General features: G+C 58.3%; 40 protein-coding genes, 2 tRNA genes, 2 rRNA genes and 1 pseudogene. 26 read left to right on the top strand and 19 right to left on the bottom strand.

The window, feature by feature from the left end; all coding sequences use genetic code 11:
• Nucleotides 1-94 precede the first annotated feature (94 nt).
• The 3 genes from CFII64_RS25310 to rrf all read left to right on the top strand — a co-directional run bounded on the left by CFII64_RS25310 (nt 95) and on the right by rrf (nt 3,559).
• Nucleotides 95-170: transfer RNA gene (locus tag CFII64_RS25310), tRNA-Ala, on the top strand.
• A gap of 233 nt (nt 171-403) precedes the next feature.
• Nucleotides 404-3,297 (top strand): 23S ribosomal RNA (locus tag CFII64_RS25315).
• A gap of 146 nt (nt 3,298-3,443) precedes the next feature.
• Nucleotides 3,444-3,559 (top strand): 5S ribosomal RNA (gene rrf, locus CFII64_RS25320).
• A gap of 111 nt (nt 3,560-3,670) precedes the next feature.
• On the opposite strand, the gene CFII64_RS25325 is transcribed toward rrf, so the two are convergent.
• Nucleotides 3,671-4,399, bottom strand: coding sequence for a GntR family transcriptional regulator (locus tag CFII64_RS25325; protein ID WP_020293714.1), 729 nt, complete (start codon nt 4,397-4,399; stop codon nt 3,671-3,673).
• Nucleotides 4,400-4,618: 219 nt separating this feature from the next.
• Here CFII64_RS25325 and lapG point away from each other — a divergent pair, with 219 nt between their 5' ends.
• Both lapG and lapD read left to right on the top strand, forming a co-directional pair.
• Entirely contained in the window at nt 4,619-5,314 is a 696-nt protein-coding gene (gene lapG, locus CFII64_RS25330) for a cysteine protease LapG (protein ID WP_020293715.1), read from the top strand.
• Nucleotides 5,315-5,337: 23 nt separating this feature from the next.
• Nucleotides 5,338-7,284: a cyclic di-GMP receptor LapD gene (gene lapD, locus CFII64_RS25335; protein ID WP_020293716.1), complete on the top strand. Its 1,947-nt coding sequence runs from the start codon at nt 5,338-5,340 to the stop codon at nt 7,282-7,284.
• Between the two features lies 1 nt (nt 7,285).
• Here the strand turns inward: lapD and CFII64_RS25340 are convergent, their stop codons facing one another.
• Nucleotides 7,286-8,491: an MFS transporter gene (locus CFII64_RS25340; protein ID WP_044901684.1), complete on the bottom strand. Its 1,206-nt coding sequence runs from the start codon at nt 8,489-8,491 to the stop codon at nt 7,286-7,288.
• A gap of 102 nt (nt 8,492-8,593) precedes the next feature.
• On the opposite strand from CFII64_RS25340, the gene CFII64_RS25345 reads away from it, so the two are divergent.
• Complete coding sequence (locus CFII64_RS25345) at nt 8,594-9,559, top strand: LysR family transcriptional regulator (protein ID WP_044901685.1); 966 nt, start codon at nt 8,594-8,596, stop codon at nt 9,557-9,559.
• A gap of 19 nt (nt 9,560-9,578) precedes the next feature.
• Here the strand turns inward: CFII64_RS25345 and CFII64_RS25350 are convergent, their stop codons facing one another.
• The 4 genes from CFII64_RS25350 to CFII64_RS25365 form a co-directional block, all read right to left on the bottom strand.
• The gene (locus tag CFII64_RS25350; RefSeq protein WP_020293719.1) at nt 9,579-9,908 is read right to left on the bottom strand and encodes a hypothetical protein; all 330 of its coding nucleotides are present in this window, start codon (nt 9,906-9,908) and stop codon (nt 9,579-9,581) included.
• Complete coding sequence (locus CFII64_RS25355) at nt 9,905-10,465, bottom strand: hypothetical protein (protein WP_020293720.1); 561 nt, start codon at nt 10,463-10,465, stop codon at nt 9,905-9,907. Before CFII64_RS25355 ends, CFII64_RS25350 begins: the two co-directional genes overlap by 4 nt.
• Complete coding sequence (locus CFII64_RS25360; RefSeq protein ID WP_020293721.1) at nt 10,462-11,655, bottom strand: PepSY domain-containing protein; 1,194 nt, start codon at nt 11,653-11,655, stop codon at nt 10,462-10,464. The genes CFII64_RS25355 and CFII64_RS25360 overlap by 4 nt, the downstream gene beginning before the upstream one ends.
• 359 nt (nt 11,656-12,014) lie before the next feature.
• Nucleotides 12,015-12,707, bottom strand: coding sequence for an HAD-IA family hydrolase (locus CFII64_RS25365; protein ID WP_020293722.1), 693 nt, complete (start codon nt 12,705-12,707; stop codon nt 12,015-12,017).
• 310 nt (nt 12,708-13,017) lie between these two features.
• Between CFII64_RS25365 and CFII64_RS25370 the strand changes: the two genes are divergently transcribed.
• The gene (locus CFII64_RS25370) at nt 13,018-14,505 is read left to right on the top strand and encodes a YdgA family protein (RefSeq protein WP_020293723.1); all 1,488 of its coding nucleotides are present in this window, start codon (nt 13,018-13,020) and stop codon (nt 14,503-14,505) included.
• A gap of 51 nt (nt 14,506-14,556) precedes the next feature.
• Here the strand turns inward: CFII64_RS25370 and CFII64_RS25375 are convergent, their stop codons facing one another.
• The 4 genes from CFII64_RS25375 to CFII64_RS30355 form a co-directional block, all read right to left on the bottom strand.
• Entirely contained in the window at nt 14,557-15,375 is an 819-nt protein-coding gene (locus CFII64_RS25375) for a mechanosensitive ion channel family protein (protein ID WP_020293724.1), read from the bottom strand.
• Nucleotides 15,376-15,579: 204 nt separating this feature from the next.
• Nucleotides 15,580-16,710 (bottom strand): mechanosensitive ion channel family protein, encoded by a 1,131-nt coding sequence (locus CFII64_RS25380; protein ID WP_020293725.1) that lies wholly within the window; start codon nt 16,708-16,710, stop codon nt 15,580-15,582.
• Between the two features lie 142 nt (nt 16,711-16,852).
• The gene (gene cysC / locus CFII64_RS25385; RefSeq protein WP_020293726.1) at nt 16,853-17,500 is read right to left on the bottom strand and encodes an adenylyl-sulfate kinase; all 648 of its coding nucleotides are present in this window, start codon (nt 17,498-17,500) and stop codon (nt 16,853-16,855) included.
• Nucleotides 17,493-18,188 (bottom strand): sulfotransferase family 2 domain-containing protein, encoded by a 696-nt coding sequence (locus CFII64_RS30355; RefSeq protein WP_020293727.1) that lies wholly within the window; start codon nt 18,186-18,188, stop codon nt 17,493-17,495. The genes cysC and CFII64_RS30355 overlap by 8 nt, the downstream gene beginning before the upstream one ends.
• Before the next feature lie 539 nt (nt 18,189-18,727).
• Between CFII64_RS30355 and CFII64_RS25395 the strand changes: the two genes are divergently transcribed.
• Nucleotides 18,728-20,350, top strand: coding sequence for an acyl-CoA synthetase (locus CFII64_RS25395; RefSeq protein ID WP_020293729.1), 1,623 nt, complete (start codon nt 18,728-18,730; stop codon nt 20,348-20,350).
• 39 nt (nt 20,351-20,389) lie between these two features.
• Nucleotides 20,390-20,887 carry a GNAT family N-acetyltransferase gene (locus tag CFII64_RS25400; protein WP_020293730.1) on the top strand — a complete coding sequence of 166 codons (498 nt, stop codon included), beginning with the start codon at nt 20,390-20,392 and terminating at the stop codon, nt 20,885-20,887.
• A gap of 58 nt (nt 20,888-20,945) precedes the next feature.
• Here the strand turns inward: CFII64_RS25400 and CFII64_RS25405 are convergent, their stop codons facing one another.
• The 4 genes from CFII64_RS25405 to CFII64_RS25420 all read right to left on the bottom strand — a co-directional run bounded on the left by CFII64_RS25405 (nt 20,946) and on the right by CFII64_RS25420 (nt 25,447).
• Nucleotides 20,946-21,680 carry a hypothetical protein gene (locus tag CFII64_RS25405; RefSeq protein ID WP_020293731.1) on the bottom strand — a complete coding sequence of 245 codons (735 nt, stop codon included), beginning with the start codon at nt 21,678-21,680 and terminating at the stop codon, nt 20,946-20,948.
• Between the two features lie 191 nt (nt 21,681-21,871).
• Nucleotides 21,872-23,506, bottom strand: a complete 1,635-nt coding sequence (locus tag CFII64_RS25410) for a GMC family oxidoreductase (protein ID WP_020293732.1) — start codon at nt 23,504-23,506, stop codon at nt 21,872-21,874.
• Nucleotides 23,503-24,045: a sugar dehydrogenase complex small subunit gene (locus CFII64_RS25415; RefSeq protein ID WP_020293733.1), complete on the bottom strand. Its 543-nt coding sequence runs from the start codon at nt 24,043-24,045 to the stop codon at nt 23,503-23,505. The genes CFII64_RS25410 and CFII64_RS25415 overlap by 4 nt, the downstream gene beginning before the upstream one ends.
• Before the next feature lie 4 nt (nt 24,046-24,049).
• Nucleotides 24,050-25,447 (bottom strand): cytochrome c, encoded by a 1,398-nt coding sequence (locus tag CFII64_RS25420; RefSeq protein WP_020293734.1) that lies wholly within the window; start codon nt 25,445-25,447, stop codon nt 24,050-24,052.
• 518 nt (nt 25,448-25,965) lie between these two features.
• On the opposite strand from CFII64_RS25420, the pseudogene CFII64_RS30175 reads away from it, so the two are divergent.
• Nucleotides 25,966-26,121, top strand: a pseudogene (locus CFII64_RS30175) (BrnA antitoxin family protein); the annotation flags it as partial.
• 399 nt (nt 26,122-26,520) lie between these two features.
• Here CFII64_RS30175 and CFII64_RS25430 read toward each other — a convergent pair.
• Entirely contained in the window at nt 26,521-27,753 is a 1,233-nt protein-coding gene (locus CFII64_RS25430) for a M20/M25/M40 family metallo-hydrolase (protein ID WP_020293737.1), read from the bottom strand.
• A gap of 306 nt (nt 27,754-28,059) precedes the next feature.
• Between CFII64_RS25430 and CFII64_RS25435 the strand changes: the two genes are divergently transcribed.
• Entirely contained in the window at nt 28,060-31,548 is a 3,489-nt protein-coding gene (locus CFII64_RS25435) for a glycosyltransferase (RefSeq protein ID WP_020293738.1), read from the top strand.
• Between the two features lie 140 nt (nt 31,549-31,688).
• Here the strand turns inward: CFII64_RS25435 and CFII64_RS25440 are convergent.
• Nucleotides 31,689-31,765: transfer RNA gene (locus tag CFII64_RS25440), tRNA-Arg, on the bottom strand.
• Nucleotides 31,766-32,103: 338 nt separating this feature from the next.
• Between CFII64_RS25440 and gabD the strand changes: the two genes are divergently transcribed.
• The 3 genes from gabD (at nt 32,104) to CFII64_RS25455 (ending at nt 36,490) form a co-directional block, all read left to right on the top strand.
• The gene (gabD, locus tag CFII64_RS25445; protein ID WP_020293739.1) at nt 32,104-33,546 is read left to right on the top strand and encodes an NADP-dependent succinate-semialdehyde dehydrogenase; all 1,443 of its coding nucleotides are present in this window, start codon (nt 32,104-32,106) and stop codon (nt 33,544-33,546) included.
• 139 nt (nt 33,547-33,685) lie between these two features.
• Nucleotides 33,686-34,966, top strand: coding sequence for a 4-aminobutyrate--2-oxoglutarate transaminase (gene gabT / locus CFII64_RS25450; protein WP_020293740.1), 1,281 nt, complete (start codon nt 33,686-33,688; stop codon nt 34,964-34,966).
• Nucleotides 34,967-35,125: 159 nt separating this feature from the next.
• A complete protein-coding gene (locus tag CFII64_RS25455; protein ID WP_020293741.1) occupies nt 35,126-36,490 on the top strand; it encodes an HDOD domain-containing protein in 1,365 nt (454 codons plus the stop codon).
• 97 nt (nt 36,491-36,587) lie between these two features.
• Here the strand turns inward: CFII64_RS25455 and CFII64_RS25460 are convergent, their stop codons facing one another.
• Nucleotides 36,588-37,580, bottom strand: coding sequence for a sensor domain-containing diguanylate cyclase (locus tag CFII64_RS25460; protein ID WP_044901688.1), 993 nt, complete (start codon nt 37,578-37,580; stop codon nt 36,588-36,590).
• Nucleotides 37,581-37,715: 135 nt separating this feature from the next.
• A complete protein-coding gene (gene desA / locus CFII64_RS25465; protein ID WP_020293743.1) occupies nt 37,716-38,900 on the bottom strand; it encodes a delta-9 fatty acid desaturase DesA in 1,185 nt (394 codons plus the stop codon).
• 157 nt (nt 38,901-39,057) lie between these two features.
• On the opposite strand from desA, the gene dibA reads away from it, so the two are divergent.
• From dibA to CFII64_RS25495, 6 genes are all read left to right on the top strand, one after another.
• Nucleotides 39,058-40,989 (top strand): phosphodiesterase DibA, encoded by a 1,932-nt coding sequence (gene dibA / locus CFII64_RS25470; protein WP_020293744.1) that lies wholly within the window; start codon nt 39,058-39,060, stop codon nt 40,987-40,989.
• Between the two features lie 163 nt (nt 40,990-41,152).
• Nucleotides 41,153-41,335 (top strand): sulfur starvation response protein OscA, encoded by a 183-nt coding sequence (gene oscA / locus CFII64_RS25475; RefSeq protein WP_020293745.1) that lies wholly within the window; start codon nt 41,153-41,155, stop codon nt 41,333-41,335.
• A 143-nt stretch (nt 41,336-41,478) separates the two neighbouring features.
• A complete protein-coding gene (locus tag CFII64_RS25480; protein WP_020293746.1) occupies nt 41,479-42,486 on the top strand; it encodes a sulfate ABC transporter substrate-binding protein in 1,008 nt (335 codons plus the stop codon).
• A gap of 157 nt (nt 42,487-42,643) precedes the next feature.
• A complete protein-coding gene (gene cysT, locus CFII64_RS25485) occupies nt 42,644-43,465 on the top strand; it encodes a sulfate ABC transporter permease subunit CysT (RefSeq protein WP_020293747.1) in 822 nt (273 codons plus the stop codon).
• Between the two features lie 13 nt (nt 43,466-43,478).
• Entirely contained in the window at nt 43,479-44,351 is an 873-nt protein-coding gene (cysW, locus tag CFII64_RS25490) for a sulfate ABC transporter permease subunit CysW (protein WP_020293748.1), read from the top strand.
• 3 nt (nt 44,352-44,354) lie between these two features.
• Nucleotides 44,355-45,341 carry a sulfate/molybdate ABC transporter ATP-binding protein gene (locus tag CFII64_RS25495; RefSeq protein WP_020293749.1) on the top strand — a complete coding sequence of 329 codons (987 nt, stop codon included), beginning with the start codon at nt 44,355-44,357 and terminating at the stop codon, nt 45,339-45,341.
• Nucleotides 45,342-45,506: 165 nt separating this feature from the next.
• Here the strand turns inward: CFII64_RS25495 and CFII64_RS25500 are convergent, their stop codons facing one another.
• Nucleotides 45,507-46,031: a DUF962 domain-containing protein gene (locus CFII64_RS25500; protein WP_020293750.1), complete on the bottom strand. Its 525-nt coding sequence runs from the start codon at nt 46,029-46,031 to the stop codon at nt 45,507-45,509.
• An 86-nt stretch (nt 46,032-46,117) separates the two neighbouring features.
• Here CFII64_RS25500 and CFII64_RS25505 point away from each other — a divergent pair, with 86 nt between their 5' ends.
• The 6 genes from CFII64_RS25505 to CFII64_RS25530 all read left to right on the top strand — a co-directional run bounded on the left by CFII64_RS25505 (nt 46,118) and on the right by CFII64_RS25530 (nt 52,306).
• On the top strand, nt 46,118-46,828 hold the full coding sequence (locus tag CFII64_RS25505; RefSeq protein ID WP_044901689.1) for a Crp/Fnr family transcriptional regulator: 711 nt from the start codon (nt 46,118-46,120) through the stop codon (nt 46,826-46,828).
• Nucleotides 46,829-46,851: 23 nt separating this feature from the next.
• A complete protein-coding gene (locus CFII64_RS25510) occupies nt 46,852-47,526 on the top strand; it encodes a response regulator (protein ID WP_020293752.1) in 675 nt (224 codons plus the stop codon).
• A 592-nt stretch (nt 47,527-48,118) separates the two neighbouring features.
• On the top strand, nt 48,119-49,396 hold the full coding sequence (locus CFII64_RS25515; protein WP_020293753.1) for an MFS transporter: 1,278 nt from the start codon (nt 48,119-48,121) through the stop codon (nt 49,394-49,396).
• Nucleotides 49,397-49,726: 330 nt separating this feature from the next.
• Entirely contained in the window at nt 49,727-50,308 is a 582-nt protein-coding gene (locus CFII64_RS25520) for an alpha/beta hydrolase (protein WP_020293754.1), read from the top strand.
• Nucleotides 50,309-50,438: 130 nt separating this feature from the next.
• A complete protein-coding gene (locus tag CFII64_RS25525; RefSeq protein WP_020293755.1) occupies nt 50,439-51,350 on the top strand; it encodes a sigma 54-interacting transcriptional regulator in 912 nt (303 codons plus the stop codon).
• Nucleotides 51,351-51,523: 173 nt separating this feature from the next.
• Nucleotides 51,524-52,306, top strand: coding sequence for a MetQ/NlpA family ABC transporter substrate-binding protein (locus CFII64_RS25530; RefSeq protein WP_020293756.1), 783 nt, complete (start codon nt 51,524-51,526; stop codon nt 52,304-52,306).
• Nucleotides 52,307-52,357 lie beyond the last annotated feature (51 nt).

Below are 52,357 nucleotides of genomic sequence, written 5' to 3' on the forward strand. Positions count from 1 at the left end.
GTCGGCAGTTCGAATCTGCCCAGACCCACCAGTTTCCTGGTGAGTTAATTGGCTGAAGCGCACCCCGCCTCGAAAGTAACGCCTGTAGCAATACGGGGCCATAGCTCAGCTGGGAGAGCGCCTGCCTTGCACGCAGGAGGTCAACGGTTCGATCCCGTTTGGCTCCACCACTTACTGCTTCTGTTGATTGTAAAGCTTAGAAATGAGCATTCCATCGTTGATGGTGAATGTTGATTTCTAGTCTTTGATTAGATCGTTCTTTAAAAATTTGGGTATGTGATAGAAATATAGACTGATGGCCACTTTCACTGGTGGGTATCAGGCTAAGGTAAAATTTGTGAGTAATTGCGAATTTTCGGCGAATGTCGTCTTCACAGTATAACCAGATTGCTTGGGGTTATATGGTCAAGTGAAGAAGCGCATACGGTGGATGCCTTGGCAGTCAGAGGCGATGAAAGACGTGGTAGCCTGCGAAAAGCTTCGGGGAGTCGGCAAACAGACTGTGATCCGGAGATGTCTGAATGGGGGAACCCAGCCATCATAAGATGGTTACCTTACACTGAATACATAGGTGTATGGAGCGAACCAGGGGAACTGAAACATCTAAGTACCCTGAGGAAAAGAAATCAACCGAGATTCCCTTAGTAGTGGCGAGCGAACGGGGACCAGCCCTTAAGTTATCTTGAGATTAGCGGAACGCTCTGGAAAGTGCGGCCATAGTGGGTGATAGCCCTGTACGCGAAAATCTCTTGGTAATGAAATCGAGTAGGACGGGGCACGAGAAACCTTGTCTGAACATGGGGGGACCATCCTCCAAGGCTAAATACTACTGACTGACCGATAGTGAACTAGTACCGTGAGGGAAAGGCGAAAAGAACCCCGGAGAGGGGAGTGAAATAGATCCTGAAACCGTATGCGTACAAGCAGTGGGAGCCCACTTTGTTGGGTGACTGCGTACCTTTTGTATAATGGGTCAGCGACTTATTTTCAGTGGCGAGCTTAACCGAATAGGGGAGGCGTAGCGAAAGCGAGTCTTAATAGGGCGTCTAGTCGCTGGGAATAGACCCGAAACCGGGCGATCTATCCATGGGCAGGTTGAAGGTTGGGTAACACTAACTGGAGGACCGAACCGACTACCGTTGAAAAGTTAGCGGATGACCTGTGGATCGGAGTGAAAGGCTAATCAAGCTCGGAGATAGCTGGTTCTCCTCGAAAGCTATTTAGGTAGCGCCTCATGTATCACTGTAGGGGGTAGAGCACTGTTTCGGCTAGGGGGTCATCCCGACTTACCAAACCGATGCAAACTCCGAATACCTACAAGTGCCGAGCATGGGAGACACACGGCGGGTGCTAACGTCCGTCGTGAAAAGGGAAACAACCCAGACCGTCAGCTAAGGTCCCAAAGTTATGGTTAAGTGGGAAACGATGTGGGAAGGCTTAGACAGCTAGGAGGTTGGCTTAGAAGCAGCCACCCTTTAAAGAAAGCGTAATAGCTCACTAGTCGAGTCGGCCTGCGCGGAAGATGTAACGGGGCTCAAACCATACACCGAAGCTACGGGTATCACCTTCGGGTGATGCGGTAGAGGAGCGTTCTGTAAGCCTGTGAAGGTGAGTTGAGAAGCTTGCTGGAGGTATCAGAAGTGCGAATGCTGACATGAGTAACGATAATGGGTGTGAAAAACACCCACGCCGAAAGACCAAGGTTTCCTGCGCAACGTTAATCGACGCAGGGTTAGTCGGTCCCTAAGGCGAGGCTGAAAAGCGTAGTCGATGGAAAACAGGTTAATATTCCTGTACTTCTGGTTATTGCGATGGAGGGACGGAGAAGGCTAGGCCAGCTTGGCGTTGGTTGTCCAAGTTTAAGGTGGTAGGCTGGAATCTTAGGTAAATCCGGGATTCTAAGGCCGAGAGCTGATGACGAGTGTACTTTTAGTACACGAAGTGGTTGATGCCATGCTTCCAAGAAAAGCTTCTAAGCTTCAGGTAACCAGGAACCGTACCCCAAACCGACACAGGTGGTTGGGTAGAGAATACCAAGGCGCTTGAGAGAACTCGGGTGAAGGAACTAGGCAAAATGGCACCGTAACTTCGGGAGAAGGTGCGCCGGTGGAGGTGAAGCATTTACTGCGTAAGCCCCTGCCGGTCGAAGATACCAGGCCGCTGCGACTGTTTATTAAAAACACAGCACTCTGCAAACACGAAAGTGGACGTATAGGGTGTGACGCCTGCCCGGTGCCGGAAGGTTAATTGATGGGGTTAGCTAACGCGAAGCTCTTGATCGAAGCCCCGGTAAACGGCGGCCGTAACTATAACGGTCCTAAGGTAGCGAAATTCCTTGTCGGGTAAGTTCCGACCTGCACGAATGGCGTAACGATGGCGGCGCTGTCTCCACCCGAGACTCAGTGAAATTGAAATCGCTGTGAAGATGCAGTGTATCCGCGGCTAGACGGAAAGACCCCGTGAACCTTTACTATAGCTTTGCACTGGACTTTGAATTTGCTTGTGTAGGATAGGTGGGAGGCTTTGAAGCGTGGACGCCAGTCTGCGTGGAGCCAACCTTGAAATACCACCCTGGCAACTTTGAGGTTCTAACTCAGGTCCGTTATCCGGATCGAGGACAGTGTATGGTGGGTAGTTTGACTGGGGCGGTCTCCTCCTAAAGAGTAACGGAGGAGTACGAAGGTGCGCTCAGACCGGTCGGAAATCGGTCGTAGAGTATAAAGGCAAAAGCGCGCTTGACTGCGAGACAGACACGTCGAGCAGGTACGAAAGTAGGTCTTAGTGATCCGGTGGTTCTGTATGGAAGGGCCATCGCTCAACGGATAAAAGGTACTCCGGGGATAACAGGCTGATACCGCCCAAGAGTTCATATCGACGGCGGTGTTTGGCACCTCGATGTCGGCTCATCACATCCTGGGGCTGAAGCCGGTCCCAAGGGTATGGCTGTTCGCCATTTAAAGTGGTACGCGAGCTGGGTTTAGAACGTCGTGAGACAGTTCGGTCCCTATCTGCCGTGGACGTTTGAGATTTGAGAGGGGCTGCTCCTAGTACGAGAGGACCGGAGTGGACGAACCTCTGGTGTTCCGGTTGTCACGCCAGTGGCATTGCCGGGTAGCTATGTTCGGAATAGATAACCGCTGAAAGCATCTAAGCGGGAAACTAGCCTCAAGATGAGATCTCACTGGGACCTTGAGTCCCCTGAAGGGCCGTCGAAGACTACGACGTTGATAGGCAGGGTGTGTAAGCGCTGTGAGGCGTTGAGCTAACCTGTACTAATTGCCCGTGAGGCTTGACCATATAACACCCAAGCAATTTGAGCGAAAGCCAGATTGCGGTGACTGTGAAGACGACACGAACCGAAAGTTCGCGACGCCCACAACGATACCGAGCTATCACATACCTGATTTGCCGAGACGTCGACAGACGGCCCGGTACCCGAATTTCTTGACGACCATAGAGCATTGGAACCACCTGATCCCATCCCGAACTCAGCAGTGAAACGATGCATCGCCGATGGTAGTGTGGGGTTTCCCCATGTGAGAGTAGGTCATCGTCAAGATTGAATTCCAGAACCCCCGATCGCTTACGCGTTCGGGGGTTTTGTCTTTCTGCGCTCTGGATGAGGGTAACGCCATACCAGGTGCGCGCAAATCGCCCCCCTCGTCAGCGGTTACTTTTTTTGCTCAGTCGGTTTTCCCGGTTCGGCACTCGGCCGGCTGCTGAGATACCGGGTGATGGCTTCCATAGCGCGATTGAGGTGATGTACCAGCGCTTGTACGGTTTGCTCTACCAACTTGTCTTTGGCCAGTTCAAACAAATGCCAGTGGTCGTTCTGAGAGAGCTTGCCCAAGCCCATCGATGAAAGATGGAAGCGCAGGAATCGCTCCTCCTCGTTCAGGCCTTGCTCCACCAAATTCATGAGTCGTTGGTTGTGCGCCTTGGCATACAGCGCCATATGGAACATACGGTTAAGCCTGCCCATTTCGCTGTAATCAGTTTCGACCTCCAGTTGCTCCACGCAACGCCGCGCCAGGGCAAGATCCTCTGCGTCCAGCAAAGGGATCGACTGACGCAGCGCTTCGGATTCCAACAGAATGCGCAACGCATAAGCGTCCATGGCATCTTCATTGATCAGCGGTGCGACCACGGCTCCTTTATGCGTCTCGACACGCAATAACGACTGCGCTTCGAGCTGACGCAGCGCCTCGCGCACCGGCATGCGGCTGACGCCAAACAAGGTCGCCAGTTCTTGCTGACGCAGCGCGATGCCGGCGGGCAAGCGGCCATCGAGGATAGCGTTGCGAAGCCGTTCTTCGATGACCGCCCTGGCCAGATGCGCTGGAGGCTGTTCATCGCCGAGAAGTTCGCGCAGAAAGCTTTGTCTATCGAGATTGCGCATCACCCTACTTCTTTGAGAGGACTAAGGGGATTGGATCCAATTGACACTAGAGCAGCGCACGGCATTGTCAAACATTCCCGAGGAAATTGGTTCCACGAACGGGGTTGACCCATCGTACGGTCGATAATCTGTTGAGCAGATGATCTCACCGCGCCATTGTCTTTCTCCGAGCGAAACTGCACCATCAAGCGCTAATGGCCAGCCACACGGAATCACTGCATGGCGGCACGCCTGGCGTTGGATCGACTTGGCCGCGGGCCTTGTATCGCGCTCGTGCTGGCTGCCTTGGGCTGCGTCGGCGGGGTCCATGCTGACTGGGATTTTACCGTCATCAGCCATCGTGCCCAAGCCTTGTATGGGCCGCTGGGAGAAGGCCGCGAGCGCATCGACGCCTGGCAGAATCTGTTGGCTACACGCAGGCAGTTCAGCGAGCTGGAACAGTTGAACCTGGTCAATCGATTCTTCAATAGCCAACTGCATTATCGAGAAGACAGCGAGCTGTGGCACCAGCCGGATTACTGGGCGACGCCAGTGGAGTCGCTAATCAAGGGCGCTGGAGACTGTGAGGACTATGCAATTGCCAAATACTTCAGCCTGCGGCATCTGGATGTTCCAGGCGAAAAATTGCTGATTACCTACGTGAAGGCGTTAGGCCTCAATCGCGCTCATATGGTGCTGACCTACTACGCCACTCCAGGCAGCGAGCCCCTTGTCCTGGACAGTTTGGTTGACGTGATCATGCCTGCAAGCCAGCGTCCGGATTTGCTGCCGGTGTATGCGTTCAACGGCGAAGGCGTATGGCTTGCGGGAGATTCCGGCAATACACGGACAGGTGATAGCAAGCGTCTGTCCCGTTGGCAGGATGTGTTGAAAAAGATGCGAGCCGAAGGCTTTCCATCAGAACCTGAACGGTAGTCTGCCCGGAGCAAGGAGCGCCGATGTCATTGTTCAAACAGCTATTGATCGCCATCTGCCTGTTTTTGGTTGTTGCCTTCAGCGGCAACTTTTTGATCAGCCTGGAAAGCTCACGTAGCCAATACGTCGCCCAATTGCACTCCCATGCCCAGGACGCGGCGACAGCATTGGCGCTGTCGCTGACGCCGGTGATCGATGATCCGGCGATGGTTGAATTGATGGCTTCAGCGATTTTCGACAGCGGGTATTACACAAACATCAAGGTCGTGGACCTGGCCAGTGGGCGGTCACTGGCACAGCGCCAGGCGCAACCCGATACCAACGACGTACCCGCGTGGTTCATCAAATTGATTGCACTGGAACCTGCCGACGGGAGTGCAATTATCAGTCGCGGCTGGCAGCAGGCGGCACGGGTCGAAGTGATAAGCCATCCCCAGTTTGCCGTGCAGAAACTCTGGCAAAGTGCGTTGGGCAGCCTGGGTTGGTTATTGATCTGTGGTTTGCTCAGCGCCGTGTTGGGTGGCTTGTTGCTCAAACGCCGGCTTCGACCGCTGGACTACCTGGTTGCGCAGGCCAACGCCATTGCTCGTCGTGAGTTCCTGAGTCTGTCAGCCCTGCCCGGCACCCCGGAATTGCGGCGGGTGGTTCAGGCGATGAACCAGATGGTCGACAAGCTCCAGGCGCTGTTTGTCGAGAATACCCAACGAACTGAACAGCTACGTGGCGAGTGCTGGCAAGACAGTCTGACCGGACTGGGTAACCGGCGTTATTTCGACATGCAACTCGCGGAGTATCTGACCTGTCGAGAGGATGCCAGTCCGGGTTATCTGCTGCTGTTGCGGGTCAACGATATGGCCGGGTTGAACGAGCGCCTGGGGGGCAATCGCACCGATTCCCTGCTGCTGGCGATCAGTGACCTGCTCGGGCGCCACTGCGCTGCCCATCTTCAAACCCGTCATCTGCTCGCGCGCAATCGGGGTGGCGAATTTGCCGTGCTGGGTCCGGGCATGGGCCGCGAAGATGCGTTGCTGCTGGTTCAAAAACTGCAAAGCGGCCTGATCAGCCTGCAGGAAACCGGCGCTTCTGATGTCACACCCATCGCGTCGATTGGCCTGGCGGCATTCAGTCCGGGCGACAGCCCCTCAACCGTGATCGGGCTGGCGGACCAGGCTTTGGTCGAGGCGGAAAACCAGCACGATCCGGGCTGGAGCATGGCACCGCGCAGCGCGGAGTCCAGCCCCGAAGACGACCATCACGCCTGGTATCGCTTACTGGATCAGGCGCTGACTCAGCGCAGCTTTCAGCTGTTTTTCCAGCCGGTGGTGGACACTCGCGATCCCACGCAGGTGCTGCATCACAAAGTGCTGGCGCGGTTGCGTGACCCACACGGGCAGCTACTCCCGGCCGGTCGATTCCTGCCCTGGATCGAACGCTTCGGCTGGTCCTCAAGGCTGGACCTGGTGATGCTTGAGTCTGTTTTCGAACAGTTGGCTGAGCATCAAAAGCCACTGGCACTGAGCGTCTCGGGCACCACGCTGGAGGACCCGGCCAGCAGTGAGCAAGCCTTCGAGCTGCTGCGTCGTCACGCTTCAATGGCCGCGCGGCTGACCCTTGAAATCGACGCCCGGCGCATCGCTGAGCACGCCGGGTTACGCGCGCTGACCACACGCCTGCATGAGCTGGGTTTTGCCTTTGCGGTGCAGCACTTCGGCGGGCGCTTCAGCATGATCGGCGACCTCTCAGTCCTGGGGCTGGCATACCTGAAAATCGACGGCAGCTATATCCGCAATATTGATGTAGACGTGCCAAAGCGTCTGTTTATCGAAGCGATGCAGCGCGCCGCCCACAGCATCGATCTGCCGCTGATTGCCGAGCGTATCGAGACTGAGGGCGAGTTGCGCATCATTCGCGAGATGGGCATTCAGGCGGCACAGGGACAACTTTTCGGCGAGCCTGCGCCGTGGCAGTGAGTCAGGCTGAAGTCTCGTCCGCCAGGTCCTGAACATCGGGCGCCAACGCCACGCTGCGTCCGCTCCAGAAGCACAGCACGCCACCCATGGCGGTCAGCCCGGCGAGGACATAGAACATAGTCGGCGCGGGCGTGTGGATCAGCAAGTAGCCACAAATCACCGGGCTCAATGCGCCGCCAAACGCCGCCAGATTCTGCGCGCCGTAGTAGCTGCCGCGCAGGTTCTCGGGTGCGATGGTGTCGACGAACAGATATTCGGCGGGATAGATGATCATTTCACCCAGGGTGAAAATGAACATCGCGATGCACCACGCCAGCATGCTGTGGGAAAAACTGAACGCCAACAGACCGATCACGAACAACGCGGTGCCCACCACGATCCAGCGAGGCAATTGCTCGCGCTTGAGAAAACGCCCGATCTGATATTGCAGCAGGATCACCGTCACGGCGTTGCAGGCAAGCATCGCAGAAAGAATCTTCAATGCATCTGCGGTGGACGTCTGGGTCACCAGCAGAAATTGCGAGAGATACAGCGTGAAGCGGCCGTGCACGATGGTACTCAACAAGCTGCCGCTGGTGAACAGGATCAGCGTGCGGTCGTTTTTCAAGGTGCGCAGCGTGCTGAGAAAACTCTGCGGTTTGACCTCGTCGCTGCGCTGGGTCGGCGGGATGCCAATCATCAAGAACAGGCTGCCGAAGGCGATGGCGCTAGCGATAAAAAATGGCGCCAGCGGCCAGTACCCGGCGATGATCACGCCCAGCATCGGGCCGGTGGCATAGCCGATATTGGTGAGCGTGTAGCGCAGGGAAAAGGCTTTGGCGCGCAGGCCGATCGGCAGGTTCTCGCTGATGATGGCTTTGGAACCGATCAGGAACAACGCCGATGCCGTTTCGGTGATCACCAGTGTCAGCGTGGTCAGGTACACGTCGTGAGCGAAGGTCAGCAACGTGAAACCAATCGCACTGGAAAGCATGGCCACGATCAGCAGTTTGCGTTTTTCCAGGCGGTCGATGATGTAACCGCCATACAGCCCGAGCAAGGTTGCGAGGAACACGGCGATGCCCATGAGCAAGCCGACATCCTGTTGATCCAGCCCCAATCGCGTGCTCAGAAACAATGTCAGCAACGGACTGGTAATCGCCCGACTGACGACGATAGTCAGCGAGCAGATCATCAAGCGCCGGATAACGAGAGAGTAAGTGGCCACGCGAGGTTGATGTCCTTGAGGTGAAGTTGCCAATCACCGTTGGCTATGTTCGTATCGTGGCTCGCAGCCTGTTGAAAAAGGCAACTGAGGTCAATCAGCTTTATGGACACTCCACTTTCCGGTTCTGGAAACTTGCCCCCCAAGCCCGGAAACCGCCCGCCGTTGTCACTCAGCGGGCTCGATTTCAAACTGTTGCGGGTGTTCAAGGCGGTGGTCGAAGCGGGCGGTTTCAGCGCCGCGCAAAATGAGCTGAACGTTGGCCTCGCGGCGATCAGTAAACAGATTTCCGATCTTGAGATTCGCCTCGGCATGCGGCTGTGCACTCGCGGTCGGGAAGGCTTTTGCCTGACCGAAGAAGGCAAGCTGGTCTATCAGGCTTCCATCGATTTATTCGCCTCGGTGGACAGTTTTCGCGACCGCCTGAGTTCTGCGCAGAATGAGCTGACCGGCGACCTGAACATCGGAGTCATCGACAACACTTTCCAGGACCCCAACTCGCCGCTGATTGCCGCGCTGCGGGTGCTGCATGATGAGGCGCCCAAGGTCAGGTTACGTTTGCATGCTTCGCCGCTGGATGACATCGAGCGCGGGATCGTCGAAGGGCGCTTGATTGTCGGTGTTGTCCCGGTCTATCAACGTCGCGAGGAGTTCGATTACTTCGATCTCTATCAGGAAACTTCAAACGCCTACTGCGCAATCGGCCATCCGCTTTTCGAGGTCGATGAACGCGAGATTGATGTCGATGTGTTGCGTGGCTGTGAGGTGGTCAACCATCGTTATGCGCTGCATGGCGACAAGGCCAACTTCGTGACCCTCGACAGTCAATCCGCCACGGCCTCCCAGGTTGAAGCGGTGGCGATGCTGGTCATGACCGGGCGCTTCATCGGGTTTCTGCCGGAGCATTTCGCTGCGCGGCTGGTGCGTGATGGCGTGTTGCGTGCGTTGCGCCCCGACCTGATCAACATTCGCACCCACCTCAACATGATCCTGCGCCACAACGCCCCACGCAGCCCGTTGGTGAAAGCGTTCGCCACGGCGCTGGGGGTTGATTTGAAGGCGTTGGAATAACCAGCGGAATCAGAAATCCTCAAAGCGCCGGCTTGATCTGCAAGTGATCCACTTCCAGAACATGCCCTGCGCCCACATCCATCAGCACGTAGAACTCGCCTTTCGGACGTTTGAAGGTGAAGGTGGAATCAGCGCCGAATTTGCCGGGGATCAGGATGCGTTCGTTGTAATTAATGACATCCACCGTCACGTTGGGTACGCCATCACCACTGGAAAAACCGCCAACACAGCGCACTTGCTGGTCAGACAGTTCTTCGCATTTACACACCAGGCCGTGGGCGTGGGCGGTGTTGCCCAGGCCGATCAAGCAGGCGAGGGCGAGCAGGCGCAACGGGTTCAAGCGGATCATGGTTTGTCTCCGTTTTTGGCCAGCCACTCGATGGTCTTCGGCGAGGCTACGGTCAGCGGGATTGCTTTCTGATGGACAGAGCCGTCCCAGCCTTCCAGGGTTATCCATAGCTGATCATCGGCCTGGGTCGTCGTTGGCACTGGCACTTCTGCACCCAGCCGGTACGGGCTGCCTTCAAAAATCGCTCCGGCCGCGCGCAGGCTGCGGGGTTTGCCGACGCGCATGTAGGCGACTTTTACCTGGCTGATACACGCCTGGCAGAGCGCCGCGTTGAATTCCTTGACGAAACCCGCCGGGCCGTCCGATTCGGGGCCTTCGTCATGCACTTCGGCAAGCGTCAGGCTCCACGGGCCGACCTGAATATCGCCGATCATCCGTTCGCCAAGCCCGGCATCACCGCGAAAAAATGCGGCGTTCTTGAAGTACGCCGGCATGAATCCCAGCGGAATCAGCAGCAGCAGAATATTCAGATGAAAGCGCCACTTGAGCCACCAACGTCCGAGTCGAGTGGTGGGCGGGGCAGGCTTCTTCCGGTTGGCAGTGGCGGTCCGGCTCATGAATTGAGCTCCTTTCTGAGGGCGTTCACTGCTTTCAGGCGCTGCACGTCACGCTCCGGGCGCTTGAGCAAGGCGACGGTTGCCAGCGCCGTGCGTTTGCTCCAGATCAACAGGCCGCTGAGCACCATCATGCTCAGCAGCAGACCGAACACAAACCAGATCATCTTGATCCAGAGCCCGCCGAAATCCCCGGTGTGCAGTGGCCGCATCGACTCGGTGACGAATTCCAGCTTCGTGTTGTCCGCAAGCAGGCGCTGGCCAATGATTGCGCCGTTGTAAGGGTTGATCTCGGCGGTCTGGAACATCAGCGGATACCAGCCGCGCCCACCCACGGTCAGCGGCGCGTAAGCGGTGCCGGGAAGCTCGGCGAAAGTGATTTCCAGCCCCGGCACTTCACGTTGGGCGACGTTGATCGCCTGATCCAGATTGAAGGTCGGCGGCCGCTCACCGGAAGGCGAAATCGGCACTTCTTCTCGGGCGACAAAAACTGGAACGCCTTCGGAAGAGATGGAAATGCGATTGTCGAACAGCAGTGCCTGAATCAGAAACCAGGTGCCAGTGATGGAAATCACGGCAATGAACCAGATCGACCAGATTCCTGACAGCCGATGAAAATCTCCCCAGAAAACCCGGGCACCTTGGTTAAAGCGCAGCTTGGGCTTCAGGAAACCCCGCCAGAAACGCTTGTAGACCACCAGCCCGGTTATCAGCGACACCAACATCGGCAGGCCCAGGAACGACACCAGATACCAGCCCCAACTGAAACCGTTGGTAAACGGCACCAGCCACCAACCATGCAGCGCCCGCGTGAAACCACGGAAATTGAAGGTCGCGGCTTTGCCCTGAATGACGCCGGTATAGGGGTTCACGTACAGCGTGGTCAGCGTGCCATCGGGGTTGCTGACGCTGGCGGTCAGCGCGAAGTGTGATTCATCCGGGCGCACGATGTTTCTGATCACCAGTTCCGGCCGCGCCTTGTTGACGGCTATTACCGCTTCGCCGAGGGTCAGCAGCGGGGCATCATCCGAAGGTTTGGACGCGCGCACTTCAGGCTGCGCAAGCCAGACAATCTCCTGACTGACCACCGCCAGCGTGCCGGTCACGCACACGATCAACACAAAGAACCAGATGGGCAACGCCAGCCAGCTGTGAACCATAAACCAGATACGCGAACGTGACTTTTTGGACATGGGGCGCAATCTTGTCTTGAGAGTGACAACCGGTCCGAAAAACGGACAAGGCCGGGCCCAATAAATTTTGGGCATACCACTAAGACGGATGAGATGCGAAAAAACGACGACGAAGATGCAAGCAAATGTTACATGGAGCCGTCACACGGCAAGTGCGCTCTTTTCGCCGCTCTGGTAGGACCGGACTTGTCCGGGAAGACGTCCATCTGGGCAATGGAGAACAGGCAGCCAAATTGTGTTTGGCTGACCCGGCCTCTTCGGGGACAAGTCCCCTCCTACAGAGCGTGCAGAAATCTGTAGGACCGGCTTCAGCCGGGAGAGTGTTTCCCCCGAAAACGCGGTCCTCTGAAACCAGGTCGTTAAGCTTTCATCCCCGGCAAACCCCAGGCCTCAAGCGGGAAGTCCGCCAGCGACTCCAGCAGCAGGTCGGCATGTTCGTACTGCTCGATGGGCATATGTGGATCAGGTACAGCGACGGCAAACATGCCGGCGGCTTTGGCGGCGGTTACGCCGAAGGGTGAGTCTTCAAACACCAGGCAATCGGCTGGATCGACCCCCAGGCGGCGTGCGGCAACCAGGAAAATATCCGGCGCGGGTTTGGCTGCGCCCACGTCCGGGTCGTCGGCAGTGACGACGATCTCGAACAGCTCGAACCAACTGCGGTGCAGTTCGGTTTTGGCCTTGAAATAATGGATCGATGAACTGGTGCCCACCGCGATGGGAATATCGTGCCGGGCCAGATGGCGCACCAACGCTTCGGCACCGTGCATGGCCGCAGCCTTGGGGAAACGCTCGTCGAGCATCGGCGCGCGAATGTCGAGGAACTCGTCCACCGACAGCGGCAGCTCCAGCTCCTGAATCACGAACCCGGCAAAGTCCCGAGCGCCACGGCCGATGGTGTGCTGTTTCACGGCCCAGTCGAACGTGCGGCCATAGCGGCTGGCAATCAGGTGGGTGACCTCGGTGTAAATACCTTCGGTATCCAGCAACAAGCCGTCCATATCGAAAATTACGGCCTTGATCGGGCCTCGCTCGCTTTGCAGTTCAGTCATGTTCTCGAATCCTGTTTTTTCAAACCTGACGTCAGCCTAACGTCTGTAGGAAGGCTATTGCTACCCGCGTATGAATCTGGAGTGGCTGCAACCAAATGGCCATGTAGCTGCCCAACACCTGTCGAAAAGGACTATTCGTACACATAACAGGGCAACATCGCTGGGCCGTCACAAGCCGTCGATGATAATCTCTCGCAACTTTTCACCGAGGCGGCATGATTTTGCATGGCAGGTCCAAGGCCATCAAAACCCGCCCAGGTTCAGGGAAGACTTCTTTCCACATCCAGAAACGGACATCCTCGAGTCGAACATGAATAAATCAGCAGGCATCGCAGTAGGCGTCATCGTCGTCGCAGGAGCCCTGGCTACTGGCGGCGCCTGGTACACCGGCACCAAGCTTGAAGGCGTACTGCGCGACTCGATCCAGAATGCCAACCAGGAATTGAAAAATTCGCTGGCCGGCAGCAACAGCAGCATGACCATCGAGCTGCTGTCGATTGACCGCCATGTATTCAGCAGCACCGCGCATTACCGTTTTGTTATCCAGGATCCGAACCTGTCCGCTGACGGCACCAACGCTGAATTCCTGTTCGTGGATCGCATTGAACATGGTCCGTTGCCGTTCTCGCGTATCAAGTCGCTGAAGCTGCTGCCGGTCATGGCCCAGAGCAACTTCGAGATGGAAAAAAGTCCGAGCGCTGAAAAGTGGTTTGCCATGAGCAAAGGCGTCGCGCCGGTTACGGGCTACGCCAGTGTCGGCTACGACCGCGCAGTCAGCGGGAGGCTGAACCTGTCGCCGCTGGAAATGAACGATACCGACGGCACGTTCAGCTTCTCCGGCCTGGTCGTCGATGTGGACGCCAGCGCCGATGCCGAGAAGGTCAAACTCACCGGCAACATGGACAACCTGAAGCTGGACGTCACCGGTCCCGACGGCCAGGTCGTCCTGGGTATGCAGGGCCTGACGTTCGACAGCGGCGGCACCAAGGGCAAATCCGGTTTCTACCTGGGCCACAGCAATCTGAAAATCGCCAGCGCACTGGCTCAGGTTGCCGGACAGCCGCCCATGCTGTTCAAGGATGTGGTCAACACCAACCTGGCGCAGGAAGACAACGGCAAATTTGCGGCACAGGTCAATTACAACATCGGCATGATCAATTATCAGGGCAACGACGTGGGCGCGGCGCAGTTGGCGTTCAAAGTCAGCAACTTCGACGTTGTGGCGACGCAAGCGCTGTATCAGCTGTACCAGACCAAAATCCTGCCGCAACAACAGGCCGCCGCTGCTGCGGGCGAACCGCTGCAGTTGGCGCTGCTGCCTGCTGATCAGCAGGTACTGGATACCGAAACGGCCAAGCTGCTGGCCGGCAAGCCGCATGTCGAACTTGAGAAGCTGTCGCTCAAAACCGCCAACGGCGAAAGCCACGTGCGGGTTGCGGTTGATCTGGCAGATCCGGGCTCGCTCGATCAGCCTTCATCCGCTGTCGCGGCCAAAAGCATTGGCCAGCTGGACGCCAAAGTCGTGCTGTCCAAGCCGATGATTCAGGACCTTGCCACGCTCCAGGCGCGCGCAGCCGGTTTGACCGATGCCGCCGCGATTGCCGAGCAAGCCAAGGCTGCCAGCGACATGGTCGGCGGTATGGCCGTGGTGCTGCAATTGGCCAAGGTCGATGGCGACAATGTGGTCTCGGACCTGCATTACGCCAATAACATCGTTGACTTCAACGGCGTCAAAATGAGCCCGCAGCAGTTTGTCGCAATGATCATGGGTAAAGTTGGCGGCATGTCCGGTCAATAAACCCAGGCGTCGGGGCTGAGCAATCAGCGTCAGCCCTGACCTCGTTACGCATCAGCCCGCTGTCTGGAATTTCGCAACATTGCGCTGCAAGTCGCGGATCACTTCCACGGATTTGTAATACACCGCCCAGTAATGGTCGTTGTGGCAGTAAGGTCTGACCGACAGGGTCAGGGCATCCGCGGAAATGGCCGAGAGATTGATGTCCACTTCCGGATTGGCCAGCACGTCGGGAATGCTGCCGATCTGCTGCTTGAGGGTTGAAATCACCGCGTGCTCGTCCACTGAGGCGGGCAGCGTTGCAGTCAACTCCATGCGCCGGAACGGATTGCTGGAAAAATTGACGATATTGCCGGCAAAAACCTTGTTGTTGCCCACCATCGTCAACACGTTATCCAGCGTGTTGATCGAGGTGACGAACAAACCGATTTCCATGACCGTTCCCGTCACATCCGCCGCGCTGATCAGGTCGCCGACCTTGAACGGGCGCAGCACGATGATGAACCCGCCTGCCGCCAGATTCGCCAGCAGCCCCGACCACGCCATGCCGATGGCCAGGCCCACCGCTGCCAGTAATGCGGCGAGGCTGGTGGTTTCGATGCCGCAATAACTCAGGATCGCAATCACCAGGAAAATGTTCAGCACTACGGTGATGAACGAGCCCAGATAGCGCAGAACCGTTGGATCGAATTTTTGCCGGGTCAGCGAAGTGCGGACCATATTGACGACAACCCCGATCAACCAGCGGCCCACGATCCAGAGCAGGATCGCGGTGACTATCTTGAGCAGGATCACCACTCCGTATTGCATGGCCACATCAAATAATGCAGTGATTTTATCGGTGCTGATATCGATGAAATTCAGATCGTCCATGATGGCGCTCCATGCCAAATACCTGCACCGTAGATCATCCTCTCAAGTGACACTGACTCGCTACTGTCACTTATGACAGGAAGCAAAGTGCCAGCGCCGTAAGAAACGGTTGCAGCCAGGCTTGCCCGCGAAGAGGCCGGTACATCCGTCCATTTCTTAGTTCGAAAAAGCTTCACGGGCAAGCCTCGCTCCCGCGGGATGGGCCTAAACCGGCGGCTGGCGCGGAACATCCGTTGGGGTTTCATGGCCTTCGATTTCCGGGCGCACATTGCGCGAGGAAATCTCGGTACGCAGCATCGGCAAGCTTTGCGGGTACTGTTTGGCGATGAAGGCGATCAGGCGTTCGCGCATATGGCAGCGGGCATCCCAACTGCGCGAAGAGTCCGCAGAACTCAGCAGCACCCGCAGCTGCATCGCCTTGGCGTTGGTGTCGGCGACTTGCAGCACGCAAACCCGGCCATCCCACAGATGCGGAATGTCCTCACAGATGCGCTGCACTTCGGCGCGCAACTCTTCCACCGGCAGCGAGTAATCCACCCAGACGAACACCGAGCCAATCAGGCTGGAGGTGGCGCGTGTCCAGTTCTGGAAAGGCTTCTCGATGAAATACTGCAACGGCACCACCATGCGGCGCTCGTCCCAGATCTTGATAACAACGTAGGTACCGCTGATTTCCTCGACGCGTCCCCATTCGCCCTCGACGATCACCACGTCATCCAGGCGAATGGGTTGGGAAATGGCGATCTGCAGGCCGGCAATCAGATTGCCCAACACCGGTTTTGCAGCGAAACCCGCCGCCAGTCCAGCCAGACCCGCCGAGGCCAGCAAGCTGGTGCCGATTTGCGCGACTGCCGGAAAACTCATGAGAATCAGCCCGGTGCCGAACAGCAGCACCAACGCGTTGACGCAGCGCACCAACACGCGGACCTGAGTCTGAATTCGCCGCGCATTGAGGTTGTCCTCGATATCCAGCGGGTTGTGAATCGCCACCGCTTCGCCCACGGCATTGACGCAACTGAGCACCAGCCAGGTGAAGCCGGCGATGACCAGCAAGCCGTTGACGTGGCGCACCGTTGCGATCATCAGCAGATCGTCGGGTGCCGCCGTCCATACCGTCTGCAAGGCCAGCAACGGCAGCAGCCACACGGTCGGGTTTGCGGCGCGATGCAGCAGTTGTTGAGGCAACACGAATGAATTGGCAATGCGCCGCAATACCGTGAACGCCACCCAGCGAATCAACAAGGCGACCAGTACGGCGAAGCAGGCAACGATAACGGTCCTGAGCCACGGCAGGGGCAAAAGCTCCAGCCAGCTCTCGGGCAACAAGTGTTCCATCGATGGGTACTCGCAGCAGAAATGACTTTAAGTCGAGCGGACATCCTGGAGTTGACCTAAAGCCGTCCGCCGACCTCGATGGCGATAGCTGCCTGCAAAATGTGAGCCCTGCGGCCCGGGATCGTTCCCCAGCCCGTCCGGCTTAACAGGATTTGCGCGATTGCGCCTTGGTCGCGGCGAGAAACGCAGCTGATGCCAGGTCGCCCAATTGTCCGGCGACAATTGCGTCGATAAAGGCTTGGCAATCATCGGCGCTGGTATCCACGCTGAACTCCGGATGCAGCGGCGCTTCATACGGGCTGTCATAGCCGGTGAAGTTCTTGATCCGGCCTTGCTGCGCGGCGCGATACAGCCCTTTGGTGTCCCGTCGCGCACATTCGCTGAACGGCGTGCTGATATGCACTTCAATGAACTCACCGGCTGCCAGAGAGTGCCTGACGGCATCGCGGTCGGCGCGGAAGGGTGAAATCGCACAGACAATCACGATTAATCCGGCATCTACCATCAGTCGGGCAACCTCGGCGATACGCCGCACGTTTTCGTGGCGGTCGGCATCACTCATGCCCAGATCCCGGCAGATTCCCTGACGCAATCGATCGCCATCCAGCAAATAGCTGTGCAAGCCATTGTGTTGCAGCGTTCGGTCCAACTCGATGCCCAGCGTTGATTTACCGGCGCCGGACAAACCCGTCAGCCAGATGCAACAGGCGTGTTGCTGCTTCATGTCCTCACGTTGCATCTGGTTCACCAACAGATTCGGCGCGACGATCAGCGGTTTGCGCTCAGTCATACGCGAACAACTCATAGTCGCGGGCATAGACCTCGCGCACTCGGCGGCGGGTGGCGGGGGAGCAAAACTGAATGAATTGATTGTCGGCTGCCGACGAGCGATTGATGTGTGGCAGTTCGGCTTTGACGTGAAGATGAATGCACAACTTGCGGAAATCTTCTTGCAGGGTTTCCTGACGCCCGATGAAGTCCACATTCAAATGGCCCATGGCATCTTGCAGAAAGTAATGTTGCGATGTGAAATGTATCTGTTTCGTTATGTTTTCCGGGCGCAGCCAATGACCGACGAAATCATCGAAACTGTCGTATCGGCTGACCAGCGCCTGGGCGGCCTTGTCCCGATCTTGTGTGTTATTCAACAAGTAACTGTAAGCCGACCAAGCGCGTTGTAACGGATCGCGTACAAAGCCGAACTTGAAATAGTGCTGGAAGCGCTCGTTGAACTGCTTTTCGTACCAGTAGAGCGGCATATGCCCGGTCGGTGTGCTGCCGAACAAGGCCATGGCGACGCTGCTGCCCGCGCATTTCGGGACATGAATGAACACACACTCCAGCGCGTCGAACTCCGCTGGGAAGCGATTCTTGCCGGACAATGTCTTGTTCACGACTTGTCGGTCAATGACCGGAAGACGCTCAAGTAATAGTTCACGCTGCGTCTTTGGAATCAACTTCCAGAGGAGGCGGTTCATAAGTAATGACCTGAAGCGAAGCAGTTAGGAAGTCACAAGCGTACAACTTACCCAGTCCTGGATGAACGTCTTTTCATACTCTTTACATTGACATTGGAATGTTGGTTTGTTGTGTTCTTGTTGTAAGCACGTTGTTACTCGGTCCAACGAAATCTTCCCTCGAACTCACTTTCCCGCGCACAACAAAAAACCCGCCGAGGCGGGTTTTCTTCAAGACCATTCCAACATCCTGTCGGTAAGCCCTCCGGGCCATGGTCGATCATCCTTGATCCTGTGCGCGTCCTGCGCATCAGTTGTTGGATCCAATCTTAAGCCTCCAGACGCGGGGCGCACAGAGCCAATCGCCATCAGCGCGTGTAAGCCTTTCGCTATAGCGCAGGATGCAGGCGCTGCACAAACGGTCTAAAAGCGCAATTGAGCCAAAGGAGCCAGCACGGCGCAGGGCAGGCGAGCTATAACGTGGAGAGCAAGCAATTGAAACCACCGGCTCTTCATCTCGCATGAAGGGTTCAGAGCTAATAATTCGCCAGGGTGCAGACATGTCCATTTATCACCAAGGGCTCGAAAAAGGCCCGGCCAACCATATCGCGCTGACGCCGCTGAGCTTCATCGAGCGTACTGCCGCGACCTATCCCGATTATCCCGCAGTGATCCATGGCGCGATTCGCCGCACCTGGGCGCAAACCTACACGCGCTGTCGACAATTGGCGTCGGCCCTGAGCCAGCTCGGCGTAGGAGAAGGCGACACGGTAGCGGTGATGTTGCCGAATATTCCGGCGATGCTCGACGTGCATTTCGGCGTGCCCATGCTGGGGGCCGTGCTCAATACCCTGAACGTGCGCCTCGATGCGCCGACCATCGCCTTCATGCTTGAGCACGCCCAGGCCAAAGTCTTGATCGCCGACCGCGAGTTTCATGCGGTGGTGCGCGACGCCCTGGCGCAGTTGGACAACCCGCCGTTGCTGATTGACGTAGACGATCCGGAGTACGGCCAAGGCCAGCAGCTCAGTGAGCTGGATTACGAAACATTGCTGACCGCTGGCGATCCCCAGTTCGAGTGGCAATGGCCGCAGGACGAATGGGCGCCCATCTCGCTGAATTACACATCCGGCACCACCGGCGACCCCAAAGGCGTGGTTTATCACCATCGCGGTGCGTTTTTGAATGCCATCGGCAATCAGATGGCCTGGGGCATGGGGTTGCATCCGGTGTATTTGTGGACCTTGCCGATGTTCCATTGCAACGGCTGGTGCTACCCGTGGACCATCACCGCCCAGGCCGGAACCCATGTGTTTCTGCGCCGGGTCGATCCGCAGAAAATTATCAGCCTGATCCGCGAGCATCGCGTCAGCCATATGTGCGGCGCGCCGATTGTGCTCAACGGCCTGGCGAATCTACCGGACGCTGCCGATATCAGCTTCGAACATCCAGTGCATGCAATGACCGCAGGCGCCGCGCCGCCGGCCAAAGTCATCGCGTCGGTCGAAGCCATGGGCATCTGCATCACCCACGCCTACGGCCTGACCGAAACCTACGGCCCGGTGACCGTTTGCGCCTGGAAAGCCGAATGGGAAGAACTGGCCGCCGACGACCGCGCCACGATCAAGGCCCGCCAAGGCGTGCGCTACCCGACCCTGGAAGGCGTGATGGTTGCCGATCCGTTGACCCACCAACCAGTGCCGAAAGACGGCACGACCATCGGCGAGATCTACATGCGCGGCAACACCGTGATGAAGGGCTACCTCGGCAACCCGACCGCCACCGACCAAGCCTTCGATGGCGGCTGGTTTCACTCCGGCGACCTGGCGGTCTGGCACGCCGACGGCTATCTGGAAATCCGTGACCGGCTCAAGGACATCATCATTTCCGGTGGCGAAAACATCTCGACCATCGAAGTCGAAAGCACGCTGTATCGACATCCCGCCGTCCTTGAAGCGGCCGTCGTCGCCAAGCCCGACGAGAAATGGGGCGAAACACCTTGCGCTTTCATCACCCTGAAACCCGGCCATGAAGCCGTCACCGAGGCGCAAATCATCCAGTTCTGCCGCGAACACATGGCCGGCTTCAAAGTCCCGAAAACCGTGATCTTCGCCGCCTTGCCAAAAACCTCGACGGGCAAGATCCAGAAGTATTTGTTGAGGGAATGGGCGAAAGGCGGTTAATACAGACCCCTATTCATCAAAAACCGGGGAACTTACGCTGTGCCAGCTTCCAACAACATCCAGATTTCCCGCTTCGAGCCAGCCGACCAACGTGGCGTCATCGACGTGATTGTGCCGATCCAGCGCGAAGAATTTGGCATCGCCATCACTGCCGATGACCAACCCGATTTGCAGTCCATCCCCGACTTCTATCAAGTTGGCAGCGGGGACTTCTGGGTCGCTAAACACGCTCAGCACATCATCGGCACCATCGGCCTTAAAGACATCGGCGCACAGCAAGCCGCGCTGCGCAAAATGTTCGTCGCGCAGGCGTTTCGCGGGCGGGAATTCGGTGTTGCCGCGCAGCTATTGAACACGCTGCTGGAGGAAGCAAAACGGCGCGGCGTACAGGAGATCTACCTCGGCACCACCGAAAAATTCCTCGCGGCGCACCGCTTTTACGAGAAGCACGGCTTCATCGAAGTCGGCAGAACCGAACTGCCGAAGCGCTTTCCAGTGATGGCGGTGGACAGCAAGTTTTATGTTTTGCGGCGTTGAAGCTGGCCCCCGTCGCGCACCGTGGGACCGGATTTATCCGGGAAGGCGTCTGCGAAGTTCAACTCAACGGATTGAAATTGTCCCCCGCGCTACAAAACCGTTGCTTGATTGCCTGGCTGAAATCAGCGTGGTCCTTGCTGGCCCGCGCCGACCATTCCCGGCATTTTTCCCGGAAGTACACCTTGGCGCCTTTGCGGCATTCCCGGTATTCGATTGACCCGCGCCGATAGTTGGCGCAGACGCTGGTGCCTTCGATGCGATCGTTGATGACCGTCCATTCGGCCGCGTAGGTGCGTTTGCCGTCCCATTGCCAAACGGTGTCTCTTTCAACGTTCTGCGCGATCACGCGTTTGGTTCGCGCAGGCGTTTGCTCGGCCTTGAATCTGCTCAGATAAGAAGCGGAAACCATGCCCTGAGCGACGTCGTTCTGGCTGGTATGCGGGAAGTGGCCATAGCGGCAAGTGGCTACGGCTTCGTCGATGATGTTGTCCGGCTTGATGCACTCGGCCAAGGATTTTGGCGGGAGCAGGGCGTCGGCGGTATAGATCGGTGGCACCGGGCTGGAGACGGCGGAAGGGCCGGGTGCGATGCGCGCTTGGGGGATAAACTGCGCCACTGGGGTATGGCGGCTGAACAGGTAGCCGCTGACCGTTGCAAACAGCAGCAGCGCGAAGACATTGCGGAACAGGTTGGACGCATTGGTTGGCCGACGTCGGCGGGCACGCGGTGCCAAGCCATCATCGTCGGCACTGAAGCGCTCGTATGAATCGGGGTCATCCTTGCTCGTGTCCATACAGCCGTCCTTGATAGGCCGCGCATCCATTGCGCTTCAGGGCAGAGATTAGATCGAATGGCGGCTTATTGCCAGCACTGAAGCCGGCCTTGGCATCATCCCGTAGGACCGACTTTAGTCGGGAGCAAGTCCTCCCGGCTAAAGCCGGTCCTACGGATCGAACGTTCAACGACAGTCGATCCTCTGCGGGTTTAAACCTCCTTCAACAACGCATCCGCCACCCGCAGACTCAGTGCCGCGCCGGTCAGCGTCGGGTTCACGCAGGACGACGATGGCATGACGCTGGTGCCGGCGATGAACAGGTTGTGGTGGTCGTGGGTGCGGCAGTCACGGTCGACCACCGAGTTTTTCGGATCGTCGCCCATGATCGTCGTGCCCATGATGTGCTGGCGATTCTGGAAGCCGACGTCGGTGCTGAGGATGTCGGCATCAAGCAGCTTGGCGAACTGCTTGAAGTCCTCCAGCGCCTTCTCTTTGCCAGCGTGCCAGTAGTCCGGAACGCTGTAATAGATTTCCGGCACCGGCAAGCCAATCGCATCGAATTTGGTCTTGCTCGGCGTGACGCGGTTTTCCGGCAGCGGCAGGGTTTCAAAGTCCACCGCCCAGTTCAGTGAGCGCGCCGATTGCAGACGAATCTGCTCGTCGAGTTTCGAACCCAGCACGCCTTTGGAAATCAGCGTCGAGGTGATCTGCGACGTCGGCACCGTGTTGCGCACTTTGATCTTGTAGCCGGGGTAATCCTTGCGGAACGCACCGTCGCGGCTGTTCAGATACACCAGCAATTGCGTCGGGCCTTCGCCGGGCCACATGTCTTCCTTGGTCATCACGTTCATGCTGATGCCGGTGTGATCCATCAGATTTCGACCGACCTGATCCGACGAGTTGGCGATGCCGTTCGGGTATTTATCGGACGTGGACATCAGCAATAGCTTCGGCGATTCGATGCCGTAGGCGGCCAGCACGAAATAGCGCGCGGTCAGTTTGTGTTGGGATTTGTCCGGGCGCATGTACCAGATCGCGGTGATCTTGCCGTCGTCGCCAGCTTCGACTTTGTAGACCACCGAGTTCTCCAGCACTTTCGTACCGTGACGCTCGGCTTCGTCGATGTGCATGGAGCCATCGTACTTGGCAGCAATCGGGCAGACCGGATTGCAGTTGTTGTTGCCCGCGCACGGCGGACGTTTGCCGTAAGGGCGAGTCGCGCGGCCGTTGGGTTCGAGGATCGGGTTGTAGCCGCCCTTGCTCAGCAGCTCCGACAAACGCTTGAACATGTAGCTCGGCTTGAGCCCTTCCATCGGGTACGGAATCGAACGCGGCGGATAGGCCGCGCCGCCTTGCCCGCTTTCATCCTGGCCATCGACCCCTGATACGCCCAGTTCGGTTTCAGCCCGTGCGTAAAACGGTTCCAGCTCGTCGTAACTGATCGGCCAGTCGCGGCCTCGGCCGTACAGCGAATTCAGACGGAAATCGTTGGGCAACATGCGCCACAGCGACGAACCGAAGTGCCAGGTGGTCCCGCCGACAACGCGCAAATACGAGGTGTTGTACTTCACCGGCCCGACTTGCTGCAGGTAATCGCCATAGGTGGACGGCGCGTGGGGCAGGCTCGGATACGGCGAGCCGGCACCCTGCAGCTTGGCGTTGGCCAGGGACAATTTAATCGGCGCATTGCGGAAGGTTTCGACCACGTCACGTCGATTAACCCGCGGACCGGCTTCCAGCACGATCACCGATTTGCCCGCTTTGGACAGCTCACTGGCGATCAAACCGCCCATGACGCCAGAGCCGATGATGACTACGTCGGCGTCGAAATCAGCGTTGCTCATAATCTGGAATCCTTTGTATCAGCTGGCTTGGCGCCCCATGTAGCCGGGCCGCCACCGTAAGTGGGGATGATCAGGGTGGCGTGGGTCGGTTGGTACATCATGGCTTCGGAGTAGCTGATCATCTGTGCATCAGCCCCTTCGCCGACGATGCCCAGGTACCAGGCGGAAATGATGCTGACGGCCGTGGCTTTCAACGACGGATCGGCATCGGCCAGCGCCAGATACTCATCGACGTGTTTAAGCTGCTTATCGGCGATCAATTGCTTCAAAGCCGTCACGTTTCCGGCAAAGTTCGGCGCACGACGGGCCAGTGCGGCGTAATAGCGCGAAGCCAGAACCGGATTGGCCGGACGGCTGACCAGAAACTGCGAAAGCGCGATGAAATCAGCGGTCGGCGCATCAGCCGCCAGCACTGATTGCCAAGGCAGCACGCTGCCCACCAGCGTCATCAGGCCCAGCGTTACCGAGCCGCGCAGCAGATTACGGCGGGACAAGCCCCGTGGGGTTTCAGCCTGGGTGGTGCTCATTGAAGTATCCATTTGCTCAAGCTCCCTTGCGACGGCGGGCGATCATCCACACCACCAGGCCGATCAGCAGGCACACAAGAATGATTGCCGGGATCGTGAATTTGGCCAGCTCAGCGAGCGGCGCCTTGGGGCCGCCTGCGCGGCTTTGGGCGACGTCGGCGGCCGTGACTTTCAGCTCAGAATTGCCATAGCGCGACAGCACGTAGTTGCTGACGTCGGCGATCTGCTGGTCATTCAGGCGATCAGTGAACAGCGCGTCCGGCCCGAATGCCGGCATGTCCACAGCCACGCCATCAACCGTGCGATGCACGCCGTAGACGATGGCGGCGATGAGGTTGTCCGCACGCGTGGTCGCGGTGTTGTTGAACAGCGACGGGTATTCTTTGGTGCCTTGGCCATTGGCCTGGTGGCAGTTGGCGCAGGTGCCGCTGAAGATGTGCCAGCCCGGATTGTCTTCCGGCTTGGTACCGCGCAAGGTCAGCTCGTCGGTGGAGGCCGCGCCGAACTCGTGACGGGCTTTTTTCTCAGCGGATTTGACCGGCGGCGTCTGCTGCAGATACGCGGCAATCGCCTGCAAATCGCTGGCGCCCAGATACTGCAGGCTGTGCTCGATCGCTTCCGCCATCGGCCCGGCTGCTTGCGCTTTGCCAGCCACATGACCGGTGCGCAGGTAAGCGACGATTTCCTCGTTGGACCAGGCGCCGATGCCGCTGACCTTGTCCGAACTGATGTTCGGCGCGTACCAGCTGCCCAGTGAACCGCCGCCCAGCGGCTTGCCGTTGTCAGCGCCCATCAGGAAATTGCGCGGTGTGTGGCAGGTGTCGCAGTGCGCCAGGGCGTTGACCAGATAATCGCCACGGTTCACTTCAGCGGACTTGCTCGCGTCCGGCTTGAAGCGGGCGTCGCTGTGGAACAGCAGATTCCAGCCAATCATCGACGCGCGAATGTTGAACGGGAACGCCAGCTGAGTCTTCTCCGACGGCGTATCGACTGGCTGCACTTCCTTCATGAAGTAGTCGTACAACGCAGCGATATCGCTATCGGTCATCTTTGCGTAGGACGTGTAGGGCATCGCCGGATACAAATGAGTGCCATCCGCCGCCACGCCATCACGCACCGCGCGGGCGAACTGCTCGTTGGAGTAGCTGCCGATGCCAGCAGTTTTGGACGGGGTAATGTTCGTCGAATAAATCACCCCCATCGGCGAGCTGAGCGGATAACCGCCAGCAAACGGCTTGCCTTCGGGGGCGGTGTGGCAGGCGACACAGTCGGCGGCAACCGCCAGACGTTTGCCGGCAGAAGCCGTGGCTTCCAGTTCCTGGCCGAAGGCCGATCCCGCCATACAGGCGAGCAGGCACAGCAATCCAGCAAAGGCCTTGGGCAGGCCTCGTCCTTCACGAGCGTAACGTGACATTTGTTTACCTTAGGCAGTTGCGGCCTGGCTTTTTCGAGGTTCGGATTCGGCTAACGCGCTTGGTCAGAACCAACGCTCACGGTGGCATCGGCTCAGCGCATGCGACAGGGTGTCGCACAAAACGAGGGGAATGTTTCATATCGCGAAACATTCGGCAACATCTAAAACAGGCAAAGTGCTACCGAAGGGAACGGTCACAGAAGGCTCTAGACCGAGCCTCTTGGCTGAAGCCCGCAGCCCGTCTGGCCTAGACGTACGATGACTGATGAATTCGAATGGATTGGATTTTTGAAGATTTGTGCCATTTGTTTTGTGGAAGAGCTGTGGAGGCGAATGGTCGTCATAGTCTGGACTCCGCGCGGCGCGGCTCGCCGCATTATTTCCATGAGGAAGCCAATGAGCGGGAACAAAACTACCGGCACCAACTGGGTTGACCCGGACGATGCGCCTGAACTGACGGACGCTTTTTTGAGCGCGCCGATGAATACAAGGGCGAGCGCGTCGTCAAACGTGGCCGACCCAAAGCTGAAGCAGTACGCGAGCGGATCACCATTCGTCTGGCGCCTGACGTGCTCGAACAATTCAGAGCTTCAGCCCCCGGATGGCAAACCCGGACGAACGCCGCACTCGCCGATTGGCTCAAGACGCACACGCCTTCGGAGTTGCAGGTGTAGGTGAGTGCGATTGGTTGTCTGAGAGGTCGCAGGTGCCAACGTTGGTGGGGTGCTCGTGGGACCGGATTTATCCGGGAATGCGGCATTTCTGACGACGAAAATACAGCGAATGTATCGGCCTCTCCCCGGATAAATCCGGTCCCACGGAGCTTCATTAGTTCAGATGGTTGTGTGCTGTTTGATGAGCGTCGACTTGTTGGCGAGGCGCTGGTCCTGCAAAAACAAATGAATCGCCTCGCGAATAAATTCGCTCCTACCAAAACGGCGAAAATTCCGTTGGAGCGAGGCTTGCCCGCAAAGAGGCCGGTACATCCGCCCGCTCCAATAACGAACAGCGCAAATGCTATGTTCAGCGTTTGCGCAGTACCCACGATTCCCTGCGCAAACGCCGCACAATCACTATTTAACCGTGCCGCGTGAAAGCTCCATGATCATGCGCGTCAGCAGGTAAATCCGTGGCGAGACGCTTTCGACTTCCGCGTATTCCTCAGGCGTGTGGATGTTGCCGCCGACGATGCCGAAACCGTCCAGCGTAGGCACGCCGACACTCGCGGCCAGGCTTGCGTCGGCCGCCAGCGTGCGGCCCAGCTCGCCGTAAATGCCTTGCGCAATGGCCACCAGCTTGTCGCTTTCGGCGGTTTGCGGCATCGGTGGCAGGCCACGAATCAGCTTCGTCGAGACTTCAGTTTCCGGGATGAGTTTGTCAGCCGATACGCGTGCGAGGTCTTTCTCGATCCGGTCGAATTCTTCCGGCACCGCTGCGCGCACATCGGCCTTGGCGGTGGCTTGATCAGGAATGACGTTGGTTCGGTCACCGGCATTGATCGTCGTGAAGTTGATGGTGGTCTTCTTCTCCGGATCGCCCAGTTTGCCCAGTTGCAGGATCTGATGCGCCGCTTCCATTGCCGCGTTCCGCCCCAGTTCCGGCGCGACACCGGCGTGGGAAGCTTTGCCCTTCACATCGACCACCGCCGTCGCGCTGCCTTTGCGCCAGACGACCAGGCCATCAGCTGGGCGACCCGGCTCCAGATTCAACGTTACATCGTGTTGCTTGGCGGTTTTCTTGATCAGGTCGGTCGCAGCGTCCGAACCGGTTTCTTCGCTGGCGTCCAGCAGGAAGGTGATCTGCGCGTAGTCGGTAAAATTCAGATTTTTCAGAATTTGCAGTGCGTAGATGCCAGCAACGATGCCGCCTTTATCGTCCATCACGCCCGGACCGTAGGCGCGTCCGTCCTTGATGTGGAAAGGGCGGGCAGCGGCCGAGCCTTCCTTGAACACCGTATCCATGTGCGCCAGGAGCAGAATTTTCGCCTTGCCCGTGCCCTTGAGCGTGGCGATCACATGCTTGCTTTTATCTGGCGCGGTATTGGGGAAGGTCTCAATGGTCGCGCCAAGTTTTTTCAGTTCCTCGACGACAATTGCGCTCACCTTGCTCAGCCCCGGCTCGTAACCGGAGCCCGAATCGATATTCACCAGTTGCTCCAACAGCTTCAGCGCGGGCTCTTTGGCTTGCTCGGCGCCAGCCTGAACCAGTTTGTCGGGAGTCGCCGCCTGGGCGAGGGAGCCGCCACCAAAAGTGACAGCAAGCGCCAGAGCGGAGGCGAGGGCAGAGCGGGAAAATATCAACGGCATGAGTCGGTCCTTGAAGGGCTGGATTGATCGAAACCACCCTAACGATTCTCGCGACGTTGCGCATCTGAAAATAATCGAGAGCAGGCGATCCGGGTGCGATCCACTACTGAAGTGGTTGCTCTAAGCTGGAACGCTTCGTGCTTCCCATTTATCTGGATAGTCAGGAGTAAAATTTTTGACGGTTGTGACCGGTGCAGCTCTACCTGCTCGCGGCGCCCTCGCTCAAGCGGATACCTGCAATCTTCCCGGCCTCTAAGGCGGCATCGGCGAGTTCTGCCTTCGCCCCCGATTCAACTTGGTGTGAACATGACGAATATCCTCTCAGGCCAGGATGCTTCCCTGGCTTCTGAAACCCTGCCCATCAGCGCAGGTCCGTTCGTCGAGGCGTGCGAAGTGCTGGTCGTGCAGCAGCCACTTTTTGAAGACGGCGAGCCGCCAGTGGGCGTGGTCATCCATGCGTATCAGCCCGATGTGCTGCGAGACATTCTGGTCCGGTTGATCAATCTGCATGAGCGCCTGCACCTCTACGTCACCTGCGTGGCCGGGCGTGACGATACGGTACGTGCCCAGCTGGCGGGCAGCGGGCTGAATTATTCGCTGTACCGGGTGGCCGATCACGGCCGGGATATTTTGCCATTCCTGCAGATGCTGCCGTATTTACGTGCCGACAACATTCACACCCTGCTCAAGCTGCATACCCGAAACTCGATGCGCCAAGGCGCGGCGAACGCCTCGGGCGATGACCTTTTCGATGACCTGCTGAGCCCCGTACGCTTCCGCCAATCGGTGGAGCACCTGGCCGATCCGGCGCGCCATCCATTGCTCGGCAGCGAGAAGTATTGGCTGCCGGTCAGCGAAAACCTTGATCAAGACACCCGCACACATCTGGTCACCCTGGCCGAGCGCGCCGGCTTTGACCCACGAGGAATCGACGACGCGCATTTTTTTGCTGGCACGATGTTCTTTGTGCGCGCCGACGCCTTGGCTCCCCTGGAGCAGATGCACCTGACGGGCAAGGATTTCGAAACTGAACGCGGCCAGCTTCAAGGCACGCTGGCACATGCCCTGGAACGCTTTTTCGGCCTGCTGGCGAATGCCGGCCAACAACAGCGCAATGTTGACCTGTATCGGCGCTGGCTGGACACCCGGCAACTGGCTGCCGCCGAGTTGGAAGGTTTGCCGGCGCGACTGGCAAGCTGGCCCCAGCAACCGGGCGTGTTGGTGGTGTTGACCGATACCACCGGTGACATTGCGTTGCTGCGTTCCAGTCTGGAAAGCATCGAGCGCCAGCTTTACGGGGCGGCGGCCGTCGTGGTGTTGTCCAATGCCGAGCCAGTAGGGGTGACGCCGGCCGACAATCTGGTCTGGCTACCGCTGGCTGAATCCTGGCCGACCCAGCTCAATGAGTTGCTGCAAGGTATCGAGGTCGACTGGTGCTTCCTGCTGCGCGGCGGCGACCAACTCGATCGCCACGCGCTGCTATTGCTCGCCGAAGGCATCGCCCTGAATCCTGGTATCAGCGCTTGCTACAGCGATGAAGACTCGCTGACCGCAACCGGCTGCCAGGACCCGGTATTCAAGCCGGACCTGAACCTGGATCTGTTGCGCAGCTATCCGTATGTCGGCCGGGCGCTGGCCTTCAGTCGCGAGGCCGTGTTGGCCGTCGATGGCTTCGATCCTGCCTTCGCTGAACTGGCGCCCCATGACCTGCTCTATCGGGTGATTGAAACCCATGGGTTGGGCACCGTCGGGCACCTGGCCGATGTGCTGGTGCACCAGGCAATCAACTTCGGCCAGTGGCTCGGCGAACCCCAGGTCAGCGCGCACTCTGCCGCTATCGTCAAGGCGCACTTGCAGCGCCTGGGCGTGGCTCATGAACTGCGCGCCGGACCTTTGCCGATGGTCAATCGCGTGGTTTACCAACACGCCACGCAGCCGTTGGTGTCCATCGTGATTCCCACCAAGGACTGCCTGCCGATGCTGATCCGCTGCATCGAAAGCATCATGGAGAAAACCCGCTACACCCATTACGAACTGATCATCATCGACAACAACAGTGAAACCGCCGAAGCCCGGGATTGGTTCAGCGGCGTGGAGCGCTTGAACGACGCCAAGGTGCGCATCCTGCGTTATCCCCACCCTTTCAACTATTCGGCGATCAACAATTTTGCCGTCAGCCACGCCCTTGGCGAATACCTGGTGCTGCTCAACAATGACACCGCCGTCATTGATGGGGACTGGCTTGACGCATTGCTCCATCACGCCCAGCGGCCGGAAGTGGGGATAGTCGGCGCCAAATTGTTATTCCTCGACGGGACCATTCAGCACGCAGGCGTGGTACTCGGCTTGCGCGGCGTCGCCGACCACCCATTCCTGCGCGAGCCAATGCAGTCCAACGGCTATCTACACCGTTTGCAGGTTGACCAGAACTACAGCGCGGTGACCGCCGCCTGCCTGATGATCAGCACCGAGCTTTATCGTCAGGTGGGCGGACTGGATGAGACCGGCCTGACGGTTTCCTTCAACGACGTGGATCTGTGCCTGAAAGTCGGCCAGGCCGGGCGACTGATTGTCTGGACGCCTTATGCGCTGCTCATGCACGAATCCAGCGTAAGCCAGCACAAGATCGACACGACCAAACAGGCAGCCAAGCGCGAACGCTTCAAGCGCGAACAAGCGGTGATGTACCAGCGTTGGCTGCCGTTGCTTGCCAACGACCCGGCCTACAACCGCAACCTGACCCTGGAAGGCAGCGGCTTCGCCCCCAATTGCCGCAGCGAGGCGGGCTGGCAGCCGTTCGCCAGTCGTGTTCTGCCTTTTGCGCTGTGCTACCCCGGCGATTTTTCCGGCTGCGGGCATTACCGGGTGCGCCAGCCCTTCGCTGCCATGCAAGCCGCGCAGCTGGTCGACGGCGCGGTGAGTGACTGGGGGCTGCAACCGGTGGAGTTGGAACGCCTGGCACCGGACACGATCATTTTCCAGCGGCAATACACGACGCCTCAGTTGGAGTTGATGCAGAGCACCAAGGCGTTCTCCAGGGCGTTCAAGGTTTATGAACTGGATGACTACATTCTCGATATGCCCACCAGCAACCCAGGCCGAGAACTGCTTCCCAAAGACATTGCCAAGCGCTTGAAGAACGCCGTGGGGCTGTGCGACCGGCTGGTGGTGTCGACGCAGCCGCTGGCCAATGCGCTGAAAGGTTTTAACGCCGACATTCGCGTGGTGGAAAATCGCCTGCCAAGCCAGTGGTGGAGCGGCTTGAACAGTCTCCGCCACCAAGGCCGCAAGCCTCGGGTCGGTTGGGCAGGTGGCTCGGGCCACGGCGAAGACTTGCACGTCATCGTCGAAGTGGTTCGTGAACTGGCAGGTGAAGTGGAATGGGTGTTCATGGGCATGTGTCCACCGGCATTGCGTCCCTATGTCCACGAATTCCATCGGGGCGTGAATATCGAGAAATACCCGGCACGCCTGGCCAGCTTGAACCTGGACCTGGCATTGGCGCCTCTCAAAGACAATGTTTTCAACGCCTGCAAAAGCAATTTACGGCTATTGGAATACGGTGCCTGCGGCTTCCCGGTGATCTGCTCGGACACCCTCGGTTATCGCGGCGACTTCCCGGTGACCAGAGTCAGCAACAAGCCCAAAGCCTGGATTGCCGCGATCCGCGAACACCTCGCCGAACCCGACGCCAACGCCACCGCCGGAGATGCCCTGCGCAGCGTGGTACTCGACCACTGGATGCTCAAGGACGAACACCTGCTTGCGTGGCGCAACGCCTGGCTGGCGGATTGAATCAAGAGGCCTGCGTTCTGTGGCTGGTATGCCTCCGGCAAGTCTTCTACCACACAGGGATGGATAGCCAGAAACAACAAAGCCCGCACAAGGCGGGCTTTGAAAATCTCAGAACTGCTTACGCGTCCTGATATCGAATTTGGTGCACCAGACGGGATTCGAACCCATGACCACTGCCTTCGGAGGGCAGTACTCTATCCAGCTGAGCTACTGGTGCAATGCGGCCGCCATGATACTCATCTGATCGGCATGCGTCCATGCTGGCGAGAGGCTGTTGTTGATTTCGCACGTTTTTGGGGCTGTGGATGACGTTTATCAGAAAATCTGCAGGAATCTGGCAATTGCGTTCTTTTTTTCGAACAGCCTATTGTCCTTTACCCCAGCAGTCCCTAGGATTCGTTTGAGATTTCAAACGCTCTTGTCCGGTTCTCCCGCACTTTTGGCGACCCTTCGTTGCGGAGCCCGGCGAATATTTCCTGACGGCAGTCTCGTTCGAGGCGCCTTTGCACAACAATAATTGCTCCGCCCCTGCGCGGTGCTGTTTAGGAGGCCGACATGCAGCTTAAAGACTCGAAACTGTTCCGCCAACAAGCCTATATCAATGGTGCCTGGCTGGACGCGGACAGTGGTCAGACGATCAAGGTCAACAATCCGGCTGACAACGAAATTCTTGGCACCGTGCCGAAAATGGGGGCAGCTGAAACCCGTCGTGCCATCGAAGCGGCCGACAAGGCGCTGCCGGCCTGGCGTGCACTGACCGCCAAAGAACGCGGCAACAAGCTGCGTCGCTGGTACGAGCTGATGATCGAGAACCAGGACGACCTCGCGCGCCTGATGACCCTCGAACAGGGCAAGCCGCTGGCCGAGGCCAAGGGCGAGATCGCTTATGCGGCGTCCTTTATCGAGTGGTTCGCTGAAGAAGCCAAGCGCGTGTATGGCGATGTGATTCCTGGCCATCAGCCGGACAAACGTCTGATCGTACTGAAGCAGCCGATTGGCGTGACGGCGGCCATCACGCCGTGGAACTTCCCGGCAGCAATGATCACCCGTAAAGCCGGCCCGGCGCTGGCCGCTGGCTGCACCATGGTCCTCAAGCCTGCGTCGCAAACCCCTTATTCGGCATTGGCCCTGGCTGAACTGGCCGAGCGCGCGGGCATCCCGGCTGGCGTGTTCAGCGTGGTGACCGGCAGCGCTGGCGATATCGGCAGCGAGCTGACCAGCAACCCGATCGTGCGTAAATTGTCGTTCACTGGCTCGACCGAAATTGGTCGTCAGTTGATGGCTGAGTGCGCCAAGGACATCAAGAAAGTGTCGCTGGAATTGGGCGGCAACGCGCCGTTTATCGTGTTCGACGACGCGGACCTGGATAAGGCCGTCGAAGGCGCGATCATTTCCAAGTACCGCAACAACGGCCAGACCTGCGTCTGCGCCAACCGCATCTATGTGCAGGACGCCGTGTACGACGCGTTCGCCGAGAAGCTGAAAACCGCAGTGGGCAAGCTGAAGATCGGCAACGGTCTGGAAGAAGGCACCACAACCGGTCCGCTGATCGACGAAAAGGCTGTGAACAAGGTCAAGGAACACATCGCCGACGCCGTGGGCAAGGGCGCGAAAGTGCTGCTCGGTGGTAACAGCATGCAAGGCAATTTCTTCGAGCCGACCATTCTGGTCAACGTGTCGAAAGATGCCGCCGTCGCCAAAGAAGAAACCTTTGGCCCGTTGGCGCCGCTGTTCCGCTTCAAAGACGAAGCCGAAGTGATTGCGATGGCCAATGACACCGAGTTCGGTCTGGCGTCGTACTTCTACGCGCGCGACATGAGCCGCGTGTTCCGTGTTGCTGAAGCGCTGGAATACGGCATGGTGGGTATCAACACCGGCCTGATCTCCAACGAAGTCGCGCCGTTTGGCGGGATCAAGTCGTCGGGCCTGGGCCGCGAAGGTTCCAAGTACGGCATCGAAGATTATCTGGAAATCAAATACTTGTGCCTGAGCGTTTAACGCCCGCGCACTCGCTTCAAGCGTAATTCCAACCCGGTAGCCGGAAGTTGCAGCAGTCGATCATCGTATGCTGCTGCAACTCACCCCGACTGCTTAATCCTTGACCAACGCCGACCGATGAGCGGCGAATGAGGAAACCATGAGTCAAACAAACGCAGAATTGATGAAACGCCGCGAGGCCGCTGTTCCACGCGGTGTTGGCCAGATCCACCCGATCTTCGCCGCTTCGGCCAAGAACGCTACTGTGACGGACGTTGAAGGTCGTGAATTCATCGACTTCGCGGGCGGCATCGCGGTGCTGAACACCGGTCACCTGCACCCGAAAATCATTGCCGCCGTGCAAGAGCAGCTGACCAAGCTGACTCACACCTGCTTCCAGGTTCTGGCTTACGAGCCGTACGTTGAGCTGTGCGAAAAGATCAACGCCAAGGTTCCAGGTGATTTCGAGAAGAAAACCCTGTTGGTGACCACAGGCTCCGAAGCGGTTGAAAATGCCGTGAAGATCGCCCGTGCCGCCACTGGCCGTACCGGCGTGATCGCGTTCACTGGCGCTTACCATGGCCGCACCATGATGACCCTGGGCCTGACCGGCAAAGTCGTGCCTTACTCGGCCGGTATGGGCCTGATGCCAGGCGGTATCTTCCGCGCAATCTATCCATGTGAACTGCATGGCGTGAGCGTCGACGATTCCATCGCCAGCATCGAGCGCATCTTCAAGAACGACGCCGAGCCGCGCGACATCGCTGCAATCATCATCGAGCCGGTGCAGGGCGAAGGTGGTTTCTATGTGGCGCCGAAGGCGTTCATGGCTCGCCTGCGCGAACTGTGCGACAAGCATGGCATCCTGCTGATCGCTGACGAAGTGCAGACCGGCGCCGGTCGTACCGGTACGTTCTTCGCCATGGAACAGATGGGCGTCAGCGCTGACCTGACCACTTTCGCCAAATCCATCGCTGGCGGTTTCCCGTTGGCCGGTGTGTGCGGCAAGGCTGAGTACATGGACGCGATCGCTCCGGGCGGCCTGGGCGGCACCTACGCCGGTAGCCCGGTGGCGTGCGCGGCTGCGCTAGCGGTATTGCAAGTGTTTGAAGAAGAACACTTGCTGGATCGCTGCAAGGCAGTCGGTGAGCGTCTGGTGACGGGTCTCAAGGCGATTCAGGCTAAGTACCCGGTGATCGGCGAAGTCCGGGCGCTGGGCGCGATGATCGCGCTGGAGCTGTTTGAAAACGGCGACACCCACAAGCCGAACGCGGCTGCAGTGGCGCAGGTTGTGGCCAAGGCGCGCGACAAGGGTCTGATCCTGCTGTCTTGCGGCACCTACGGCAACGTTTTGCGCGTCCTGGTGCCGCTGACTTCGCCGGACGAGCAACTGGATAAAGGCTTGGCACTGCTCGAAGAGTGCTTTGCCGAGCTGGCGTGAGAATGCCAGGGCCGCATTGATTAAAATGTGACCAAATGGACAAAAAAGACCCGCTTCGGCGGGTTTTTTTGCGTTTTAAGGGGGCATATAGCGCTTTTGAGGTATATCTCCAAACGGATGCATTGGCTAAGGTAAACGCATGGATGTCGGAGACTGCTGATGACTGCTGTAGATTTACCCGCGGTACCTCGCGTATTGATTGCAGAATCCGATCCATGGGTTCGCGAAACGCTGAGTGAGTTGCTTCTGAGCGTGCGCGCTGATATCGATCTTGAGATCTGCACCGACGGCAAGCAGGCCGCCGAATGGATGAAAAAGCAGCTGCCTGATCTGGTCATTGCTGCCAGAGAACTTCCTGTCATTGACGGTTTGAGCCTGTTGCGCGGTATTCGCGGGTTGCAGCGCAAGCCAGTCATTCCTTTTATCCTGATCAGTAATCGCAGTGACAGCGCCAGTGTCCGTGAGGCAGTGCCGCTGGCGCCGACCGCTTACCTGACCAAACCCTTGAATACCGAAGGGCTGCGCCAACGCCTTGAGCGCCTGTTGCTGGTGTGTCCGATACCCAATGCGGTTCCGGCGCTGATTCCCGGTGCGACACTCGTCAGATTCCTGGAGCAACGTCGTGATACCACCGACGGAGCGCCTTTGTTCGTGGATGTCGTGACGGCGATCAAGCTCAGCAAGGTCGCGGCGCGCGTCGATACCACGTTGCTGGAGCAAGAGCTGCGCAACGACCCGCATGTCACGGCGGTGCTGATCGCGGCGGCCAATAGCGCAGCGCAGCATATGGGCATGCCTGTGCAGACACTGCCCGCTGCCCTGGCGGTTTTGGGCGGGGCGCAGAGCGCTGACATCGTTGGCGGCCTGGAGAAAAAACGCACGTCGGTGCTGACCAACGATGCGCTGCTGGCCAAGGCCCATGAGCTGTGGGCGTTATCGCAGCGTACGGCCGAATACGGACGCACCTTGGCGCGCATGCTTGAGCTGGATACCGAACGCTGTTTTTGTGCCGGCCTGTTGCAGACGCTGGGTGATCTGGCCGTTGTGGGTTGCCTGCAGGAATGGTTGCAGGCTGGCGGCGAATTGAGTGATGAGCAGATCAGCCAATCGCTGGAGCAATATTCGGCAGCCTTCGGTTCTGCCTTGCGCACTCGCTGGCGTTTGCCCCTTGAACTGCGAGAGCTGATTGCGGCGGTTTACCAATACAACACCGGCGTTTACACCCGCGAAGTGCTGGTCATGAACCTGGCTGGGCAGATGGCGCGGCTCGGCAACGATGACAGCGTCACACCCTTGCTCAAGACCAAGCCCGCCCGGTTATTGAAAATGAACGTCGCAGACTTGCAGCGGCTGCGCAAAAAGCTCACGGGCGTCACCGATCCAAGCCTGCTGGCACCGCCTGCGGGGTTGCAGGTGGAGGCTGTGCCGGACGAGGAAATTGCCGATGGAGCGGATTTGCTGGATCTGGTGCCGGAGCCCGTCGAAGACGATCCGGAGAAACCCTCGCAAGACTCGATTGCGTAGGAGCGTGGCTTGCCCGCGAAGAACGATAACGCGGTGGGTCTGGTCCAGCGAGGCGCCTGATTTCACGGGCAAGCCTCGCTCCAACGGCTGACGTCTGCTACACCAACACAATCTGATTCTTGCCCTGGCGTTTGGCCTGGTACATGGCGGCGTCGGCGCGGCCGTACAGGGCTTCGAGGCTTTGATCGGCGTCGCCCAGGTTGGTCAAACCCTGGCTGGCGGTGATGCCAAACGTCACGCCGTCACGCTGGAAGCTCAGGCGCTGGATTTCCCGTTGCAGGCGTTCGGCGATCTGTTTGGCCATGTCGGGGGCGCAGCCGGGGAAAACCGCCGCGAACTCCTCACCGCCAATCCGCCCGAACAGATCACCACGGCGCAATGTGCCTCGCCCGCACTCGGCGATGCGTTGCAACACCAGATCGCCTTCCTGGTGGCCGTAAGTGTCATTGACCAGCTTGAAGTCATCGATATCCAGCAGCAGAAACGCCAGTGGCGTGCCGCTCAGGCGCGCCTGTTCGAATTCGCGTTGGGCACAATCGAAGAAATGGCGACGGTTGCTGCTCTGGGTCAGCACGTCGGTGGTGGCCAGACGCTGTAATTCGCTCTCCAGCTGTTTCTTTTCGGTGATGTCTTCGGCGATGCCGACCACGATCAAGCGATGCCCGGCGTCCGCCTGATGGCTGACGAAACATTTGTCGCTGAGCCAGCGTATTTCCCCATCGGCGCGGATGATGCGGTACTCGCGATCTTCGATGGAGCCTTTTTCGATCACCTCGTTGAGGCTGCGTTCGGCGTAATTCAGGTCATCCGGATAGATGCTGTCACGCCATTCGCCATAGTCGGCCAGCAGCAGGCCGGCCGAGCGCCCGAAAATCCGTTCATAGGCCGGGCTGACGTAAATCATCTGCTGAGTCGCCCAGTCGAACGCCCACAAGACCGCGTTAACGCTGACTAACAGCGAGCTGAACAGTTGCTCTCGTTCACTCAGGCGCGCGACTTCTGCCTGGGCATGCATTAACGCCAGCAGTGTTTCCGCTGCGGGTGGCATGTCGACAGGAGAGGCGGGGGGAGCGGGGTTCTGGTTGTCCATGGCACTGCATCTCAAGAAGAAGTGCGGCGCACGCCACAACATTTCCCACGGAGGTTATGGGCTGATGTTCAGAGTGATTTTAAGGGGTGAAGTTCCGCAAAGGCGCGCCGGAGAAGGGCGCGCCGATCAACGGTGTCAGGCTTGGGCAGGACGTAGCGAATAGGTTTTGAGCTGATCCGCGAAGTCGCGCAGCGAGGCAATGCCGCTGGCTTCGGCCTCGTGGATCCAATCCTTGATCGCCGCAAGCATGTCATGGCCATTGCTGCTGGTCTTGAGCCAGATCTGCTGCAGGGCCAGGCGTTTTTCATAGATCACTTTCAGCGCCTGGCTGTGTTCCAGCATGGACTGGATATGCAGGTGATGCTTGTCGTCCAGCAGGCTGGTTTCCCGGGACAGCAGCGCTTTGGCCCGATGGAATTGATGACGTACCGACGCGTCGGCCTTGGCCAGTTCCTGCGCTACCAGCGGGCCGATCACCAGCTTGCGGTACTGGGCCATGATCTGGAAGCGGTTGTTGAGAATCGCCATCGCGGTGTCCATGTCCAGGCTGCCTTTGCCTTCGACCCGATGGGCGATGGGCGCAACGCGCTGCACTTTGGCCAGACGCAGGGCGCTGAACACTTTGATCCATGCCCAGCCCATGTCGAATTCCCACTTCTTGACCGACAGTTTGGCCGAGTTGGGGTAGGTGTGATGGTTGTTGTGCAGCTCTTCGCCGCCAATGATGATGCCCCACGGCACCAGATTGGTCGCCGCATCACGGCATTCGAAGTTGCGATAACCCACCGCATGCCCAAGGCCGTTGACCACACCAGCGGCCCAGAACGGAATCCACATCATCTGGATCGCCCAGACGGTAATGCCCAGCGCGCCGAACAGCATCAGGTCGATAACGGCCATGATCGCGATGCCCAACAGCGGGAAGCGGGTGTAGAGATTGCGTTCGATCCAGTCTTCCGGGCAGTTTTTCCCGTAGATGCGCAGGGTTTCCGGGTTTTCCGCTTCGGCGCGGTACAGCTCGGCACCTTTGCGCAGTACGGTAGACAAGCCTTTGATGACCGGGCTGTGCGGGTCATCGACCGTTTCGCATTTGGCATGATGCTTGCGATGGATAGCGGTCCATTCGCGGGTGTTCTGCGCCGTGGTCAGCCACAGCCAGAAACGAAAGAAATGTTTGAGACCCGCATTCAGCTCCAGCGAGCGATGGGCCGAGTAGCGATGCAGATAAACCGTGACGCCGACGATAGTCACATGGGTTATCGCCAGAGTGACTGCCACCAACTGCCAGACGGAAAGATCGAGCAGACCGTTGTACCACATAGGCTGTGTTGCCCTCGAAGTGACGCGCGTGAAGAAAAAAGTAACAGTGCGCATTATCACTGAGCCGTCAGATAAAACCAGTCGACCTTTCAGATAAGAGTCGCGAGATGTTTCTTGCCCTATAATCCCATCCTTTCGTAAGGCTTTTCGTTTTCTTATGACTGACTCTTCCCGAGACGCCCTGTATGCGGCCCTGTTGTACGGACTGGTGTCCGTCCTGTGGCTGGCATTCTGCGACTACCTGCTCCTGGAAATCATCGAGAATCCCGCGCAATTGGCCTTGGCGCAGCAGATAAGCGGTTATGCCTGGGTGTTGCTCAGTGCCGTTCTGGTTTTTGTTGCCCGTGGCCGATTGCTGAAATGTATACGCAGTGACGACCGGCCGCACCGTCAAAGTGAAGATCATGACCGCTTGCGCCTGGCGGCGGCGGTGTTCGACAGTACCCATGAAGGCGTCGTGGTCACCAATAGCGAGGGGCTCATCGTCCACGTCAATCGCGCCTTTATGCAGATTACCGGCTACCAGCAGGACGAAGTGCTGGGCGTGAATCCGAGCAAGTTCAAATCCGGACGCCATGGCCCCGAGTTCTACCGGCAGATGTACCGCTCGATTCTCAGTGCCGGGCAGTGGAGCGGCGAGATCTGGAACCGACGCAAAAGCGGCGAAATCTATCCGCAATGGCAGACCATCCGCGGCATCAAAGGCGATAACGGTGAGATAAAACATTTTGTTGCAGTTTTTTCCGACATCACCGCCATCAAACGTTCGGAGCATGAGCTGCTGCAATTGGCCCATTACGATGCGTTGACGGGTCTGCCGAACCGTCTTCTGTTCATCGACCGCACCAGTCAGGCGCTGGCGTCGGCTCGCTCCAGCAAGCGCGGGTGCGCGCTGCTGCTGATCGATCTCGATCATTTCAAGCTCATCAACGACAGCCTGGGGCATAACGTTGGCGACGAAATCCTCAAGGCCGTCGGTGAGCGTCTTGAAGGTTTCTTCGATAAAACCCTGACCCTCGCGCGGCTGGGCGGCGATGAATTCGCCTTGTTGATCGAAAACTGCCAGCAAGTGGTTCAGGCGGCCAGTCATGCGCAGCAGATTATCGACGGCTTCAAAGCGCCGTTTCTGGTCAACGAACAACAATTATTCATCAGCGCGAGTGTCGGCATCAGTCTGTTCCCCAGCGACGCGCTGAGCGCCGAGCAACTGTTGCGTAACGCTGATTCGGCTCTGTTCAAGGCCAAGAGCGACGGGCGCGATGGTTATGCGTTGTATACCGAAGAGCTGACCGCTCATGCCCAGCAACGGGTGCAACTGGCCAGCGAGCTGCGCCGCGCCATCGAGAATGACGAGCTGCGCGTCTTTTATCAGCCCATCCATGATCTGCAGGACAGCTGCATTGTCGGCGTCGAAGCGCTGGTGCGTTGGCAACATCCGCAGCGCGGTCTGGTGCCGCCGGGGGAATTCATTCCGATCGCCGAGCAGAGCGGTTTGATCGCAGACATTGATGCCTGGGTGCTGAAGACTTCGTGCTATCAGATGACCCGCTGGCTGGCGGCGGGCGTTGCGATTTCCTTTGTGGCGGTGAATGTCTCCAGCCGGTTGTTCAGTCGTGGCGACCTGGAGCGCCAGGTGGCGAAGGTGCTGACTGAAACCGGGCTGGACCCGGTTTATCTGGAGTTGGAAGTGACCGAAAGCGCGGTCATGGAAGACCCCGAACAAGCCATCGAGCAGATGCACCGGCTGCGCGGCCTGGGCCTGAGCTTGTCCATCGACGATTTCGGCACCGGCTATTCATCGCTGCTGCGACTCAAACGGATGCCCGTGCAAAAGCTGAAAATCGATCAGGGCTTCGTCGCCGGGCTGCCCGGCGATGAAGACGACATCGCCATTGTCCGGGTGATCATCGCCCTGGCAAAAAGCATGGGCATGCGGGTGCTGGCCGAAGGCATCGAGCACGCCGAGCAAGCCAGCTTCCTGCTGGACAATGGTTGTCAGCTGGGCCAGGGCTACTGGTTTGCGCGCCCCACGCCTGCCGAGCAAATCGATTGGCTGCGCGCTCCAGGGTTTCGCGAGCCTGTCATCTAGCCCGCCCGCACCCCGCGTTTTAACCTAAATTCATTTTGGTTATATATAGATTCTTAAATAGTCTTTTTAAGAATAACCGCGCGTCTCTAATATTGCCTCCATGCCACAAGCAGTCCGGACCCAGAACCGGCACTGCAGGCCTCTCAATTCAAGGAGCACGATCATGAGCGCATCTCTGCGTAGCGTTGACGGTCAGGACGAAGCGGCGATTCTGCGTGAGATTCAGAGTGCGCTGCGCGACCTGCGTTTCGGAGCGGTTGAAATCACTGTTCACAATGCACAGGTCGTGCAGATCGAGCGTAAAGAGAAATTCCGTTTGCAGAATCCGGGCACCAAGCCGAGCTGATAGACGCGATTCCTGCAGGACCGGCTTTAGCCGGGAGGAAGGTCGGGTGGATGCTTGCTCCCGGTTCAAGCCGGTCCTAGAAAGACACGATCATCAAAAAACTAGAAAAACCAACACAACCAGAATTTCCAGGAGCTTGATCCATGTCCATTCGCCGTTATGCGCTGGCCGCACTCGCCAGTGCCGTGTTTGCCGGTTCCGCTGTTGCCAAGGATTACGAGCTGCTCAACGTGTCGTACGATCCGACGCGTGAGTTGTATCAGGACTACAACGCCGAGTTCATCAGCTTCTGGAAAAAGACTCATCCGGACGACAAGGTCGACATCAAGCAATCCCATGGAGGTTCGGGCAAGCAGGCCCGCTCGGTGATTGATGGCCTGCGCGCTGACGTCGTGACCCTGGCGCTGGCCGGTGACATCGATGAAGTCGCCAAACTGGGCAAAGGCTTGCCGGAAAACTGGCAGACCCGCCTGCCGGATGCGAGCACGCCGTACACCTCGACCATCGTATTTCTGGTGCGCAAGGGCAACCCTAAAGGCATCAAGGACTGGGGTGATCTGATCAAGAAAGACGTTTCGGTCATCACGCCAAACCCGAAAACCTCTGGCGGTGCGCGCTGGAATTTCCTCGCGGCCTATGGCTACGGCCTGAAGACCGGCGGCAGCGAAGCCAAAGCCAACGAATACGTAAAAGAACTGTTTAAGCACGTCCCTGTGCTGGACACCGGCGCTCGCGGTTCGACCATCACGTTCGTCAACAACGGTCAGGGCGATGTGCTGCTGGCGTGGGAAAACGAAGCGTTCCTGGCGCTGAAAGAAGACGGCGGCGCGGACAAGTTCGACATCGTCGTACCTTCGCTGTCGATTCTGGCTGAGCCGCCAGTCGCTGTTGTCGACAAGAACGCCGAAAAGAAAGGCAACACCGAAATCGCCACTGAATACCTGAAGCACCTGTACAGCAAGGAAGGCCAGGAAATCGCCGCGAAGAACTTCTACCGTCCGCGTAACGCTGAAGTCGCCGCCAAATATGAAAAGCAGTTCCCGAAACTGAACCTGCTGACTATCGACAAAGACTTCGGCGGCTGGAAAACTGCGCAACCGAAATTCTTTAATGACGGCGGCGTGTTCGACCAGATCTACCAGGCGCAGTGATGTAGCTCAGACACCTGTAGGACTGGCTTTAGCCGGGAGGACGCTCTCGCGGCTAAAGCCGCTCCTACGGTAGATCGCGTTATGTCAGCGAGCGTTTTTTAGCTGAACAAAGGACCCGCATTCGATTGCGGGTTCCGTGTATCAACCAAGGACTTTTATGTCGCGACGTACCTCCCCCGTCATACCCGGCTTCGGGCTGACGCTGGGTTACACCTTGGTGTACCTCAGTCTGATTGTGTTAATTCCGCTGGCCGCCATGTTCATTCATGCCGCGCAGCTGACCTGGGATCAATTCTGGGCAATCATCACCGCGCCGCGCGTGCTCGCGGCTCTCAAACTGAGCTTTGGCACTGCGTTCTATGCGGCGGTTATCAATGGTCTGATCGGCGTATTGCTGGCCTGGGTATTGGTGCGTTACACCTTCCCCGGTCGCAAGATCATCGACGCGATGATTGATTTGCCGTTCGCCTTGCCGACCGCCGTAGCCGGTATCGCCTTGACGGCGTTGTACACGCCGACCGGGCTTGTCGGGCAATTCGCCGCAGACCTGGGTTTCAAGATTGCGTACACGCCGCTGGGGATCACCCTCGCGCTGACCTTCGTCACGCTGCCGTTCGTGGTGCGTACCGTGCAACCGGTGCTGGCTGACATCCCCCGGGAAGTCGAAGAAGCCGCCGCTTGCCTGGGCGCGCGTCCATTGCAGGTGTTTCGTCACATCCTTGTTCCCGCGTTGCTGCCCGCCTGGCTGACCGGTTTCGCTTTGGCGTTTGCCCGTGGCGTCGGCGAGTACGGCTCGGTGATTTTCATCGCCGGCAACATGCCGATGAAAACCGAGATCCTGCCACTGCTGATCATGGTCAAGCTCGATCAGTACGATTACACCGGCGCGACGGCTATCGGCGTGATGATGCTGGTGGTTTCCTTCATTCTGCTGCTGCTGATCAACTTGCTGCAGCGGCGCATTGAAACCCCATCCTGAGGAGGCGCAGAGCATGTCCTATTCATCTGTTTCAGCCGCCGCCTCCTCCAACGCCGCCCGTCGTGGCAGCGCAGTGTCGCGGCGTATCCTGATTGGCCTGTGCTGGCTGGTGTTCATTCTGTTCCTGGGTTTGCCGCTGTTCATCGTGGTTTCCCAGGGTTTGAAAAACGGTCTGGGCGCGTTCTTCAGCGCGATTCTCGAACCGGATGCCTTGTCGGCCCTGAAGCTGACGGTCATCGCCGTATTGATTTCCGTGCCGCTCAACGTGGTGTTCGGCGTCAGCGCGGCCTGGTGCGTGAGCAAATACTCGTTCCGTGGCAAAAGCATGCTGGTGACGCTGATCGACCTGCCGTTCTCGGTCTCGCCGGTCATTGCCGGTCTGGTCTATGTGTTGATGTTTGGCGCTCAGGGTCTTTTCGGGCCGTGGTTGCAGGATCACGACATCCAGATCGTGTTCGCGCTGCCCGGTATTGTGCTGGCAACCATTTTCGTCACCGTGCCTTTCGTGGCTCGTGAACTGATCCCGCTGATGCAGGAGCAGGGCACCCAGGAAGAGGAGGCCGCGCGTTTGCTCGGCGCCAACGGCTGGCAGATGTTCTGGCACGTCACCGTGCCGAACATCAAATGGGGCCTGATCTACGGCGTGGTGCTCTGTACCGCGCGGGCCATGGGTGAGTTCGGGGCGGTGTCGGTGGTTTCCGGGCACATTCGCGGCGTCACCAATACCCTGCCGCTGCACGTCGAAATCCTCTACAACGAATACAACCACGTCGCAGCCTTTGCGGTGGCGAGCCTGTTGCTGATCCTGGCGCTGTTCATCCTGCTGCTCAAGCAGTGGAGCGAAGCGCGCATTAACCGTCTGCGCCAAAGTGCGGCGGAGGAATAATTCATGTCGATCGAAGTCCGTAATGTCAGCAAGAATTTCAACGCCTTCAAGGCCCTGAACAGCATCAATCTGGACATCCAGAGTGGCGAGCTGGTGGCGTTGCTCGGCCCGTCCGGCTGCGGCAAGACCACTTTGCTGCGCATCATTGCCGGTCTGGAAACTCCGGATCAGGGCAGCATCGTTTTCCACGGCGAAGACGTCTCCGGCCATGACGTGCGGGATCGTAACGTCGGGTTTGTGTTCCAGCATTACGCGCTGTTCCGGCACATGACGGTGTTCGACAACGTCGCGTTCGGCCTGCGCATGAAACCCAAGAATCAACGCCCCAACGAAACCCAGATCGCGGTCAAGGTTCACGAGTTGCTGAATATGGTGCAACTGGACTGGCTGGCGGATCGTTATCCGGAGCAGTTGTCGGGCGGGCAGCGTCAGCGCATCGCCCTGGCGCGGGCGCTGGCGGTCGAGCCCAAAGTCTTGCTACTCGACGAGCCGTTTGGCGCCCTGGACGCCAAGGTGCGTAAAGAGCTGCGCCGCTGGCTGGCGCGTCTGCACGAAGACATCAACCTGACCTCGGTTTTCGTGACGCACGACCAGGAAGAAGCCATGGAAGTGGCGGACCGTATCGTGGTGATGAACAAAGGCGTGATTGAACAGATCGGCTCGCCGGGTGAAGTCTACGAGAACCCGGCCAGCGATTTCGTTTATCACTTCCTGGGCGACTCCAATCGCCTGCACCTGGGCGAAGATCAGGTATTGTTCCGGCCCCACGAAGTGTCGTTGTCACGCCATGAGCTGGAAGACCACCACGCCGCACTGGTGCGCGACATCCGACCGCTGGGCGCCACGACGCGGGTGACCCTGAAAGTGGAAGGCCAGAGCGAGCTGATCGAAGCCGAAGTGGTCAAGGATCACGACAGCCTGGTTGGCCTGACGCGGGGCGAAACGCTGTTCTTCAAGCCCAAGGTCTGGCAGAAAGTGGCGAATATATAAGCGCCACGCCTGCTGTAGGATCGGGTTTAGCCGGGAGGGTGATTGACAGGGTGATTGACGCTCTCGCGACTGAAGTCGCTCCTACGGTCGCTCCTACGGTCGCTCTTACGGCCGCTCCTACGGCCGATTCGCGAGCAAACTCGCTCCCACGGGTTCTCGATTCCATCAAACTATCGGCTTCAAGTCCCGCTTGCGCACCACGCCAACCCTTTCCTCAATGGCATGCTGCAACGGCTTGCGCAGTCCCAACAGAAACGCCAGCTCGGCCACGACAAACAGCGGGCCGATGATCAAGCCGGTCACGTCATCGATGAACGCCGGTTTGCGGCCTTCGTAATAATGGCCGATGAATTGGATGATCCAGCCCACCAGAAACATCCCGACGCCGGCGCTCAGCCAGATCAAAGTCGACTGCTGCGCCAGATGCGCGCCTGTCCAGACGCATAGTCCCAGCAAGGCGGCCATCAACACGCCGAACGGCCCATCCAGACGCAGATAGAAAATCACCGACGCCAGACTCACCAGCGCTGCCGGCGATAGCCAAAAACCGCCCAACATCCAGCCTGGCCGCGACAACAGGATGGCGACCGCCAGAACAATCAGCGGTATGCCGATGAAATGGCTGACAATATTTCGGGAATCGCGATGGTAGGACGCGTATTGGCTGAGATGATCGACGAGGTTTTTCATTATTTTTCCTCTTTGGCTGACGCTCGGAGTTTGCTACGGTTTCGGCCATAAAAACTATTGTGTGGTCACAGGGAGCAAGCGAAAACATGTCAAACGGAGCTGCATGGCGGTCGCGCTTGATGAACGATTATTGGTTCGCCAATCTTCCCGCCGATCTGCAGGATAGCCTGTTGGACGCCTCACGACAGCGTCGCCGAACCCCGGGCAAATTACTCTTCGAAAAAGACGACGCGCCTTGCGGCCTTTACGTTGTGCTCGAAGGTGGGTTTCGCATGGGCAGCATCGTCGATCAGCGCCTGGCCCCGCGCCTGGAAGAAATCCGCATGCCTTACTGGTTTGGCGAGGTGTCGTTGTTTGATGGCTTGCCGCGCGCCCATGATGTGTATTCCCAGGGCAACAGTATCTTCCTGCATATTCCCCAGGAGTTGCTTATCGGGATCCTGGAAAAAACCCCCGCGTACTGGCGATTTTTTGCCGAGTTGCTGAGCCAGAAACTGGGTCTGTCGTTGGTGCATGCCGAACGCATCAAGCTACTGCCCGCCAAGGCGCGGGTCGCGTGGCGGTTGCTGATGTTGTCCGAAGGGTACGGCCCCATGAGCCATGCCCGGCGCTTGATCGCACTGGACGATATTCAGTCAATGCGCACGGCGGCGTTGTCGCGTCCGGCGCTGCTTGAAGTGCTTCAGGATCTGCACACGCGCAAGATTCTGCGCCTCGATGCGGACCGGGTGGAAATCTTCGATGTGGTGAAATTACGCAAGGCGGCCAACGTCATGCGTGCCAAATCGTTATGCTGACGGCTCAGACAACGAGGTGAGTCATGCGGCTGCTGTTAGTGGAATACGATGCCAAGACGGCAAACAACCTGGCTGAAGGCTTTTCCAAATCGGGTTTTACCCTGGATGTGGCGCTCAATGGCCTGGACGGCCGTCACTTTGTCGAAGAGCAAACCTACGACCTGATCATCCTCGACGTGATGCTGCCGGGCCTCAATGGCTGGCAATTGCTGAAATTGATACGTCAGCGCGGCACCACGCCGGTGTTGTTCCTGACCGCCGACGACGCCATCGAAGATCGCTTGCGCGGCCTGGAACTGGGCGCCGACGATTATCTGCTCAAGCCGTTCACCTTTGATGAGTTGCTGGTTCGCGTGCGCACCTTGTTGCGTCGCGGACCGACCGGCGATGCCGCGAGCTACAGCATTGCCGACCTTGAAATCGACATGACCCGGCAACGCGTCAGCCGGGGCGGGCAGCGGATTTCCCTGAGTGAAAACGAGTTCGCCTTGCTGCAACTGCTCGCCAGTCGCCAGGGCGATGTGCTTTCGCGCAGCCTTATCGCGGCCCAGATATTCGCGGGCGACACCCGCCCCATCGATGTCGCTATCCACCGCCTGCGTTCGAAAATCGATGAGCGCTACCTGCCCAAGCTGATCCATAGCGTGGGTGACGTGGGTTATCAGCTGGCAGTGCTGGATGCATTTGATTTGCGCTAGTGCTGGGCCTGTGCGGGATCTTGTGTTCGAAATTCCCGGGCCTCGGGTAGACGGGCTTTTGTGGGAGAGGACTTGTCCTCGATAACCAGCCCGGATGACCTGATCTTCCTGACCCACATACGGTGCTGAAGTGACAGCCATCGAGGACAAGTCCTCTTCCACAGGGAAGTGGGAAACCATCGTGACTGCTCAGTCATTAGTCGTCGTATAACATCACCGCTCATTCCTTTCCCTCCGCAAAACTCCAAAACCCCTATAGCCAATAGTCGTATCCCTCTTTCTCCAGTTGACATTGTTACAGGATGTGTCTTTAAGTCGGCTAAGTCGTACGACGACTAGGCGAAATCGACTTTCGTCCACCATAAAAATAATACAAATGGTAACAACGTCATGAACGTCTCTTTCTGCACCCTCGGGTGGGATTTTCCCTGCAGCGCCTCTTTCATCGCCCCTTCGGCGCGGTCGACTCGCGCGCTGCAATCGGTCACTCATAACTGAACACAACCGCCGCCCGGTCTTCACCGGGAGACGCTCGCCACCACTCCAAAAACAACAGGGTGAAGAGATGAAAATCAAAGGAATACGCTGGTGGATGGTCGGGTTGGTCACGGCCGGCCTGATCGTCAATTACCTCGCGCGCAACACGCTGTCCGTGGCAGCGCCGACGCTGATGAGCGAGTTGAGCATCAGCACCGAGCAGTACTCGCATATCGTCGTGGCGTGGCAGGTTTGCTACGCGCTGATGCAACCTGTTGCGGGTTACATCATTGATGCCATCGGCACCAAGATAGGCTTCGCGATTTTCGCCGTGGCCTGGTCGGCCGCCTGCGCGGCGGCAGCGTTCGCCACGGGTTGGCAGAGCCTGGCGATCTTTCGCGGCATGCTCGGCCTGACCGAAGCCGCAGGCTTGCCGGCTGGCGTCAAAGCCACGACCGAATGGTTTCCGGCCAAAGAGCGTTCGGTGGCCATCGGCTGGTTCAACATCGGTTCGTCCGTAGGCGCGCTGCTGGCACCGCCGCTGGTGGTCTGGGCAATTCTGCAAAGTGGCTGGGAGCTGGCGTTTCTGATCGTCGGCGCGCTGGGCATTCTGTGGAGCGGTCTGTGGTTGCTGCTCTACAAACATCCCCGTGATCAAAAACGGTTGAGCGACACCGAGCGCGATTACATTCTTAGCGGCCAGGAATCGCACCTCAAGGATGTGCCGACCCAGAAAGGCAGCTGGAAGAAAATCATCACCAGCCGCAATTTCTACGCCATTGCTTCGGCGCGAATCCTGTCCGAGCCGGCCTGGCAGACGTTCAACGCCTGGATTCCGCTGTATCTGATGACCGAGCGGCACATGAACATCAAGGAAATCGCCATGTTCGCCTGGCTGCCGTTCCTTGCTGCAGACATCGGCTGCGTACTGGGCGGCTACTTGAGCCCGTTCTTTCACAAGTACTGTAAAGTCTCGTTGTTCACTTCGCGCAAGCTGGTGCTGCTGTTCGGCGCCTCTTGCATGATCGGCCCGGCGTGCATTGGCCTGGTGGACAGCCCTTACACCGCCATCGCCTTGCTGTGTGTCGGTGGCTTTGCGCATCAGACGCTTTCCGGCGCGCTGTATTCGATCACGTCGGACTCATTCGGCAAAAACGAAGTGGCGACCGCGACCGGCATGGGCGGCATGTTCGGCTATCTCGGCGCAGCGGCGTTCACCCTGGTGTTCGGCGTGCTGGTGACCAAGATCGGCTACAGCCCGCTGTTCGTGGTGCTGGCGATCTTCGATGTGGTGGCGGCGATTGTGGTGTGGAATGTTGCCCGGGAATTGCCGAAGCAGCCGGATCCGGTTGTTGTCGAGCCAGGGAATGCGCCGCTGTTACCGACCGTATAAACCAACCCTGTAGGAGCGAATTTATTCGCGAGACGATGTTCCTGATGACTCAGACTCAATGCCTCGCCAACAAGTTGGTTCCTACAATTTCCTGCGAAGACGTTCGCTTTTTTGTAACACAACACGTCTATCTTCAACCGTGCCCGCAAAAACACGCGGGCACGGACACCACGATTTCATAGGGGGAGCGCCTTAGGCAGGGAGCTACCCCTTTTTTTTGTTCTGCATATGCTATTAAGTGCTTAATAAATAGCTTCTTATTCCTTAACGAATATATATCCCTTCCTTATACTTGGCCTTATGACCGCACCCATGCAGGAGGCTGACCCCATGCACAACGAGTCGATTCGCTATCTGATCGTGCCAGGCTGGCAAGGGTCACCCGATGATCATTGGCAAACCCATTGGCAGAACAGCCTGCCTAACAGTACGCGCGTCGAGCAGGCCGATTGGCTCAAGCCGCGTCGCGAGGATTGGGTTGGCGAATTGCAGCGCAGCATTGCCGCCGACAGCACGCCGGTGATTTTGATTGCGCACAGCCTGGGGTGCGTGACTGTTGCTCATTGGGCGCGCCTGGCGCCATTGGAATCCTTGCGTCAGGTGCACGGCGCGTTGTTGGTTGCGCCAGCGGATGTCGAGCGGCCCAACTGCTCGCCGGCGCTGCGTAATTTCGCGCCGATCCCCAAGGACTTGCTGCCGTTCCCGACGCAGATCGTCACCTCCGATAACGACGCGGCGGTCAGCACGCAACGGGCCATGGAAATGGCCCGGGACTGGGGCGCGGATATCGGCATTCTCAGTGAAGCAGGGCATATCAACGTCAAATCCGGTCATCGCCGTTGGGAACAAGGCTTCGCTTATCTGTATCGCTTGCAGAGCCGAATGGAACATCACGCTTTGCGCCGCGCATGAACTCATCAGGCGCGATGAACGTCGCGTTTTCCTGTTCCCTGTGTCGTCAATTTTCTCAGCCGGGCCCTATGGCCCGGATATTCATTTTTTAACGCGTGGGCCGTTGTAAGGCTCGGGCGGGAGTTTTGCCATGAGTCTCAAAGAACCCTTCGGTCAGCCGTTACTGACTTTCCCCGATGCCGAAAAAAGCCCGCTGAGCATTCGCGCCAAAGCGCTGGTTTTCGTTGACCCACGTTCGCGACAGTTGCGTGAGGAAATGGAACAGCTGGCGCCGCGTGCGCTGCCAGTGCTGATCCGCGGCGAATCCGGCACGGGCAAGGAATTGCTGGCGCGTCACATTCATCGCGGCAGTGATCGCACCGGCCTGTTTGTGTCGGTCAATTGCGGCGCGATCAGCCCGACCTACGCCGATGCCGAGCTGTTCGGGTATGCCGCCGGCGCCCACAGCGGTTCGGTCAGCAGCCGCGCCGGCTGGTTCGGCTCGGCCAACGGCGGCACGCTTTATCTGGATGAAATCGGCGATCTGCCGCTGCCGATCCAGACCAAACTGCTCGCTGCCCTGGAAAACCACGAAGTCACCCGCGTCGGCGCCCAGCAGCCCAGCCCGGTGGACGTGCGCCTGGTCGCGGCAACCAGCATCGATCTGGCCAAGGCCGTAGCCGCCGGTAAATTCCACGAGCGGCTATTTCATTACTTGAGTGAAGGGCATCTGGAATTGCCTTCGCTGCGCGAACAACCGGGCAACATCCTGCCGCTGGCTGAATATTTTCTCGGCATCTATAGCAATCGCCTGAACCTCGAAGTCCCGCTGATCAGCGACGCGGCGCAGCACGTGCTCGAAGCCCACAGCTGGCCTGGCAACACCCGCGAGCTGGAAAACGTCATCCACTTCGCCTTGCTGGTCAGTAGCGGTGACGAGATCCTGCCGGAGCATCTGAACCTGCCGGAAAACGTCGACCCACTGGCACAGCTCGCCCGGCGATTGGCACCTGAACAGCTTGGCGAACTGAAGCGGTTGCTGGCCACGTTTGATCTGGCTTGATTACAGCTGTTCCGGTCCATACAAAAAAGCATAAGCATTTGCTAAAAAAGTATTGTATTGGAATAAAAAATATCGGTAATGTCCGCTCCACGCCCCCGATGCCATCCGCGCTGGGGGCAACTCATTGAAGAGCTGTCGTACACAACGACCTCGATTTTCTTTAAGGACATTGCATGAAAAAGACATTGCTGTTGACCGCTCTGGCGGCCGTATTTTCGGTAAGCGTGGCTCAAGCGGCCGAAAAGCTGGTGGTGGGCGCGACGCCAATTCCTCACCAGGAAATCCTTGAGTTGATCAAGCCGGATCTGGCCAAAGAAGGCGTAGACCTGCAAATCAAGGTCTTCACCGACTACGTACAGCCAAACGTACAGCTGAACGAGAAACGTCTGGACGCCAACTACTTCCAGACCAAGCCGTACCTGGAAGGCTTCAACAAAGGTAAACGCGCAACCCTGGTTACCGGCGTTGGCGTGCACGTTGAACCGTTTGGTGGTTACTCCAAGAAGTGGAAGTCCTTGGCTGAGCTGCCGGAAGGCGCAACCATTGCCATTCCTAACGAAGGCAGCAACGCCGGTCGCGCTCTGTTGCTGTTGCAGAAAGGCGGTCTTATCACGCTGAAAGATCCAACCAACGCACTGTCGACTCCGAAAGACATCGCCACCAACCCGAAAAAACTCAAGTTCCGCGAGCTGGAGTCTGCTGTTCTGCCGCGCGCGCTGGATCAGGTTGATCTGGCGTTGATCAACACCAACTACGCGCTCGAAGCCAAGCTGAGCCCGCGTAAAGACGCACTGATCATCGAAGGCGCTGACTCGCCGTACGTCAACTACCTGGTGACCCGCTCCGATAACGCTCACACCGATGCTATCGAGAAGCTGTCCAAGGCCCTGACCAGCCAGAAAGTCAAAGACTTCATCAACAAGAAGTACGACGGCGCGGTACTGCCTGCGTTCTGATTTCGTAGGCGCGCGACTTGTGTAGGACTGGCTTTAGCCGGGAGGCATTGG

The sequence above is a fragment of the Pseudomonas sp. CFII64 genome (genome assembly GCF_000416235.1).
Lineage (GTDB): Bacteria > Pseudomonadota > Gammaproteobacteria > Pseudomonadales > Pseudomonadaceae > Aquipseudomonas.

Excerpts from the sequence above, each read along its gene's own strand:
- CFII64_RS25325 (WP_020293714.1), bottom strand. The coding sequence starts at position 4,399 with ATGCGCAATCTCGATAGACAAAGCTTTCTGCGCGAACTTCTCGGCGAT.
- lapG (WP_020293715.1), top strand. The coding sequence starts at position 4,619 with ATGGCGGCACGCCTGGCGTTGGATCGACTTGGCCGCGGGCCTTGTATC.
- lapD (WP_020293716.1), top strand. The coding sequence starts at position 5,338 with ATGTCATTGTTCAAACAGCTATTGATCGCCATCTGCCTGTTTTTGGTT.
- CFII64_RS25345 (WP_044901685.1), top strand. The coding sequence starts at position 8,594 with ATGGACACTCCACTTTCCGGTTCTGGAAACTTGCCCCCCAAGCCCGGA.
- CFII64_RS25350 (WP_020293719.1), bottom strand. The coding sequence starts at position 9,908 with ATGATCCGCTTGAACCCGTTGCGCCTGCTCGCCCTCGCCTGCTTGATC.
- CFII64_RS25355 (WP_020293720.1), bottom strand. The coding sequence starts at position 10,465 with ATGAGCCGGACCGCCACTGCCAACCGGAAGAAGCCTGCCCCGCCCACC.
- CFII64_RS25360 (WP_020293721.1), bottom strand. The coding sequence starts at position 11,655 with ATGTCCAAAAAGTCACGTTCGCGTATCTGGTTTATGGTTCACAGCTGG.
- CFII64_RS25365 (WP_020293722.1), bottom strand. The coding sequence starts at position 12,707 with ATGACTGAACTGCAAAGCGAGCGAGGCCCGATCAAGGCCGTAATTTTC.
- CFII64_RS25370 (WP_020293723.1), top strand. The coding sequence starts at position 13,018 with ATGAATAAATCAGCAGGCATCGCAGTAGGCGTCATCGTCGTCGCAGGA.
- CFII64_RS25375 (WP_020293724.1), bottom strand. The coding sequence starts at position 15,375 with ATGGACGATCTGAATTTCATCGATATCAGCACCGATAAAATCACTGCA.
- CFII64_RS25380 (WP_020293725.1), bottom strand. The coding sequence starts at position 16,710 with ATGGAACACTTGTTGCCCGAGAGCTGGCTGGAGCTTTTGCCCCTGCCG.
- cysC (WP_020293726.1), bottom strand. The coding sequence starts at position 17,500 with ATGACTGAGCGCAAACCGCTGATCGTCGCGCCGAATCTGTTGGTGAAC.
- CFII64_RS30355 (WP_020293727.1), bottom strand. The coding sequence starts at position 18,188 with ATGAACCGCCTCCTCTGGAAGTTGATTCCAAAGACGCAGCGTGAACTA.
- CFII64_RS25395 (WP_020293729.1), top strand. The coding sequence starts at position 18,728 with ATGTCCATTTATCACCAAGGGCTCGAAAAAGGCCCGGCCAACCATATC.
- CFII64_RS25405 (WP_020293731.1), bottom strand. The coding sequence starts at position 21,680 with ATGGACACGAGCAAGGATGACCCCGATTCATACGAGCGCTTCAGTGCC.
- CFII64_RS25410 (WP_020293732.1), bottom strand. The coding sequence starts at position 23,506 with ATGAGCAACGCTGATTTCGACGCCGACGTAGTCATCATCGGCTCTGGC.
- CFII64_RS25415 (WP_020293733.1), bottom strand. The coding sequence starts at position 24,045 with ATGGATACTTCAATGAGCACCACCCAGGCTGAAACCCCACGGGGCTTG.
- CFII64_RS25420 (WP_020293734.1), bottom strand. The coding sequence starts at position 25,447 with ATGTCACGTTACGCTCGTGAAGGACGAGGCCTGCCCAAGGCCTTTGCT.
- CFII64_RS25430 (WP_020293737.1), bottom strand. The coding sequence starts at position 27,753 with ATGCCGTTGATATTTTCCCGCTCTGCCCTCGCCTCCGCTCTGGCGCTT.
- CFII64_RS25435 (WP_020293738.1), top strand. The coding sequence starts at position 28,060 with ATGACGAATATCCTCTCAGGCCAGGATGCTTCCCTGGCTTCTGAAACC.
- gabD (WP_020293739.1), top strand. The coding sequence starts at position 32,104 with ATGCAGCTTAAAGACTCGAAACTGTTCCGCCAACAAGCCTATATCAAT.
- gabT (WP_020293740.1), top strand. The coding sequence starts at position 33,686 with ATGAGTCAAACAAACGCAGAATTGATGAAACGCCGCGAGGCCGCTGTT.
- CFII64_RS25455 (WP_020293741.1), top strand. The coding sequence starts at position 35,126 with ATGACTGCTGTAGATTTACCCGCGGTACCTCGCGTATTGATTGCAGAA.
- CFII64_RS25460 (WP_044901688.1), bottom strand. The coding sequence starts at position 37,580 with ATGGACAACCAGAACCCCGCTCCCCCCGCCTCTCCTGTCGACATGCCA.
- desA (WP_020293743.1), bottom strand. The coding sequence starts at position 38,900 with ATGTGGTACAACGGTCTGCTCGATCTTTCCGTCTGGCAGTTGGTGGCA.
- dibA (WP_020293744.1), top strand. The coding sequence starts at position 39,058 with ATGACTGACTCTTCCCGAGACGCCCTGTATGCGGCCCTGTTGTACGGA.
- oscA (WP_020293745.1), top strand. The coding sequence starts at position 41,153 with ATGAGCGCATCTCTGCGTAGCGTTGACGGTCAGGACGAAGCGGCGATT.
- CFII64_RS25480 (WP_020293746.1), top strand. The coding sequence starts at position 41,479 with ATGTCCATTCGCCGTTATGCGCTGGCCGCACTCGCCAGTGCCGTGTTT.
- cysT (WP_020293747.1), top strand. The coding sequence starts at position 42,644 with ATGTCGCGACGTACCTCCCCCGTCATACCCGGCTTCGGGCTGACGCTG.
- cysW (WP_020293748.1), top strand. The coding sequence starts at position 43,479 with ATGTCCTATTCATCTGTTTCAGCCGCCGCCTCCTCCAACGCCGCCCGT.
- CFII64_RS25495 (WP_020293749.1), top strand. The coding sequence starts at position 44,355 with ATGTCGATCGAAGTCCGTAATGTCAGCAAGAATTTCAACGCCTTCAAG.
- CFII64_RS25500 (WP_020293750.1), bottom strand. The coding sequence starts at position 46,031 with ATGAAAAACCTCGTCGATCATCTCAGCCAATACGCGTCCTACCATCGC.
- CFII64_RS25505 (WP_044901689.1), top strand. The coding sequence starts at position 46,118 with ATGTCAAACGGAGCTGCATGGCGGTCGCGCTTGATGAACGATTATTGG.
- CFII64_RS25510 (WP_020293752.1), top strand. The coding sequence starts at position 46,852 with ATGCGGCTGCTGTTAGTGGAATACGATGCCAAGACGGCAAACAACCTG.
- CFII64_RS25515 (WP_020293753.1), top strand. The coding sequence starts at position 48,119 with ATGGTCGGGTTGGTCACGGCCGGCCTGATCGTCAATTACCTCGCGCGC.
- CFII64_RS25520 (WP_020293754.1), top strand. The coding sequence starts at position 49,727 with ATGCACAACGAGTCGATTCGCTATCTGATCGTGCCAGGCTGGCAAGGG.
- CFII64_RS25525 (WP_020293755.1), top strand. The coding sequence starts at position 50,439 with ATGAGTCTCAAAGAACCCTTCGGTCAGCCGTTACTGACTTTCCCCGAT.
- CFII64_RS25530 (WP_020293756.1), top strand. The coding sequence starts at position 51,524 with ATGAAAAAGACATTGCTGTTGACCGCTCTGGCGGCCGTATTTTCGGTA.